The sequence below is a fragment of the Proteus sp. FZP2095 genome, from assembly GCF_023701425.1.
GTDB lineage: Bacteria > Pseudomonadota > Gammaproteobacteria > Enterobacterales > Enterobacteriaceae > Proteus > Proteus cibarius.
The window spans coordinates 1,902,898-1,960,568 of the sequence record NZ_JAMQBJ010000001.1 but is presented as its reverse complement, the minus strand read 5'-3'; the positions used below and the strand labels follow the sequence as shown (position 1 = coordinate 1,960,568).

The 57,671-nt window shown below is 37.3% G+C and carries 44 protein-coding genes and 1 riboswitch (2 of these 45 only partly in view); of the genes, 26 read left to right on the top strand and 18 right to left on the bottom strand.

Annotated features, from left to right (window positions below; all coding sequences use genetic code 11):
• On the bottom strand, positions 1 to 102 hold the beginning of the coding sequence (locus NBG71_RS09400; protein ID WP_075673685.1) for an anaerobic sulfatase maturase. Its footprint begins 1,134 nt before the window's first position; only the first 102 of its 1,236 coding nucleotides appear in the window; the start codon lies at positions 100 to 102; its stop codon lies beyond the left edge, outside the window.
• A 534-nt stretch (positions 103 to 636) separates the two neighbouring features.
• On the opposite strand from NBG71_RS09400, the gene agaR reads away from it, so the two are divergent.
• From agaR to NBG71_RS09345, 11 genes are all read left to right on the top strand, one after another.
• The gene (gene agaR / locus NBG71_RS09395; protein WP_075673686.1) at positions 637 to 1,416 is read left to right on the top strand and encodes a transcriptional repressor AgaR; all 780 of its coding nucleotides are present in this window, start codon (positions 637 to 639) and stop codon (positions 1,414 to 1,416) included.
• Between the two features lie 53 nt (positions 1,417 to 1,469).
• The gene (kbaZ, locus tag NBG71_RS09390; RefSeq protein ID WP_075673687.1) at positions 1,470 to 2,750 is read left to right on the top strand and encodes a tagatose-bisphosphate aldolase subunit KbaZ; all 1,281 of its coding nucleotides are present in this window, start codon (positions 1,470 to 1,472) and stop codon (positions 2,748 to 2,750) included.
• 11 nt (positions 2,751 to 2,761) lie between these two features.
• Positions 2,762 to 3,952 (top strand): SIS domain-containing protein, encoded by a 1,191-nt coding sequence (locus NBG71_RS09385; protein ID WP_075673688.1) that lies wholly within the window; start codon positions 2,762 to 2,764, stop codon positions 3,950 to 3,952.
• A 24-nt stretch (positions 3,953 to 3,976) separates the two neighbouring features.
• The gene (agaV, locus tag NBG71_RS09380; protein WP_023581440.1) at positions 3,977 to 4,471 is read left to right on the top strand and encodes a PTS N-acetylgalactosamine transporter subunit IIB; all 495 of its coding nucleotides are present in this window, start codon (positions 3,977 to 3,979) and stop codon (positions 4,469 to 4,471) included.
• Between the two features lie 47 nt (positions 4,472 to 4,518).
• Positions 4,519 to 5,286: a PTS N-acetylgalactosamine transporter subunit IIC gene (agaW, locus tag NBG71_RS09375; RefSeq protein WP_075673689.1), complete on the top strand. Its 768-nt coding sequence runs from the start codon at positions 4,519 to 4,521 to the stop codon at positions 5,284 to 5,286.
• A complete protein-coding gene (locus NBG71_RS09370) occupies positions 5,276 to 6,166 on the top strand; it encodes a PTS system mannose/fructose/sorbose family transporter subunit IID (RefSeq protein WP_072063421.1) in 891 nt (296 codons plus the stop codon). Before agaW ends, NBG71_RS09370 begins: the two co-directional genes overlap by 11 nt.
• Before the next feature lie 99 nt (positions 6,167 to 6,265).
• A complete protein-coding gene (agaF, locus tag NBG71_RS09365; protein WP_075673690.1) occupies positions 6,266 to 6,700 on the top strand; it encodes a PTS galactosamine/N-acetylgalactosamine transporter subunit IIA in 435 nt (144 codons plus the stop codon).
• On the top strand, positions 6,697 to 7,866 hold the full coding sequence (gene nagA / locus NBG71_RS09360; RefSeq protein ID WP_075673691.1) for an N-acetylglucosamine-6-phosphate deacetylase: 1,170 nt from the start codon (positions 6,697 to 6,699) through the stop codon (positions 7,864 to 7,866). Before agaF ends, nagA begins: the two co-directional genes overlap by 4 nt.
• Positions 7,867 to 7,908: 42 nt before the next feature.
• Positions 7,909 to 8,739: a 5-dehydro-4-deoxy-D-glucuronate isomerase gene (kduI, locus tag NBG71_RS09355; protein ID WP_075673692.1), complete on the top strand. Its 831-nt coding sequence runs from the start codon at positions 7,909 to 7,911 to the stop codon at positions 8,737 to 8,739.
• A 78-nt stretch (positions 8,740 to 8,817) separates the two neighbouring features.
• Positions 8,818 to 9,573 carry a 2-dehydro-3-deoxy-D-gluconate 5-dehydrogenase KduD gene (kduD, locus tag NBG71_RS09350; protein WP_075673693.1) on the top strand — a complete coding sequence of 252 codons (756 nt, stop codon included), beginning with the start codon at positions 8,818 to 8,820 and terminating at the stop codon, positions 9,571 to 9,573.
• 17 nt (positions 9,574 to 9,590) lie between these two features.
• Positions 9,591 to 10,652: a glycoside hydrolase family 88/105 protein gene (locus tag NBG71_RS09345; RefSeq protein ID WP_075673694.1), complete on the top strand. Its 1,062-nt coding sequence runs from the start codon at positions 9,591 to 9,593 to the stop codon at positions 10,650 to 10,652.
• A gap of 1,198 nt (positions 10,653 to 11,850) precedes the next feature.
• On the opposite strand, the gene NBG71_RS09340 is transcribed toward NBG71_RS09345, so the two are convergent.
• From NBG71_RS09340 to NBG71_RS09305, 8 genes are all read right to left on the bottom strand, one after another.
• On the bottom strand, positions 11,851 to 14,892 hold the full coding sequence (locus tag NBG71_RS09340) for a chondroitinase family polysaccharide lyase (RefSeq protein ID WP_250916795.1): 3,042 nt from the start codon (positions 14,890 to 14,892) through the stop codon (positions 11,851 to 11,853).
• A 54-nt stretch (positions 14,893 to 14,946) separates the two neighbouring features.
• Positions 14,947 to 18,012 (bottom strand): chondroitinase family polysaccharide lyase, encoded by a 3,066-nt coding sequence (locus tag NBG71_RS09335; RefSeq protein WP_250916794.1) that lies wholly within the window; start codon positions 18,010 to 18,012, stop codon positions 14,947 to 14,949.
• Positions 18,013 to 18,023: 11 nt separating this feature from the next.
• Positions 18,024 to 20,189, bottom strand: coding sequence for an autotransporter family protein (locus NBG71_RS09330; protein ID WP_223672401.1), 2,166 nt, complete (start codon positions 20,187 to 20,189; stop codon positions 18,024 to 18,026).
• A gap of 36 nt (positions 20,190 to 20,225) precedes the next feature.
• Positions 20,226 to 21,110 (bottom strand): OmpG porin family protein, encoded by an 885-nt coding sequence (locus NBG71_RS09325; RefSeq protein WP_075673698.1) that lies wholly within the window; start codon positions 21,108 to 21,110, stop codon positions 20,226 to 20,228.
• A gap of 146 nt (positions 21,111 to 21,256) precedes the next feature.
• Positions 21,257 to 22,816 (bottom strand): sulfatase-like hydrolase/transferase, encoded by a 1,560-nt coding sequence (locus NBG71_RS09320; protein ID WP_075673699.1) that lies wholly within the window; start codon positions 22,814 to 22,816, stop codon positions 21,257 to 21,259.
• A gap of 326 nt (positions 22,817 to 23,142) precedes the next feature.
• Positions 23,143 to 23,634 (bottom strand): N-acetyltransferase, encoded by a 492-nt coding sequence (locus tag NBG71_RS09315; RefSeq protein WP_075673700.1) that lies wholly within the window; start codon positions 23,632 to 23,634, stop codon positions 23,143 to 23,145.
• A 234-nt stretch (positions 23,635 to 23,868) separates the two neighbouring features.
• Complete coding sequence (locus tag NBG71_RS09310) at positions 23,869 to 24,618, bottom strand: YadA-like family protein (protein WP_075673701.1); 750 nt, start codon at positions 24,616 to 24,618, stop codon at positions 23,869 to 23,871.
• Positions 24,619 to 24,853: 235 nt separating this feature from the next.
• Positions 24,854 to 25,681, bottom strand: a complete 828-nt coding sequence (locus NBG71_RS09305; protein WP_075670703.1) for a MurR/RpiR family transcriptional regulator — start codon at positions 25,679 to 25,681, stop codon at positions 24,854 to 24,856.
• A 1,016-nt stretch (positions 25,682 to 26,697) separates the two neighbouring features.
• Between NBG71_RS09305 and NBG71_RS09300 the strand changes: the two genes are divergently transcribed.
• The 5 genes from NBG71_RS09300 to tehB all read left to right on the top strand — a co-directional run bounded on the left by NBG71_RS09300 (position 26,698) and on the right by tehB (position 31,309).
• Complete coding sequence (locus tag NBG71_RS09300) at positions 26,698 to 27,252, top strand: cytochrome b (protein WP_156733852.1); 555 nt, start codon at positions 26,698 to 26,700, stop codon at positions 27,250 to 27,252.
• A 33-nt stretch (positions 27,253 to 27,285) separates the two neighbouring features.
• A complete protein-coding gene (locus NBG71_RS09295; RefSeq protein WP_075670709.1) occupies positions 27,286 to 27,864 on the top strand; it encodes a YceI family protein in 579 nt (192 codons plus the stop codon).
• A gap of 231 nt (positions 27,865 to 28,095) precedes the next feature.
• The gene (locus NBG71_RS09290) at positions 28,096 to 29,181 is read left to right on the top strand and encodes a linear amide C-N hydrolase (RefSeq protein ID WP_156733850.1); all 1,086 of its coding nucleotides are present in this window, start codon (positions 28,096 to 28,098) and stop codon (positions 29,179 to 29,181) included.
• Between the two features lie 22 nt (positions 29,182 to 29,203).
• A complete protein-coding gene (locus NBG71_RS09285) occupies positions 29,204 to 30,376 on the top strand; it encodes an NAD-binding protein (protein WP_075670713.1) in 1,173 nt (390 codons plus the stop codon).
• A gap of 78 nt (positions 30,377 to 30,454) precedes the next feature.
• Positions 30,455 to 31,309 carry an SAM-dependent methyltransferase TehB gene (gene tehB, locus NBG71_RS09280; RefSeq protein ID WP_099659292.1) on the top strand — a complete coding sequence of 285 codons (855 nt, stop codon included), beginning with the start codon at positions 30,455 to 30,457 and terminating at the stop codon, positions 31,307 to 31,309.
• Between the two features lie 69 nt (positions 31,310 to 31,378).
• On the opposite strand, the gene clcA is transcribed toward tehB, so the two are convergent.
• Entirely contained in the window at positions 31,379 to 32,800 is a 1,422-nt protein-coding gene (gene clcA / locus NBG71_RS09275; RefSeq protein WP_099659293.1) for a H(+)/Cl(-) exchange transporter ClcA, read from the bottom strand.
• A gap of 195 nt (positions 32,801 to 32,995) precedes the next feature.
• Between clcA and NBG71_RS09270 the strand changes: the two genes are divergently transcribed.
• Positions 32,996 to 34,396 (top strand): alanine/glycine:cation symporter family protein, encoded by a 1,401-nt coding sequence (locus tag NBG71_RS09270; protein ID WP_075670719.1) that lies wholly within the window; start codon positions 32,996 to 32,998, stop codon positions 34,394 to 34,396.
• Between the two features lie 176 nt (positions 34,397 to 34,572).
• On the opposite strand, the gene NBG71_RS09265 is transcribed toward NBG71_RS09270, so the two are convergent.
• The gene (locus NBG71_RS09265) at positions 34,573 to 36,054 is read right to left on the bottom strand and encodes an aldehyde dehydrogenase family protein (protein ID WP_109419786.1); all 1,482 of its coding nucleotides are present in this window, start codon (positions 36,052 to 36,054) and stop codon (positions 34,573 to 34,575) included.
• A 493-nt stretch (positions 36,055 to 36,547) separates the two neighbouring features.
• Here NBG71_RS09265 and hcp point away from each other — a divergent pair, with 493 nt between their 5' ends.
• The 4 genes from hcp (at position 36,548) to mgtE (ending at position 41,405) form a co-directional block, all read left to right on the top strand.
• Entirely contained in the window at positions 36,548 to 38,200 is a 1,653-nt protein-coding gene (gene hcp, locus NBG71_RS09260; protein WP_099659295.1) for a hydroxylamine reductase, read from the top strand.
• Between the two features lie 58 nt (positions 38,201 to 38,258).
• Positions 38,259 to 39,263, top strand: coding sequence for an NADH oxidoreductase (gene hcr / locus NBG71_RS09255; RefSeq protein WP_250916793.1), 1,005 nt, complete (start codon positions 38,259 to 38,261; stop codon positions 39,261 to 39,263).
• 269 nt (positions 39,264 to 39,532) lie between these two features.
• On the top strand, positions 39,533 to 39,868 hold the full coding sequence (locus NBG71_RS09250) for a DUF6694 family lipoprotein (protein WP_156733844.1): 336 nt from the start codon (positions 39,533 to 39,535) through the stop codon (positions 39,866 to 39,868).
• Between the two features lie 215 nt (positions 39,869 to 40,083).
• A riboswitch (M-box (ykoK) riboswitch) is annotated at positions 40,084 to 40,255 on the top strand.
• 76 nt (positions 40,256 to 40,331) lie between these two features.
• On the top strand, positions 40,332 to 41,405 hold the full coding sequence (gene mgtE / locus NBG71_RS09245) for a magnesium transporter (protein ID WP_075670729.1): 1,074 nt from the start codon (positions 40,332 to 40,334) through the stop codon (positions 41,403 to 41,405).
• A gap of 70 nt (positions 41,406 to 41,475) precedes the next feature.
• Here mgtE and NBG71_RS09240 read toward each other — a convergent pair whose 3' ends face one another.
• A complete protein-coding gene (locus tag NBG71_RS09240; protein WP_159242085.1) occupies positions 41,476 to 41,991 on the bottom strand; it encodes a SprT family zinc-dependent metalloprotease in 516 nt (171 codons plus the stop codon).
• A gap of 105 nt (positions 41,992 to 42,096) precedes the next feature.
• Here NBG71_RS09240 and NBG71_RS09235 point away from each other — a divergent pair, with 105 nt between their 5' ends.
• Genes NBG71_RS09235 through NBG71_RS09225 form a run of 3 tightly spaced genes read left to right on the top strand, consistent with a single transcriptional unit; the run spans position 42,097 to position 43,276 of the window.
• A complete protein-coding gene (locus tag NBG71_RS09235; protein ID WP_036912417.1) occupies positions 42,097 to 42,420 on the top strand; it encodes an ArsR/SmtB family transcription factor in 324 nt (107 codons plus the stop codon).
• Positions 42,421 to 42,423: 3 nt separating this feature from the next.
• Positions 42,424 to 42,858 (top strand): YeeE/YedE family protein, encoded by a 435-nt coding sequence (locus NBG71_RS09230; protein WP_075670733.1) that lies wholly within the window; start codon positions 42,424 to 42,426, stop codon positions 42,856 to 42,858.
• 4 nt (positions 42,859 to 42,862) lie between these two features.
• Positions 42,863 to 43,276 (top strand): YeeE/YedE family protein, encoded by a 414-nt coding sequence (locus NBG71_RS09225; protein ID WP_075670735.1) that lies wholly within the window; start codon positions 42,863 to 42,865, stop codon positions 43,274 to 43,276.
• Positions 43,277 to 43,359: 83 nt separating this feature from the next.
• On the opposite strand, the gene bcsC is transcribed toward NBG71_RS09225, so the two are convergent.
• From bcsC to bcsR, 5 genes are read right to left on the bottom strand one after another with little or no spacing between them, the layout of a single operon-like run.
• On the bottom strand, positions 43,360 to 46,668 hold the full coding sequence (gene bcsC, locus NBG71_RS09220) for a cellulose synthase complex outer membrane protein BcsC (RefSeq protein ID WP_250916792.1): 3,309 nt from the start codon (positions 46,666 to 46,668) through the stop codon (positions 43,360 to 43,362).
• Between the two features lie 3 nt (positions 46,669 to 46,671).
• A complete protein-coding gene (bcsB, locus tag NBG71_RS09215) occupies positions 46,672 to 48,993 on the bottom strand; it encodes a cellulose biosynthesis cyclic di-GMP-binding regulatory protein BcsB (protein ID WP_250916791.1) in 2,322 nt (773 codons plus the stop codon).
• A 59-nt stretch (positions 48,994 to 49,052) separates the two neighbouring features.
• Positions 49,053 to 51,596 (bottom strand): UDP-forming cellulose synthase catalytic subunit, encoded by a 2,544-nt coding sequence (bcsA, locus tag NBG71_RS09210; protein WP_075670938.1) that lies wholly within the window; start codon positions 51,594 to 51,596, stop codon positions 49,053 to 49,055.
• A gap of 41 nt (positions 51,597 to 51,637) precedes the next feature.
• On the bottom strand, positions 51,638 to 52,375 hold the full coding sequence (locus tag NBG71_RS09205) for a cellulose synthase operon protein YhjQ/BcsQ (RefSeq protein ID WP_075670741.1): 738 nt from the start codon (positions 52,373 to 52,375) through the stop codon (positions 51,638 to 51,640).
• 8 nt (positions 52,376 to 52,383) lie between these two features.
• Positions 52,384 to 52,575, bottom strand: a complete 192-nt coding sequence (gene bcsR / locus NBG71_RS09200) for a cellulose biosynthesis protein BcsR (protein ID WP_075670743.1) — start codon at positions 52,573 to 52,575, stop codon at positions 52,384 to 52,386.
• Between the two features lie 854 nt (positions 52,576 to 53,429).
• Between bcsR and bcsG the strand changes: the two genes are divergently transcribed.
• Positions 53,430 to 55,163, top strand: a complete 1,734-nt coding sequence (gene bcsG / locus NBG71_RS09195; RefSeq protein ID WP_250916790.1) for a cellulose biosynthesis protein BcsG — start codon at positions 53,430 to 53,432, stop codon at positions 55,161 to 55,163.
• Positions 55,164 to 55,339: 176 nt separating this feature from the next.
• On the opposite strand, the gene metK is transcribed toward bcsG, so the two are convergent.
• The gene (gene metK, locus NBG71_RS09190; RefSeq protein WP_075670747.1) at positions 55,340 to 56,494 is read right to left on the bottom strand and encodes a methionine adenosyltransferase; all 1,155 of its coding nucleotides are present in this window, start codon (positions 56,492 to 56,494) and stop codon (positions 55,340 to 55,342) included.
• 689 nt (positions 56,495 to 57,183) lie between these two features.
• Here metK and speA point away from each other — a divergent pair.
• On the top strand, positions 57,184 to 57,671 hold the 5' portion of the coding sequence (gene speA, locus NBG71_RS09185; protein WP_075670749.1) for a biosynthetic arginine decarboxylase. 1,420 nt of this gene lie beyond the right edge of the window; the window shows 488 of its 1,908 coding nt (coding positions 1-488); it begins with the start codon at positions 57,184 to 57,186; its stop codon lies off the right edge, out of view.

Here is a 57,671-nt window from a genome sequence, read left to right as displayed (position 1 = left end):
ATTTTCTTTTTCAAGATAAAAGCAGTATTCACACTTAATATTACAGTGGTAGCTTGTAGGTTTTGCCATCATATGAAAATAAGCAGGTTGATTTAATGCCATTAGTCGTTTCCTGAGTTTCTTCTTTATCCTGTTACATTACGTAAAATTTATCAAAACAAAAGAGATTAAAATCACAAATACGAAATAACGAAAGTAAATGAAAGGTTTTTTCGAAAGATAAATATAGTTATTTTCGATAAAATACTTTTGATTCGATACTATTTCATATTCTATTGACTATTTGAGCTATTTAGTTGGATTTGTTTTTCGAAAATAAATGAATGTATTGAAGCTTTAATCTTTATTTTGTGAGATAAGGCGAAGTTAAATCCATATTATTGTGTTTTATCTAGCCGTATATGGTGTGATCATAAGTATAGTGTTGCGTTATATCATTTTATTTATTGGAAACTGATGGCCTGAAGGCTATTATTGAAATGACACGAAAATAATCGTAAGTATTCGATGATGATTCGAAACTTTGTGAAAGAGATCAAAAGTTTTGTTTTTTTGCATTGTCGGTAAAAATTGGCGTAGTAAACTACATTCGAAACCAATCGAAAGAGAGTCTTTTGGTTTCGTAAGGAGACGAAAGTGAAAGCGGCAGTTGAGAGGCGTATGGAAATCCTCGATATGGTAAACCAACAAGGTAAAGCCAGAGTCGAAGATCTCGCTGAATTATTTAAAGTCTCAAGTGTCACTATCCGCAGCGATCTAAGTTTTCTTGAGAAAAATGGTTATATCGTTCGTTCTCATGGTGCAGCAATTCCTAATACAGGATTTATTGCCGAATTGAGTATCCACGAAAAACGTGGACAAAACGCGGGCATAAAAACATTAATCGGGAAAGCTGCCGCAACGCTGATAAAGGATGGAGACACCGTCATTCTTGACTCGGGGACAACTACTCGCGAAATCGCGACACATTTAAAGTCGCGCGAAAATGTAGTGGTCATGACTAACGGTCTGGATGTCGCAATGGAGTTAGCAAATACCTCAGGCGTGGAAGTATTAATGACCGGTGGTGTATTGCGAAAAAGTGCGTTGTCTTTTTCAGGCTCACAAGCTGAAAATAGCCTTAGAAATTACCGGTTTGATAAGGTTTTTCTAGGTGTTGACGGATTCGATTTACGTGTTGGTATTACCACACACAATGAACAGGAAGCTAGTCTTAACCGTTTAATGTGTGATATCTCAGAAACGATTATTGCGGTTGCAGATTCTACGAAATTCAGTAAACGCAGCTGTCATATGATCAGAGAATTTGGTGATATTGATATTTTAGTGACCGATTCGGGTATCCCTGAAGAATATATTCAGGAACTGAAAGAGCACAAAATCGAAGTGATTATCGTCGACGATAAGGCATCGTAATTTGCTAACTCCATTAGCAACACCGCCGGTGTTGATTATGGAGTTAGTATTTAATGCATCCTTTAGAAAAGATTGTTCAGCAACACAAATCAGGCAAACAGAATGGCATTTATTCTGTTTGTTCTGCTCACCCTTTAGTAATAGAAGCAGCTCTATTACAGGCGCTGGATAATGATTCCTTTCTGCTAATTGAGGCCACCTCTAATCAGGTTGATCAGTTTGGTGGTTATACGGGAATGACTCCCGCTGACTTCTACCAATATGTCATTGAACAAGCTGAAAATGTGGGTTTTCCTATCGAGAAGCTTATTCTTGGTGGCGACCATTTAGGGCCTAATCGTTGGCAACATCTTAACGCTGAAGAAGCGATGGCAAATGCAGATGTGTTGATTGCACATTATGTTGCCGCAGGTTTTAAAAAAATCCACCTTGATTGCAGTATGTCTTGTGCTGATGATCCAATTCCTTTAACCGATGAAATTGTGGCATCTCGTGCAGCTCGTCTTGCTGTGATTGCAGAAAAGACAGCAAAAGAGACCTTTGGCTCTAGTGATATTGTTTATGTTGTTGGTACAGAAGTGCCCGTTCCGGGCGGCGCGGCTGAAGAACTTGATACTGTTGAAGTGACTTCACCTGATGCTGCACGCAAAACGTTAGAGTGCCATCGCCAAGCTTTTCAAAATGTGGGCGTTGGTGACTGTTGGGAACGCGTTATTGGTCTGGTTGTGCAACCCGGTGTTGAATTTGATCATACAGGTATCATTGATTATCAACCAGAAGAAGCACAAGCATTAAGCCAAGTGGTAAATGATTATTCTCATCTTGTTTTCGAAGCACACTCTACGGATTATCAAACTAAAGAAGCTTATAAACAGCTAGTTCATGATCACTTTGCGATTTTAAAAGTAGGGCCTGCATTAACTTTTGCAATGCGCGAAGGTTTATACGCACTTTGCTCTATTGAAGAAACATTATTCCCTCAAGAACAGTGCTCTAAATTACGTGAAAAAATGGAGCAATTGATGTGCCGTGAACCGGGCTTTTGGCAAAAATACTATCATGGTGATGAGCGCCAACAAGCCTTTGCCCGAGTGTATAGTTTTAGTGATCGCATTCGTTATTACTGGCCTGATGCTGAGATTAATGCCGCCATCGATACATTAATGGATAACTTATCCGTTAAACCTATTCCATTACCGTTACTAAGCCAATATCTGCCTTATCAATTTACCCAATTTAGAGAAGGCATGATTGACGGATCACCTGAGTCTTTTGTTATTGCGAAAATTCGTGATGTGTTATCGGTTTATGCCGATGCGTGCTATGTCCATTAATTGAGGGAACCATGGAATATTTAAGTTATCAGACCGCTCAATTAGAGCAACTGAATGCATTTTGGACTGCGAAAGAAATTGAGCAACAACCAGAATGTTGGAAGAAAACATGGCAATCAGTAAAAGAAAAACGTGCTGATATTGAAGCCTTTCTAAATGAAGCGCTGGCTGTACCTCATGCGCGCATTATTTTAACTGGAGCGGGTACGTCTGCATTTGCTGGGAAAGCATTGGCTCCTATTTTAAGTGGCCATACAAAACGTCGCGTCGATGCGATTGCAACAACTGATTTAGTGGCTGATCCACAAGAATATTTAGCAGAAGATATTCCTACATTATTGATTTCTTTTGCTCGTTCCGGAAATAGCCCTGAAAGTGTGGCTGCATTAGATGTTGCGACGGAATGCCTATCACAATGTTATCACTTGGTGCTGACATGTAATGCAAATGGCAAGCTTTATGAGTATTGCCAAAATAACAGTAGTGCATTGGCACTGTTGATGCCTGAAGAATCCAATGACCGTTCTTTAGCAATGACCTCTAGCTTTTCATCCATGATGATGGCTGCGGTAACTATCTTTTTAGGTGATAACGTTTTTAGTGATTCGATTGCTCCTTTTTTTAGCCACTATAAAGCGCAGTTTAATAAAGCAAATCAAATTATTAGGGATAAATACGCGGGTAAGTTTAAACGGGTTATTTATCTTGGAAGCGGTGGATTGCAAGGTTTAGCGCAAGAAGCTGCGTTGAAAATGTTAGAGCTAACAGCAGGTAAAGTGGTTGCGAGCTTTGATACTCCATTAGGTTTTCGACATGGGCCTAAGTCTATCGTAAATAAAGAAACTTTAGTGGTGATGTTTTTCTCTAATGATCCTTATACACGTCAATATGAGACTGACTTATTACGAGAGGTTATTCACGATAATGCATCAGGCAAGGTGATCGCGATCACCGCACGAAATGATAACGCTTTTTCGCCTGAGAGTTTTGTTTATATTCCTGCGTTAGAGAACTGTTCTGATGTGGCGCTATTGTTCCCTTACTTGATGTTGGCGCAATCATTCGCATTTCACAGTTCCATTGCACTAGGGAATACGCCTGATAACCCGTCTCCGACAGGAGAAATCAACCGCGTTGTACAAGGCGTCACAATTTATCCGTTCTCACACAAAAAAGACGACACACAGTCTGTTTTAAATTAATAAAATATAATAAGAGAGCTAATCATGAACACACCGAATATTGTCTGGACCCGCATTGATGAACGTTTACTCCATGGTCAAATCCGCATTACATGGGGTAAACATACAGAAGCAAACCTGATTTTAGTGGCTAATGATGACGCAGCCGAAGGCCCTAATGCTGCATTTATGCAAGCAGGAATGAAAGCATCAGCAGGTGGTGAATATGCTGTTCGCTTCTTCTCTATTCAAAAGACTATTGATGTTATTAGTAAAGCATCTCCTCGTCAGAAAATTTTTGTTTTGTGTAATAACCCGAAAGATGTTGCCCGTTTAGTGGAAGGTGGCGTGCCCATTACTCACTGTAATGTTGGCAATATGCATTTTCATGAAGGAAAACGCCAAATTGCGAAAACTGTATCAGTCAATGATGCTGACATTGAAGCGTTTAAAAGCCTCGTCGCAAATGGGGTCACTTGCACAATCCAAAACACTCCCGATCAGACACCTGTTGATGTGTTAGCGCTCGCATCAGCCTGATAACTTCCTGAAGAAAAAACCTGCATTAGCAGGTTTGAGGATTATTTATGATTTTTGAAGCTTCTTTAGTGGCTTTATGGGCCTTCTTTTGCGGTATAGATAAGTATGACGTTGCATTAAATATTCACAGACCACTCATTACAGGGCCTGTTGTTGGCCTGATTATGGGTGATATGCAAGTTGGATTAATTGCAGGTGCGACGTTAGAACTCGCGTGGTTAGGGCTTGTTCCTAACGCAGGCGCTCAGCCACCTGATGTGACGTTAGGTACGATTGCTGCTGTTGCTTTTGCTGTGATGACAAAACAATCACCTGAAGTTGCTATGGGGATTGGTATGCCAATCGCAGTGTTAATGCAAATGTTAGTGATTGGCTTCTTTGCAGTGACGGCTTTCACTATGGGGAAAGCCGATAGGTATGCTGAAAGAGCTGATGCTGCGGGGATTTCACGGTTACTTATTATTACCATTACGGTGCGTTCATTGCTCTATGCTTTAGTTGCTTTCGTGACGGTCTATTTTGGTGAGCATGCAGCTCAATGGATTGATGAAAATACCCCGAAAGTGTTGCTCGAAGGTTTAGGTATTGGCGCGAAGATGGTTCCGGCAATTGGTTTTGCTATGTTGTTGAAAATTATGTGGTCAAAAGAAGTTGCAGGTGTGTTCTTCATTGGTTTTGTGATGACAACCTATCTAAAGCTCCCAATTATGGCAGTCGCTATTTTGGGCGCATCAGCCGCTGCGCTCTACTTCTTCTTTAGTGGTAACAACAAAAATACAAGTCAGCAGAATGAGGATTTCGAAGATGGTATCTGATAATAGCACCGCATTAAAAACGCAGGATAAAACAGAAACGGGTTCTTTGATTGATGGCATTGATGAGTATCAAGATACCACTGTCAGAAAAGTTATCACTAAAGGTGACCTTTGGAAGTGTGCATTCCGTGGTTTATTTATGGAAGGTAACTTTAACTTCGAACGTATGCAAGGTGGTGGATTTGCCTTCTCGATTATCCCTGCATTAAAGAAAATTCATGGGAATAATAAGCGTGACTATGCAACATCACTGAAAAACCATCTGCAATTTTTTAATGCCAGTCCTAAGCTGTTTACCTTTTTATTGGGTACAGCCGTTGCAATGGAAGAAAACAAAGAAAAACCATCGACTGTTAACGTCATGAAAGTTGCGGGAATGGGGCCAACCGGGGGAATAGGTGATGCTATCGACCATATGACCTTGATGCCACTGACATTAGCATTGGGTGCATCTATTGCAATGGAAGGTTCGATTGCAGGACCTTTTGTTTTCTTCTTTTTATATCAAATTGTGCACTTTTTAGTGTATTTCGGGCTGATGTTTATGGGTTATCGCGCGGGAACCGCTGCGATGGTCAATATGAGTGATGCCACTGAAAAGCTGGCTAAAGCAGCCAATATTATGGGGATTTTTGTTATCGGTGCGCTGAGTGCAACTTTTATCAAGGTGCAAACCACCGCCTCGCTGGAGCTGGGAGGAAAGGTGGTTGAATTACAAACTGCGCTCTTTGACAAAATTATGCCGAACTTATTACCTCTGTGCTTGGTTTTCCTTATGTACAAAATGGTTAAAAGCACCGGTTTTTGGGGTAAGCCTCCGGTATTGATTTTCTCAACTCTTGCATTTGGCGTTGTCGGTCACGTATTAGGGTTCTTATAACAGAAAACCTTTATAGCCGTCGTTATTGTCAATCGAAATACATTATTAACTTGCTATAAACGGGCAGGAGAGTCTTCTGCTGCCCGCAAGGAGTCACTCATGATAGGTCTTATTGTTTCAGGACATCTTAATTTTGCCTCTGGTATGGCATCAGCCGTAAAAGCGATTGCCGGCGAGCAAGAAGATATCGCATTTATCGATTTTGTTGAGTCAATTTCTCCTGATGAACTTGAAGAAAAAATGCGTGAAGCGATCAACTCAATGTCATGTCAGCAATATCTATTCCTAACAGATTTACCTGGTGGAACACCTTGTAATCGTGCAATGGCCATTATGATGAAAAATCCTGCCGTTGAAGTATTAGCGGGTGTGAATCTACCAATGATTGTTAATGCGGCTTTCGAACGAGAAGGGTGTTCAACATCAGAGTTAGTGCAAATATTACGCGAAATAGGTCAAGACAGTATTCAAGATATTCGTGAGCAATTGGCACAAATAGATAGCAATGATGTTGAAGAAGAAGACGGTTTATGAGTCAGCAATATGCCATTTTAGCCGATCGAACTTTTACACCAGAAGGTATTCGTTATCTTTGCTATGTCCGTGTTAAAGACGATGTCATTGAATCAATCACCACGCAAGCACCAACAGATTGCCCCATTATTCGCCTAAAAGGGAAATCGTTATTACCCGGTTTTGTGGATATTCATATTCATGGCCGTGAAGGTGCTGATGTAATGGATGCGACTCAACAAGGATTACAAACCATTGCTGATGCTTTAGTGAAAACAGGTGTAGTTGCATGGGTTGGTACAACCGTTACTGCGCCTATGGATGATATTCGCCAAGCATTATCACAAGTACGTGAGTTTTTGTCGAAGCCACAAACTTCTGGCGCACAGTTACTTGGGAGTTTTTTAGAAGGGCCTTATTTTACTGAGCGCCATAGAGGCTCTCATCCTGTGAAATATCTAAAAGCACCAACGATATCAGAGCTAGAAACATTGCTTGAAAGTGCGGGAGACACATTATTGCGTGTCGCTGTTGCGCCGGAAGCACAAGGTTCGATGGAGGCGATTGATTGGTTGGTCAATCGAGGCATTAAACCTAGTGTGGCGCATACAGCGGCAACTTATGAACAAACATCAGATGCTTTTTTACATGGCGCTGATTGTGGTGTGCATTTGTATAACGGAATGACGGGACTTCATCATCGCGAACCGGGATGTTGTGGTGCCGTGTTGTATCACAATGTATTGGCGGAATTGATTGCAGATGGCATTCATGTTCATCCCGTTATGATGCAATTAGCGTATCGCATGAAAGGTTATCAACAACTCGCTTTAATTACTGATTGCATGCGAGCTGGTGGGTTACCTGATGGAGATTATAGGCTGGGTGCACAAACTGTAAGTGTTACTCAGGGGCAGGCCAAAACAGCCGATGGCTCTTTGGCTGGGAGCACATGTAGCTTAGACAGTGCATTAAGAAATATGGTGCAACTCGCACATGTTCCTGAATGGGAAGCAGTACAAATGGCGAGTGCGATCCCCGCTGAGTATCTCGGTATCGGCGACAAATTGGGTTATATCAAAGCGGGGCGACAAGCCAGCTTTGCTGTGGTGGATGAATGTTTTCATCTCACCGATACATTCATCAGAGGAAATCATATTTACTCTGTATCCGGGGAAAATGTGTAGCTTTTCAGTTATGCACCCATCAGTAAAAATGAGGTATTTATAATGGAAATTCGTCAACCAATTCATAGTGAACATGCTAAAAGGCTTGATACAGAAGGACTTCGCAAGGAGTTCCTGATAGAGAACTTATTCTGTGAAGGGGAAATGAATCTCACTTATAGCCATATAGATCGTATTATTGTTGGCGGTATTGTTCCTACAACACAGCCTTTAGCATTAATGGCGGGTAAAGCCTTAGGCGTTGATTTCTTTTTAGAAAGACGTGAGCTAGGTGCCATTAATATTGGTGGCGCTGGTAAAGTGGTTGTTGATGGTGAAGTGTTTGATATTGGTTCTCGCGAAGCCATTTATATCGGAATGGGCGCTAAAAGCGTTGAATTTATGAGTGATAGCGTGGAAACACCTGCTCGTTTTTATATGAATTGTGCACCAGCACACCACACATATCCAACCCGCAAAATTACTCAACAACAAGCCTCACCTGAAAAATTAGGTAATACAGAAAATTGCAACGTTCGTACTATTTATAAATTTTTACACCCTTCAGTACTACCAACGTGTCAATTATCCATGGGGATGACAGTTCTTGAACCGGGTAGCTTATGGAATACCATGCCTTGTCATACTCATGAACGCCGTATGGAAGTATATCTCTATTTTGATATGAAAGATGACAATGTGGTTTTCCATTATATGGGAGAGCCAACGGAAACTCGTCATTTGGTTGTTCGTAACGAGCAAGCGGTGATAAGCCCTAGTTGGTCAATTCACTCCGGTGTGGGCTCAGCATCTTATACTTTTATTTGGGGAATGGTTGGCGAAAATCAGGTCTTCCACGATATGGACCATGTAGCAATGAAAGATCTGAAATAACCATAAATAGTTATATTTTCTTCTTATCCTACATATAAAAAGGTGTGGCTATAAGGCCACACCTAAGAGGTTATTGTTATGAATTTATTCGATTTAAATGGCAAGGTTGCTATTGTTACAGGTTGTAATACTGGGTTAGGTCAAGGTATGGCTATTGGTTTAGCAAAAGCCGGTGCTGATATTGTGGGCGTTGGAATTCAAGATGCGCCTGAAACTCGCCAACAAGTAGAGGCATTGGGGCGCCGTTTTCATTACATTACGCAAAATTTAATGAAACAAGATGGATTACAAGCGCTGGTGGATGAAGCAACTTCTGTTATGGGGCGCATTGATATTTTAGTAAATAATGCTGGTATTATTCGCCGAGAAGATCTTTTGGAGTTTGGTGAAAAAGATTGGGATGATGTGATTGATATTAATCAGAAAACACTATTCTTTTTATCTCAAAAAGTGGCTCGCCAATTTGTGAAACAAGGAGAGGGGGGCAAAATAATTAATATTGCTTCTATGCTCTCTTATCAAGGTGGTATTCGTGTACCTTCTTACACCGCAAGTAAATCTGCAGTAATGGGACTAACTCGCGCATTGGCGACTGAACTTTCTCAATACAATATCAATGTAAATGCAATTGCTCCGGGCTATATGGCAACAGATAACACTGCTGCTCTGCGTGCTGATGATGCTCGTAATGCTGCTATTTTAGAGCGTATTCCTGCTGGACGTTGGGGAACACCAGAAGATGTTGCAGGTCCTGCAATTTTCTTAGCCTCTAAAGCCAGTGACTATGTTAATGGATTCACCATTGCCGTTGATGGTGGTTGGTTAGCTCGTTAATTTCATGGAGAAATAGGATGGAACACGCTAATACAGAGGCTTTGCAAAGAGAGCTTGTATTACAAAACATGAAGCGAGTGTATCGTTATCAATCGGCTAATCAAGTTCGCAGTGTTCGTCGCCGTAGTGGTAAAACCCGTTTTATTAAAGACACAGATTGGGAACGCGGTGTTTTATGGAGTTGTGTAAGTGCAGCATGGCAAGCTACACAAGATGAAGAATATCTTAATGGCATATTGAATTACACATTACATACAGGGTTTAGAACAGGTCCTAATGCGCGTTTTGCTGATGACCATGTTTGTGCACAAGCTTATTTGGCTATCAGTCCGCTTTTTGAGCAATCTGAAGTGATTGAACCAACAATCAAAGCATTTGATATCATGCTCAATGAACCTAAGCCTGGCCGTGAAGATTGGTGGTGGTGTGATGCACTTTTTATGGCGCCTCCAGGATTTGCTGCATTAGCCGAAATCACCAATGAGCGACGTTATTTAGATTATATGCACACAGCTTATTGGGATGCGATTGACCATTTACGTGATCCTGAAACAGGGCTTATCTTCCGTGATCATCGCTATATTCCTGATGGTCAAGGCAATGAATTACGTGAAGCTAATGGTGAAAAAGTATTTTGGAGTCGTGGTATTGGTTGGGTTTTAGCTTCGATACCGCGTATCTTAAAATATATGCCTGATGATTATCATGGTCGTGAACGTTATATTGCATTATTTAAAGAATTAGCGACCTCCATCCTAGATTATCAACATGAAGATGGTTTTTGGCGGACTAGTTTACTCGATCCTGATAATTTTCCTGCACCAGAAAGTTCAGCAACAGCGCTATTTTGTTATGGGCTAGCATGGGGAATTAATCAGGGAGTATTAGAGAAAGATGTGTATTGCCCCGCATTAAATAGAGCATGGTCAGCATTACAAACCTGTATTCATGACAATGGCATGATAGGTTGGGTTCAACTTCCGGCATTTAACCCTCGTGAAGTGAAGTTCGAACATAATATGGATTATGGTGCTGGTGCTTATTTATTAGCAGGAAGTGAAGTTTTAAATCTTTTGTAAAATTGCTAGAGCTTTGATATTGACGCTTTGTTGTTTTTCTTGCGCTTTACATGCCTTCCGTGCAATATTTTCCTATCTAGGATGCCGACTAAAAATAAGGTCGGCTTTTTTATTTTTAATATAATAAGAGGTAACAGTAATCTGTTACCTCTTATTTTAAATTTGGGTGCTTAGATAAATACGCAATTATTGAAAAAGGAAACTGTGGGGGAGTGCTCCCCCACAAGATTAATATAAAGTAAACGTTATATTAACCTGAATAGTTAAATATTCAGTAGTTGGTATGAATAAATAAGGTATTTACTCTCTAATAATACGCGATTCGATATTATCATCGTCACGATCATCAGTCCGATTAAAGAATATTTTTTCATTTCCTCTTGCACTCCGATAAAGATAGAGGCAAAATCAAATTGTTGGTGTTTGAGTCCGCCTCGGTGAATATACAATATATTTTCCGGGGCTTTTCTCTTTCTGGTGTTTGCAAAATGCTTGAACCAGATTGATCCAAGCACCCGTGCAGAGAATAACAAAATAATCATCGGGCACAACACATTTATTTTTAATAATAAAGCTAGCGATTTGTTTTTGCTTTTTTTAAATGATTTATTTGTTAATTGAGATAAATAATAAAATAAGAGGTAACAATAATCTGTTACCTCTTATTATAAATTTGGGTGCTTAGATAAATACACAACTATTGAAAAAGGAAACTGTGGGGGAGTGCTCCCCCACAAGATTAATATAAAGTAAACGCTATATTAACCTGAATAGTTAAATATTCAGTAGTTGGTATGAATAAATAAGGTATTTACTCTCTAATAATACGCGATTCGATATTATCATCGTCACGATCATCAGTCCGATTAAAGAATATTTTTTCATTTCCTCTTGCACTCCGATAAAGATAGAGGCAAAATCAAATTGTTGGGTATGATTTGGCCTCGATTAATGTTAAATAACGTAATCGGGGCTTTTCTCTTTCTGGTGTCTGCAAAATGCTTGAACCAGATTGATCCAAGCACCCGTGCAGAGAATAACAAAATAATCATCGGGCACAACACATTTATTTTTAATAATAAAGCTAGCGATTTGTTTTTGCTTTTTTAAATAATTAATTTATTCGTTAATTTATATTTAATAAAAAAGAGTCTCGATATTCTTATGTCGAGACTCTTTAGTTTAAAAGTTACGAAATTTACTTAACTAAATTAATAACAGTAGGTGTTGCCTGTATGGTTGTTGTCGTAATAAGAGTGTTGTTATTGTAGTGCTTAATAATAACACCGGGTTGAGGTGTTGTTAATTTCCATATTCCTTTTACGGTAATAGTACTATTTGTTGATTGCGATTCTGCTGTAAGCCAATGGCGAGAATAAACACTAACTTCTATTTGATCACCTTTATCATCAAATTGATCTTTTTCTCGACCTTGATATAAATTTAAATCTGGATTAACAATACTTAATGTTAATTGCTGATTTTGTATTTTAGCCATGACCATAACCGGCGCATCACTGGATAATAATGTTGCATCCGCTGACTTTAACTGAGTGGCTTCAAAAAAAGCATATCCCTCTTCTTGGGTTATTTTATCTTTTACCGCATGAAGCTGATCATTATGTTGTAATACTATGTATTCGGGAGCTTTATTATTTTGTGCTTCGATAGCTATTGCATATTCATAATTTGCATTACTTGGTGCTTTACCATGATAAATAACAGCTGTTGCAAATAATTGTTCTGTCGGTTTTGAATTTCTATCATCAAGTGAATGTTGTTTTTGATAACTAAACTCTACGGTTTGTCCTTTAGTCAACTTATATAAATTACCGGCAGGATCAATTAAAGTATCTGCATTATTTAAAGTTAACTGAGTACCTAATTGATTAATCTCTTTGCCATTAATTATCACTGATTGTAATTTAGGAACAGCGAACTGGAATAGTGTTGTTTCTGTTGAATGTTGCTTATCATCATTTTCAATACCTGAGCCTAAAGCGATCACTCTATTATCAAATAAGAAATAGGATTTATTTGCCTTCAAGCTCTGTTGTTGATATTTACTGTGGCCATGTAATTTCATAGCAAACATACTGTTGTTATTTAATGTATTGGCACCAGAATAACTCTCAGTTGAAAGCAACATTTCTTCAATACCCGCACTAGGCAATTGATTAAGTTTTGCCTCAAGTTCGTTATATGGAAGATGGATTGTGGTTGTTCCTGGGTATCGATTCCAATCCCACCCAGCATGGCTAAACCCTGATTGAGTTAAATTAGCTGGAATAATTTCTAATTGTCCATATTGTAAATAGCGTCCATAACGATTGTTATTCTCATAACTTTCATTACCAACAAGATAGCGACTAAAACCACGAGCAATTGCAAGCCAGCTTTGTTGTGGTGACTGGGCTGATGCTCTGCGTTGTATTGCCATTGACGCATAATTCATTGCCCATGCACCAACAGGTTCATTTTCAGCCTTAATACCTTCAAAATGTGCTTTGTTATCTAATTTTGCATAAGCGGCAGATAATGTGGGATCTAACTTCTGTTTACCATCAGGAGTTCCTGCTAAGGCCATCCATTTAAATGGAGCTATTCCAATTTTATGTAATCCTGTGGGATGACGGCCACTTAATACCACAGGAATTTGTGTCTCTTTAGTGTAGATCCGCATTTTTAACAGAACATCTTTTAAACGCTCATGAGCTGAAGTTGATAAGCGAAAAGGAGAGTCACTTAATGCATAAACACTCGGTGCTAAACCCCCAAATGCGTCTTTAGCGTAGGCTGGATAATGTTGTGAATGATGAAAAATAGAACCATCAGATTTAAAACCACCGGCAACGCCTTTTGAACTTAGTATGGTTTTATTGAGCCAGTTTTGCAGTTGTGCTAAAGCTTGTTGGCGTTGTTGATAATCTGGCAACATCAGTAAGCTTTTTATCATCCACTGTAATTGAGTATTGAGAATATCAACGTTCGCATCAACGATTTCATCATCTTTTTCGAAAATCCGTCCACTGGCGTTGTACCACATCATCGCTTGCTGAGTAGGGGCTAAGAGGTTGTTTTTTGCGAGAATATGACGACCAATAAACCATGCATCAAAAAGCTCTCTGGTTTGATAGCCAACATGAGTAATAATCTGATAACCACTACCTCGCGTAAAACCTTGTTCAAGAACGTAACGAGTTCCTAATAAATAGAGATCTTCTAATTTTTTTCGATCGGTTGCTGATAAGGAATTACTACGCAAGTAAATAGCAGTTTGAAGAAGTGTTTTACCCACATCTCTTAGCATATTTGTATCAAGCAATGCTTGTTTTGTCTCATCACTAAATACACCTTCGACTTTCATAAAGTTTTGCCGGTTAGGATGATCTAGTGCTTTCCCTGTTATTGAACCATCAGCGTGTTGTGTTAATTCTAATTTTTCCCAGAGTGCTAAATTTTTATTTAGCATGTCAGAGGTGATTTTTTTCTCGCTACTAATTCCCTGATAATACTCAAAACGCTGGTAAATCGATGCCATCTCAGCTTGATCGTCATGAAATTCGGTATCGAAATTTAGAGTTGGATAATGCGCTTTAAACATCTGATCGTACATCAGTAAAGCACTCCAGTTTTTACTGACCATGGTATTTACTGCATTGTTTACGTACGGTGTTTGATAGTCAGGAACTGCCCAACGATTATCTAAAGGTACACTCATAATAATTTGATCAAAAAATAGAGTTCCAGCCTGATTTGGGGCTGCTATCACTAATTGATCAAATTGACCTGTTGCTGTGCCTTGCATATCACGAAAAGGAATTGCAATACCTCTCCATCCCGTAAAATCAAGTTGAGTATCGAAACTTAATGCAATTTTATTATTTTGTTTAAATGCAAATGTTAATGGGGAAGATTGAGGTTTCTCATTATAAATCCACATCATAAAAGTGAGTGGTGTCGCTGTATTTTTATCATCTTGGTAATTAACAATATTATTTAGTGTTAATGTTGTTTGTGGTTGATATTGCCATTTGAGTGATTGTTCACCATCTTTAGCATGCTGTTTGCTCAGTGATAATTGATTATTACCTGAAGTGGTGAGGGTATTAGGTATTTCACTCTCAAAGAGATAAATATCACCGAAAGTTTCATGGGAAAGAGAAGGTAATGCCTGTGCGGGTAATGATAAACATAAACTTAATGCTATTGCATGTGCTAAAGGATTTTTTATTAGCATAATCAGATTTCCTGCAAATAAAAAAGGAACGCAAGTGCGTTCCTTTTAGTGATATCAAGAGAGAGGTGAAAGTTTGATTTCTTGTGGAATACCAAAGTAACTGGTAAACGTTAGTTCAGTGTTATCACCTGAAACGTTATATTTTACGTCACTATTTTTATCAGTAGGTTGCCATTTCCCGTTGATGATGACATTGATAGTAACGGCAGTTGCTGCTTTCTGACGTGTCATGTTTAAATCCGGTGTAACAGCACTAACAGTGAGTGTATTTCCTTGATGATGAGTCATCACAATCGCAGGTTTATCAACCTTTTTGATCCATTTATCTTCGATTGAAGCAGATTGATAAAAGGCGTATCCCGTCACGTTGCTGAGTTTATCGTAAATAATATGAACATCTTTATCTTTACGAAGAACCTGATATAACCCATTATTTTCACGGAATTTTTTAGCCATTTCTCCCATTTTTTCAGGAGTCGCATCTAAAAAGACCATATACTCATAACTGGAATCTTTAGGTTGAACACTGTGATCAATCCAGGCTGAACTGAAGTTTCCTTCTGTTGGCTGGCGATTTTTATTTTCAGCCGAAGTCTGGTGTTGACGACTGATATTCACTTTTTCAGCTTGAGTAATTAAATAACCATTACCGTTGCTATCAATTAACCAATCACCCTGTTTTAGTGTTGCTTGATAAGGAAACGCTTCAACTTTTTGCCCATTAATCCAAATGGTATTTAATGATGGCGTTATGGCATGTTGAAATAAGGTTGTTTCAACATCTTTATTCTTATTACTGCTATTTATATTGCTGCCAATAAAAATTAAGTGGTTATCAGTGGCTAATACACTCTTTTTCGCGGTAAAATTAGGATCAAAACGCTCAAGATTAGCAGGATAAATCAGATCGAATGCCATCATGCCATATTGACCTTCAAGAGCTGATGTCCCACTAAATCCACGCTCGCCACGTTGCATTAATGTATGAGGTTTAGGGCTGTCTAATTCTTTAAGAGGAAGATGAATTGTGGTTGCCCCTGGCATTCTATTCCAATCCCAACCTTCTTGCTGATAGCCTTGTGAAAGCTGCGAACCATTATTCACTATTTGAGCGACACCATGACTTTGATAACGACCATAACGGTTATCTTTGTTATAAATTTCAGATGACCAAACATTGGTATTATAAGCTTTCAGTGTCACCATTTTATCTTGCCAGCGATGAATACCAAAAGCCCCACCATTAAAGGCATAGAAACCTTGAGGTAAAGCAGCTGGTGCAATAGTTTCTCCAAAAATAGCTTTCGATTCGCTTTGTGTTTTATCACTTATTGCAAGATAAATAGACGCGAGTGTTTTATCTGGAGACGGTTTTGCAGACATGGCAAGCCAGTAGTAGCCTTGTGCGACGGATTTTAACGAAGGTGAGTTAAAAGGGTGTCGCCCAGCAAGAGGTAACCCAACTTCAGGGTTACTGTAAATCCACGCTGAAACCATTGCTTTTTTCAGGTTATTCCAACCGCTTTCACCCACTGAAAATGGTGTGCCGCGTAGTAAATAAATAAGCTGAGAGGCATTTTTAAAGGCAGGGAAAGAGTAACCTGGATAGTTACCTTCATGGCGCCACGCTGTGCCATCAGGACGTAAACCATCTTTACCGCCTGGTGGTACTTGAGTTAACGCCCCTGTGATGTAATGACTGAAAGTATTAACTAAGTTGATGCGTTTTTGATCATCAGGCTCTAGCAGTAATAAGGCTAAGTGCTGACGAGATAAGGTGTTGAAATAGTCTAAGTCTGAACTATCTGCTCCTACCTTCATATCAAAACTACTTTTAAACTCTCGTGAATACCACAGTAATGAGTCATAAACTTGAGTTTGTAGTTTTGCTTCTTTTAAGGCATCAGACATTAATAGTGTAGAAATGTACCACCAACGAGAACTGTATCCCCAGTGATGGGTTGTGACTAATGCACTCCCTTTAACAAAGCCTTGGTCTAATAAATGCTTTGTCATTAATAAGTACATCTGTTTTAACTGGGCTTTTTGTGTCGGATCTTTTTCAAGGACATAAGCACGGCTGATATTAAACATTAATGTTGTGTAGTTACCAAGAATGACATAATTATCAAAAAGTCGCTTATCTTGAGCATTAAGGTTTTCTGGCTGATAAATAATGGTTTGTTTATCCGTGATCAGATGTCGCCCTTGTATTCCACCATCCGCTAAAGTACGAATATTGAGTGCATCAAAGTCACTTTTTAATTTACTAATATTTTCTTCTAGTGCGAGATTTGTCTCTTTTTCACCACCGACAAATTCATTAATCAAGCGTTGACGAATAAGATCAATCGCCGCTAAGTTTTCAGGTGTCACGGGTAACTGAGGTTGCACGTTATGAAATTGGATCTCAGGCTCTGATAAGCGTGTTTTAACTTGATAATCAGACCATTGATAGCGAGCATCATCGATAGAAAACATAATGCGATCGATATAGATTTCACCCTGACCTACATTAGATGGGGCTTTAAATCGAATACTGTCGACATTAGCACCTAAAGAGCGACCAATGCTGTCTTGAGTACCATCAGAAGAGGTATTCATTGCATTTAAGGTCATCTCTCGATTTTCAAGATCGTTATTTAAAGAGATCCCAACAGCACGCCAGCCAGTGAAATTTAGTTTTACTTTAAAACCCGCTTGTGCTTCGCTCGTTGAATTCAGTTTCTCTCCAAAATCGATAGTAAGATAACCATCAATGGGTTTTTCATTATAAAGCCAAAATGATAAAACAGGTGTTGATGCACGTCCCCATGCTTTAGACGCTTCTTTATCTGTTGGGACAATAAGTTTTTTATGCAAAGTAAAACTGCTGCCACCTTTCCATTTCCACAAAAGGGATTGGCTTCCCATAACACTACGCTTATCAGATAACGTCAGTGTTGAGTTTTTATCTGATGAAAAGTCCGCTAATGGGTTACTTTGCGCAAAGTGATAGATTTCTGACTGCATCAGATTTTTAGGATCAAATGCAGGATTGCTGGTAGCTGCAAGTGCATTATAAGGGGCTGATAATAGCCCCAGTGTCATAGCAAGTGCAGTAAAGCGAAATATCGGCATTATTTTTCTCCTTAGAAACGTTGGCTAACGGTGAAGCCAATGCGTCCTTCATTGAATTTGTCATAACGCTGATATCCCATTGTTGTGCCTAAATTTAACGATTGGGAAATATCGAGATTTGCCCCTAATTCAGCACTAATAATGTCGCCACCAACACGATTTCCTTTAATATCGAAGGTGTTTCCTCCAGTATTAAAATAAGTGAGGCTATGACGTTGATTAATATTATTGTCACCTGCAATATCTTTGAAATAACGCAAATTAAGGGATGGAGTTAATTTGCCATAAGCGGTTTGATAGTTATTCCATAAAGCAACTGAACCACCTAATTGATTAACAGCATAGCGTTGGCCATAAGTTTGCATAGATAATGTAGAGCCCGTTTCTTCCCATGAATCAATATTTAGCCATTGATATTGGTAAGTCAGCATTGGTTTAATATGGATGAAATCAAAATCAAAATAGGTTCCAGCGTTAATTTGATAACCTAATTGCACACCAGAATAATCACCTTTTGCTTTGGTATTTCCTTCCCATCCTGTATTACCACCGATATCTCGTTCGCTATCGACAGTGTAATAACCAATATTTAAATTACCGTTTAGGAATAATGTGTCACTATACCAACCGGTGTAAGGCATAAATTCAAAATGGTTAATTTCTTTACTTGCGTTACGTTGTTTGGCATCAGCTTTTGCGTAGTTATAAGCAAAAGAAACACCGATCAGAGCATCTTGATTAATTTCGTAATCAGTACCGATTTGAATGCCTGTGCGGTAAGTGTTGTAACCGTTAACTCCACCTTGATTGCTTTGCGTACCATAACCGTACAGCACATTAGCCCAGCTATTCCAGCCAGCTTCTCTTTCTTCAATAGGCAATTGGTTATCATAGCGTAAATATCGATGATCAATATTATTGCGCATATCTTCAACCATGATTAATCCCGCTTGAATATCACTACCATCGGCTATAGGGGCTAAATCATTCGATAATGCAGCAATATTATTATCGTCATTTCCAGCTGCGACTAATAGACTCAGTGCTTCATCTGAAACTTGGCTACGCGTATTATTAAATTCATTTAGTACAGTTGGAATAACAAAGTTGGCTGCTGCTAATCCATTTTCACTGGCACCGCCACGCTCGGCAGCACTAATAAAGTTATTACCACCTTCGTAGCTAATACCATAACGCGCAACTAATTGGTTACCACTAACACCACCGCTAATATTAGGTGGTGTAGTCTCTAACCATGAATCTGTTTTTTCTAATAAAGGAGAAATATCGGGTGCAATAGCATTTGCATCTGTAACCGTAATCCCAGCTTCATCTTTAATAGCTGAATTGGAAGAAATTAAAACAATATCTTTATTTATGATGTTATCGACACTGGTGCCTTTAAAATCTAGCTTGGCTTGGCTACCTTTCTTAAAAGTGACATCACCGTCAACATGAAGAATAGTTTCATCGGTATTGGTATTGTCATCAAGGCGGAAAATAAGCTGGCTATTTTCCTTATTCATGAAATTACCTTCCCAGTGGATCGTTCTATCTTTTCCTTGGATAGTTAAATTACCGTGGTTTTCAATTAATGGAACACCTGTAATTTTATATCCATCAAATAGGGCATTTTGAGAACCACCTTGATAAGCGAAATTTATTTTAGTATCCGCATGGCCATTTCCTAAAATATCACCGTGGATCTCACCATTTACATCACTTCTAAAACCTGTTTTCAGTGTTCTAAAATCAATGGCTGCGGTTTTTCCACGAATAATAGCACCGTCTCTAACATAAACACCTGTACCTCGTTTAGGGAAATCGCCTTCAACCAATATGGCTGTGCCATTTTCACTGGTCACATTAGCACCATTTAAATTGATATTACTGCTAAAAGAAGCCCCTTGATTTATTTTGATGGCACTGGCTCCATCACCAGTAACAGTAATATTTTTTGTAATTGCTTGGGCTTTGTATTCTGTTGATGAGCCATTAAATACAACTCCATCACCTTGAGAAACAGTAACATCTTTATTTATTTGAGCCGTATTCCCGTCATTAATATTAACTGTTTCGCAGATATTTAAAGTAGGATCACATTCTGCCGCCCATGCTGAACCATAAATAGCTGATAAAATAGCAGCGCTCAAAAATAACAATTTTTTATTTTTCACAATATAACTCCATGAACAATTATATGGTTTTAATTATTAGAATGTTGCTCGGAATGAAACTTTGAAATAATCTTGAGTTGATTTACTACCATCGTTTTTATTTTCAACTCGTTCATTATAATATTCCGTCATGACTCGCCATTGAGGTGATATTTGATAAGCCATTTGTAAGGTATAACGTGTCATATCTTTTTCGATATAAACGCCTTTGTTTGTCCTATCTTCTATTTTTCCGAAAATAGATTTACGCATTGATGGAGAAACAATTAATCCTACTGGAGTTGTCCAGTTTACATACATACGTAATTGTTGATTATGGTTTGTTTCTTTTGTGTCATATTCTTCATGTCGTATTGCTTGTTTACCACCATCAAAATAAGCCACAGTTGTATTAATATTAGGAGTGATAAAATAACGTAGACCAGGTTCAATTTCCCAGCCTAAATAATCCGTATTTGTGATACCATTACTGCGTTTGTCTTCTTTCTTTTGTAAGCCAAATAAAACACTACCGGTTAAAACCCAATCTTTATTAATTGGAAATTGGTAATTGGTTTTTGATTCATAAAAATCAATAGTTAAGCGACTACCATTATCATAGTTAGTCAGATCTTGACGTACTTTTAAACCAGGTTGGATCCAACCATTATTTAATTTAAAACGATAACTACCCTGTAAATCATAACGCTGATAACGATTTTTATTGTCATGCTCACGTTGACGAAAACCAACATCGAAATACCAGTTAGACTTATCTGGATTAATATTAAAATCTACACGATAACCAGCATAGTTATTGGGTGTATCGTAATCTGCCGTTTCCCAAGAAAACATGGCATTGACATTAGCTGCCTGAGAATGAAAAGAAGTTAAACCTAAGCCAAGAAGAGGTAAAAAAAGAGCAATACGAAGTTTGTTCATGGTATATATCCAATTCTTTATTCGCTTTTATTTTTGTCAAATTTTAGGTGTAGGACATTTTTCCCTTTATTTTATTAAAAGGATTTTTTATATCAGCGAATTGGGTTTATATATAGCGCCATAAAGCTATGGCGCAGATATTTTTATTATTTTTCTTTACATGTCGATATTGTTTTATTTAATTTATTGGTTGTTGCCGTAATAAATTCAGTGGCGCGCCAAGAATCTCCTGTTTTTTCCAACCAAGGGGTTAATTCTTCTTTAATTAATTTCTCAATTAAAGGCATATTATCTTTGGCAATATTTTTCATTTGATATGGATCATTCACATTGTCATATAAAGTATATTTCAATGGTTGCCCATCTTGTCTATCTATAACCAAAGTATGAGTTTTAGTTCTTACACCTCGTTTACCAAATGAAGGTTCACCATAAGGAATAAAGAGATAAAGCTGAGAGTTTGCTGTGTCGCCTTTGCCTGTCACTACTCTATCTGCAAGATCAGTACCTTCTACTGAATCAGGGATCCATTCTGATAAACCAAGTAGCCCTAAGATAGTCGGATAAATATCAGGTGCTGACATGAGTGCATCGTCAGAACCTGGTTTAATTTTACCTGGTAAACGAAACATCATAGGAACACGCATGGATTCTTCATAAGGATTATTTTTTGTTGCTTGTCCATTTGCCCCTAAGCAACTGCCATGATCAGAGAAGAACACAACGAGAGTATTATCTGCAAGGCCTTGTTTTTCTAATTCATCTACGATGCGACCAAATTGCTCATCAACACCGTTGACCATTGCCATATATTCTTTGAAATATTGAGGGCCATAGCCTTCTTGATATTCAGTATCCCACTGTACATTAGGGCGTGTATTTAGCTCTTTTGACGTTTTACCTTGATAAGCATCGAGGTATTTTTTCGGTACTTGATCATAAGGTGAATGAGGTGGATTCATTGAAACCACTAATGCAAATGGTTTCGAATTGTCTCTAAATTGATTGTTTTCATTTTTGAGGAACTTGATTGCCATATCAGCTTCATGTTCAGGTCCCCACTGATCAATGTAAATTGGCTTATCACGAGGGGTATCGTTTGCCCAATACATTGGTTTTAAATGTAAATCGTAAGTGCCATAAGAATACCAAAAATCAAAACCATGGCGTCTATCTGGTGCCGCCCATTCATTCCAATAGCGACCTTCCATTGGATTGTTGTAACTTTCAATAAATGGTTCGTAAGGCGCATCAAGATGCCATTTACCAATATAACCAGTACTGTAATCGAGAGATTTTAAAACATCAGACCAACATTTGGCATAAGGCGATAAATCAATACCCACTTTGCCACCATAGTCATGTGCATTTCCTGTAATACCATTACGAACAGGGTATTGACCTGTCATAAACATGCCACGAAATGGTGAACAAAGAGGGTAGTTTGAAGCCATCTGCGTCATTACTTTGGCTTGCTTCGCAAATTTATTCAAATTAGGTGTAATTGAAGGGTCTTCCCCCATAAACTGTAATGCATGAGCACGCATTTCATCTGGGAAAACAATTAATAGGTTAGGGGCATTCTCTGGACGCGACCGCGTGTTAGAAGCCGAATTCCCTGAATTAGCAATAACAGGGGTAGAAACAGTCATTGCTGCACCGCTGGCTGCGAGTCCTTTGATAAAAGTTCTGCGGGAAACAGTCATTGCTTCCTCCTATTTTACGTTTACTTTCGAATTGGTGTCTTTTATCTTATTTATACTTTTGTATAAGATCAAAAAGTAAGTTAACGAAAGATCAATAATTGAAAGGGAGATCACAGAATGATGTCAAATTGTAAGCAATTTGGCAGCCAAAATAGGAGTTGGAATATTGTTAAGAATAGATTAACTTTTTATTGTTTTATGTATTATACTGATTTGTATGGTTATTATTTGTTTTGTGATGGCGATAGCAAAAATACTTAAAAGCCTCTATTTTTAGCTAGAAAACTGAATAACAGAAAGTGTAAGTATTTTTCTTTCGTTTGTTTTCATTGTCCTTTAATGACCCACCAAGATGTGCCTTTAAACTCAAAATTTTTAACGATCTCCATACCTAGTTTTTGATGGGCTTTTAGTGACCGAATATTTTCACTATTCACAAATGCAATAGGATGCCCGCCATGTAAAGAACAGATCTGCTGGTAGAGATCTTTTAATAGGGATTTTCCACGGTGCAATTTATCTATACAAACAGGGCCGTAAAACCAATTATTTTGTGTTATTTCTGGAAAGTGTTGATTAATAGCTTGAGCAATTGGAGGGATCGAAAAAGAGGTAACAGGAAAGCTAAAAACAACAGCTACAATATTTGCTTGGTAAAGTGCAATGATGGCGTTAGTGCTACTTTGATACATCGCCTCAACTTTATTTAGAGGGTATTCGCCATATAATCCACCTTGCTGAGATTCAGAATTTGCCTGTAATAATAGTGCGACTGCATTAATATCTTTAGCGGTCATTTTTTGAAATATATAATTCATTTTTTATTCCTTTTTTCTCTAGCTTATAATTCTAGTATATAAAAAATAGTCTATATTACAAAAAATATATTAGAGATACTAAAGTTAAACTTATCGATCTCTCTTTAAATGACGCATTTTTATTAAATTTCTAATTATGTTTTTTATAAATAAGCAGTAATATTACTTAGATATTACCGCTTTAATTATAAAGTTATTTTTTAATAATAATCTGATTATAGAAAAGAAAATCGATTACCAACCATACGCTAATCCACCGCCAATAATAATTTCCTTTTCACTATTAATGGAAGAGTTTAATCGAAATGCAATGTCGTTATTCGGTTTATATTGTACACCTCCAGCAAATGCTGTGCCTGTTCGATAATTACTAATACCGATTCCGCCGCTTAAGGTGTGATGAGAAAGATAAGGAATGCTAGTCATTGCAACAGATGAAGCAATGCCAGCAAATACTTTCTTCTCTAACGCGATAATTTCTTTATCTAAATTTGCAATTGAATCTGTGATTTCAGCTTGTCTTTTTCTATAATAATTATCAAAATTATTAACATGGGTTTTGAGATCACTGATATCTGTACTGACAGTTCTTTTTAGTTGATTGATGGCGTTAGTTGTTGTTGTTCTATTTTTATCTACCAATTTTTTAGTTTGAATAAGATTTACTGCATCTGTATTATTTTTACCATCACTAATATTGACTAATCGAGAAGTATGATTATTCTCAATATTACCAAATGACACTGTATTTTCTTCTGTTGCTAATGAATTAGTTCCTATAGCAACTGAATGTGTATTTTTAGCTTGGCTATTTGTTCCTATTGCAATTGAACCGTTACCAGATGCTTTACTTTTTTCACCTAATGAAATACTGGGAATACTTACGATTATTGGTTTTTCTTTATTTTCTTTTATTAAATGAGTGTTTGAATAAGAAAAGGTTGGAAATAAGAAAACAATTAAAAATAATTTTTTAAATAGCATTTAATTTAATCCTTTAATGATCTTTGGTGGTATGAATTAATGCTAAATGATTGCTTTTCTCATCACAAATGAAACATTCTGTATTTACTCTTAAAAAAAGTTTTAAATAAGATACTAAGCTATTTAATATTTGGTTAATAGTTGAGGATATATTCAATTAAATATTATTTTAAAAATTATTTATTTTATGAAAAACTGCACCTTAATTAAGATGCAGTTTGAGATAAAAAAATCATTAACGTTTTTTTCTAAAAGCAAAAGCGACGGAAATTGCTTGTAGTAAACACATTGTTGATGTTTGAGAACGAAAGGTTTTTATTTGAGCTTCTTTAACTGTTAAACAAACATCGCTTAGACTCGCTAATGGGCTAATTGGACTATCAGTAACAATAATCTGTTTTGCTTCTTTGTAAGTCGCCATTTCACACATTTTTTGCATTTCATCTGAATACGGGTGGAAGTGAATGCCAAAGAGCACATCACGATGTGTAATATTTCTCAATTGCTCTTTGTACATACCACCTAAACTGTTAACAAAAACAGTCTCACAAGGGATATGCGAGAGAGCATGAAAAAAATAACTTGCAGCACTGAATGAGTGATGAAAGCCACAAATATAAATTGTTTCAGCGTGTTCCAGTAATTGTAATGTTTTATTTAACATTTCTCTGTGAGTCTGATTTGCCAATTGTTGCAATGAATGGCTATTTGCTTGCGCAAATTCTTGCAAAATATAGGCAGGCTCATTCAGATTAGGAGGCTCCTCTTTATATTTTTGTTTATAAGTTAAATTTTCATTTTCGTTTACCATTTCATTCATCAGATGGTTTTGAAATAATTGTTTCATTTCATTAAAGCCATTGAAATGAAATGCGTTGGCAAAACGAATTAATGTCGATGGAGGAACATTTGCTTTATCTGCAAGGATCGCAATTGTATCAAATGCCACACTGTTTTTATTATCAAGTAGATAATGTGCAACCTGCTGTAGCCTTTTACTTAATCCATTATAGCGGGAGCGAACTTGTTCCTGTAGTTCATTCAGATTTGTTGCAGTAGACATAGTGCCCTCAATAAAAATACTATTGTAATTGTAGTGTTTTTTGCTTGGGATTTGAATGTTTTTAGCTAATAGTAATTAAAATGAAATATAGAGTTAATTCCAAGTAAATGAATAACCTAAAGGTAATTATTTGATGTTTAAAACTCTATTTTATTTATTCTTTATTACTTTTATTATCACTTTGTGAAATTAATTTTCTTTATTTGCAATTAAATGAAATTATTATTTCGTTCAGCTAAGGTGATATTAATAATGATATTGGGTTTATTTGAATGGATTAACCGTATTTGACATTATTAACTTTATATTACTGGGAGTTTAACTTAGGTTGTTATTTTTGCTTGCCAATGTTATCTCTATTTAAAATGTGAAGTGTTTTAATATCTTTGTGCGCGATGATTGATATTTATAATACGACACTTGTTTTATTTGTTAATGATAGTAATTTATCACTATCTTAATTTAAATTTATTTTTATTGGTTGAAATTTTTATATGCAAAACGATTACTCGTGGATTAATTTATTAATGCACTATTGTCATGATCACTACTCAGAAATGATGCCTGTTATATTTTTTGTTTGTATTGTTGGTATTATTTTTGGTGTTGTACGTGAAATGCGCTGGTTATCCGTTTTTTTTACGGTTCCTCTCATTATTATCGTATTTTGTTTAATAAGTTCTAATTTAGAATAAGTAAAAAAATGCAATTGTTTTTATGGTTGGACAATTGTTATATTTTTCTTATTTCGCTTTTTATTTTTACTTCTTTATTTATTCTTTTTCTTATGTATATAAACACCTGCCAATACACCCATCTTATTTTGAAAAAAGCCTGATCCAACAATGTCATTGATTAGATAATCAACATAGTGACTAATAAGAGCTTATTACTTATTGATTATTATTGATAATGATAAGCAAATTATTTGTTGAATTATAGGCTAACAATTTATTCTCAATACACTAAACTAGATAACATTATTTTAATGAATTAGAAACTATTGGGTTTTTATTATGCAATGGCGAAATAATGTGTCTAGCTATGGGCACTTATCACTCCTTTTACACTGGGGGTCAGCGCTGGCTGTCTATGGCATGTTTGCTTTAGGACTGTGGATGGTAACGTTAGGATATTATGATAGTTGGTATCATTCTGCACCTGAAATACATAAGAGCATTGGTATTCTTTTATTTATTATTCTGATAGTGCGTGTGATTTGGCGTTGGATCTCACCACCACCTAAAGCTTTATCAAGCTACAGTCAATTGACACGTATTAGTGCCCATATTGCACATATGCTTCTATATTTAATCTTATTTTCTATTCTGATTAGTGGTTATTTAATTTCAACCGCAGATGGACAAGCTATATCTGTATTTGATTGGTTTTCTGTACCTGCCATTTTTACAGGGGAAGCCGAACAAGCGGATTTAGCGGGTGATATTCATCTTTATTTAGCTTGGGCAGTGGTTTTGTTATCGCTGTTACATGCGGCAGGTGCTTTAAAACATCATTTTATTGATAAAGATGTTACGTTAAAACGCATGTTAGGAATGCGAACTAAATAATTAAACTTATAAAACGAAATTATGGAGATAACAATGTTTAAGAAAGCTTTATTAGGTTTAACCGCAGGTGCGTTGTTATTTAATGCAAGTACTGCTTTAGCAGCAGATTATGCTATTGATAAACAAGGCCAACACGCATTTGTACAGTTTCGTATCCAACATTTAGGCTATAGCTGGTTATACGGCACTTTTAAAGATTTCGATGGTACATTTAGTTACGATAAAGAAGATCCATCAAAAGACAAAGTTGATGTTGTGATTAAAACAGGAAGCTTAGATACTAATCACGCAGAACGTGATAAGCACTTACGCAGCGCTGATTTCTTTAATGCAAGCAAATACCCTGAAGCTCGATTTGTTTCAACTCAAGTTACTCGTGATGGCGAAAACTATGTAGTTACAGGTGATTTAACATTAAATGGTGTGACTAAACCTGTTTCATTAAATGCAAAATTAATTGGCGAAGGTACTGATCCTTGGAAAGGTTATCGCGCTGGCTTTGAAGCAACAGGTAAAATAAATCTGAAAGAGTTTAATTTTAAATCAGATTTAGGACCAAAATCACAAGAAGCAGAATTAATTATCTCTGTTGAAGGTGTAAAAAAAGCGTAATTAAATGCTTTTTTAGAGCAATAAAGGCTCTTATTACCTAGATGATTTATAAACCGATACTTTAACGTATCGGTTTTTTTATGCACAATTATGATGAATGATCTTATACTTAAGTAATAATTCTTATTTTTGAATAGGATTAATATTTATGTTGAGGCTTTATTTATTTTAAGCCGGTGCAAAGAAAGGTCATAACAAAGAAGCCATCCATTTGTTTAACAGGAAAGAGTCATAATGAAAAAATTACGCCATACTTTTTTGGGTACTCTACTTATCTCTGGTTTTCTCACAGTAGGTATTACAGATGTTGATGCATGTACCCGGCTTGTTTATTTAGGCGACAATAATCAAATTATTACAGCTCGCTCGATGGACTGGAAATATGATATAGGAACAAATTTATGGGTGTTCCCACAAGGGATGCAGCGTTCAGGAGAAGCTGGCGATAACTCGATAAAATGGACATCTAAATATGGAAGTGTGATTGCATCCGGTTATGATATTTCTACGACAGATGGTATGAATGAAAAAGGTTTAGTGGCTAATTTATTATGGTTGGCGGAATCAGATTATCCAGCATATACCAAAGAAAAACCGGCGATTTCAATTTCTGCATGGGCGCAGTATGTGTTAGATAATTTTGCTTCAGTTGAAGAAGCCGTTAATGCATTAGACAGTGAGCCTTTTATTGTATTAACAGATAAAGTTCCTGGACAAGATAGAATGGCAACGTTACATCTCTCGCTTTCAGATGCAACGGGAGACAGCGCCATTATTGAATATATTAATGGTAAGCAAGTGATTCATCATAGCAAAGAGTATCAAGTGATGACGAACTCTCCTATTTTTTCAGAACAATTAGCGTTGAACAGTTATTGGCAACAAATTGGTGGAACCGTGATGTTACCGGGGACTAACCGAGCATCAGATCGTTTTGCTAGAGCTTCTTTTTATGTGAATGCCATTCCTAAAGCTCAATCGAGTAAAAAATCGCTTGCCAGTGTATTTGGTGTGATCAGAAATGTATCTGTGCCTTATGGACTAAGTACGGCTGAATCACCAGAAATTTCATCCACACGCTGGAGAACTGTCGCTGATCATAAAAACCAATTATATTTTTTTGAATCAGCATTATCGCCAAATACCTTTTGGGTTAATTTAAAGGAAATTGATTTTTCAAAAGAGAGTGGGAAAGTGATGACATTACCATTAGGTGAAGAGCAGTCGATAATCTATTCTGCAAATGCGACAAGTCATTTTAAACCCGCAGAACCTTTTAAATTTCAAGGATTAGATAATATTCCTTTAAATAATTAGCTGAGTATTTACGATATCTAATATGAAATTATCCGCAATACTGAATGTAATAGAGACATCTAAAGTGACAAGAAAAATGATGTCTTTATTACTTATCTTAAATGGTATTTTTATCATTTACTCTATTTTGCTGTCTCGTGGTATTTATCTGGATTGGGAAATCCATGGGTTTTCAGCATGGCTTAAATCTTTAGGTGTATTAAAACTTCTTGATATACCCAAGGTCATGTTAGCTTGTGCTTTAATCTTGCTTTCAATATTTATGTATTTGGGGGCTAGAATTGCGTGGTGCGTCTCGTTGATTTTATTAGCCACTATTATTTTTCTTGATGTTGCTGTTTATCAGCAAATGGGTTTTCAATCCTATTTTTCTTTTATTTTAGCTATTGGGTTGCTGATGAGTTGGCGTGCATTTCCGCATCATAGTTTAACTAGTGCTGGCTTTGTGGCTTTTATCTGTATCCTTTCTTTGCTGTTATTCTCAATGCTGGGAAGTCTTTATATTGGTGATGAGTTTAAGCCACATATAACAACGCTGATGGATGCATTCTATTTTTCTATTGTCTGTATGACGACACTAGGATTTGGCGATATTGTGCCAGTTAGCACGAATGCACGTATTTTTACTCTTACTGTTGTTATCTTGGGAATAACCGTTTTTACCACGTCCATTGTGTATGTCATGGGATTTCTTGCGCGTGGCACTCGCGATATTGTTAAGAAAAGGATCGCTAAAATGCATAATCATTTTATTATTATTGGTTCATCGGTATTAGCTTCTCAATTAGAAAAAGGGTTAAGAGAGCAAGGGAAACAAGTTATTGCGATTTGTACCGATAAAAACAAAGCCACTTATGACGTGCAAGCCAATATTATTGAAGGCGATCCTACTAATCTTAAAACATTACTATCTGCCAATATTGCAAAAGCAAGTTGGGTGGCGACTTTATCTGAAAGTGATGCAGAAAATACCTTTATTTTACTGACTATCCAAGAATGTTCTAATGTTAATGCCAAATTGATCACTATTATTAATCAAGATGAGAATAGAGATAAAATCAGTCGTTTACGCCCAGATATGCTGTTTTCTTTAGCATCATTGGGTAAAGAAATTATGATGAAAGTTTTGTGTGGCGAGTCTATTTCCTCATCAGATGTGACTGATTTGCTTTTAAATAAATATTTAAAATCATAATTTTGATAAAACCTTCTTTACGAAAGATAATGATTACCATAAGATGCATTTAAAATGCATCTTAAGTGAGGTTGAATTATGGAACTTGTAAGTTATAAAACAATGCCTGAGTGGACTCGTACATCCATTCCTTTAGCGTTATTAGAACGTCACAATACAAAGGAAGGCACTTATGCCCAAATGCGGGTATTGCAAGGTAACATGACATTTGTTGTTTTTAATGATGATGGTTCACAGATTTCAGTGGAGTGTGATACTGACAATCAGCCACCTTTAATTCAACCTCAACAGTGGCATAAAATAGATAAAACGAGCGATGATGTTCGTTGCCAACTCTCTTTTTTATGTGCTCCAGAAGATAAGCTATTTAAAGAGAATGACTTATCATTACCACATTCTGAAGTACGTTATATGGCAACATTTACCCAGCCTTGTAAGGTGTTAGATTTAGGTGCTGGTCGTGGTCGAAATAGTTTCTATTTGGCATCTCAAGGTTATGATGTAACAGCGTTAGATATTAATGCCTCGCATATTGATGCTATTGAAACTGTTAAAACCAAAACAGGGTTAGCGGTAAAAAGCGGCTTATATGATATTAATGAAGCTTCACTGACAGATAAATACGATATTATTCTTTCAACTGTTGTCTTGATGTTCTGTCAACGAGAACGTATTGAAAGTATTATTAAAAATATGCAGGAATGTACCAACTCTAATGGTATTAATGTGATTGTTTGCCCTGTTGAAACGTCAAATAGTGATCCTGCTGAAATTCCATTTAAAACCTTTTTACGTCCAAATGAATTAGCTGATTATTATAAAGAATGGGAGATTATTAAATATAATGAAAACCCAGGGCATTTACATAAAACAGATGCAAATGGCAATCGTATCGCCTTAAACTTTGCTACTTTAATCGCGCGTAAAAAATAGTTAAGTACAATCATCTCTTTTTAAATACCCCAAATAATTGGGGTATTTTTTTATCTGTTCAAGCGAGTTTTATTGTTGTGGTAATTTATCGTTTTTAATGTCATTGGCTTTGTTTTTTTGTTCTTTTTCCTCAGATTTTTGCAATATTCGTTCTAGTAAAACGGTATAAATAGGGCGACCACCTAATAGTTGTGCCAACATTGTTGCACCTAAACAGGTAATGATCATCGGTAGGATAAGTTGATAATTATCAGTCATTTCTAATACGAGGACGATCCCTGTTAGAGGTGCTCTTACGGTTGCCGCAAATAAAGCTCCCATTCCTGCAATGGCAAATGTACCAATTTGAATTTGATAATCAGGGAAAAGTAAGGTTGCAGTTAATCCGAAGGCGCTACCAAATAACGTACCTAATGCCAGCGTTGGGGCGAATATACCGCCAGGAGCACCTGAAGCAAAACTGATAATGGATGTTATGGTTCGTAAAACAAAGAAAAGTAATAGAGCGATAAGAGAATATTGCCCTGTGCTTAATGCTGGAATAATACTAAATCCACCACCGGTTATTTCAGGAATAATTAATGCTAATAAGCCACAAAGCCCACCGATGATCCCACCTGTTAAAACAAAACGTGATGTTTTATCTTGATAAAAATGTTGAAACTGAGTTTGAACATAAAAAAGTAATTTACTGAAAATAACGCCAATAATGCCAAATAACATACCCAAAACTAAATACAACCAGAGTGTGTTTAATGGTGCAGATGAAAACTTACCGATATGAATAACACCACCTTCACCATTAAATAGGCGAAAAACAATGCAAGACATAATAACGCCAATAAAGACTGCTTTAATTGAAATAAGGCTGTATTTAAATTGAGGACGCATCTCTTCAATAATAAATAAAATACCCGCAAGAGGTGCATTAAAAGCAGCGGTTAATCCTGCGGCGGCTCCGGTAGCTAATAAAGTATGGCGCGACTCTTTATTTTTTACTCGAGAAATATCATTTACGAGCTGGCCGATATTGGCACCCAATTGTACTGTTGGGCCTTCTCGTCCTAATACCATGCCAGAACCTAATGTCCCAATACTGGCAATAAATTTTACAGGCAATACTCGCCACCAACGAACTGGGCGAATATCTATCATGGCTCCTTCAATTTCAGGTATTCCTGAACCTCCTGATTCGGGTGAAAATTTCTTGACTAAATAGTATCCCAGCATTGCCAGAATAGAGGAAAAAAGTAATGTACAGATCGCTAGAATATAAGGATTAGTAAAGGTTTTAATAAATTCTTCTTGTCGAAAATGAATCACCCAACTCACGCTTTTTTCAAATAAAACACCGACTAATCCAGCAAGAGAACCAACTATCGCAGACAATAGCAGGACTTTCAGTGGTGCAAGGTTGGTTTCTTGTGCTTTTCTGAATAAATTAAAACGTCGTTCATTTTGGCTCTTTTGGATTGATTTATGGTTAAGCATAACTTTGATTTATGTATTGTAACAATGAACATAATGATAGCGTAATTTTATATTGAAGTGATATTTCTCACATAACGTAATCAATTTTAGAGTTAGTCGTTTTTTTTTCTAGCATATTTCCACTTTTTCATCTTTAGTGTAATTGATAACAAAAAATACATATTTAGATAACATTTGGACGAGAAAGGGTAAATTATGGATTTCATCACGAATATTTTAAGCGCTATAAATGGCGTGGTATGGGGAGTTCCGATGCTTGTCGGCATTCTCGGTATCGGCCTTTTTATGCAGTTTCGACTTGGCTTTTTACCTATTAGGAAGTTAGGAACAGGCTTTAAGCTTTTATTTGAAAAAAATGACAAAAGAGGTGAAGGGCAAATATCGCCATTTAATGCCTTAATGACTGCGCTTTCTGCCACTATTGGAACTGGTAATATTGCCGGTGTTGCAACAGCGGTTGTCTTAGGTGGCCCCGGTGCATTGTTCTGGATGTGGATGACCGCATTAGTGGGAATGGCAACCAAATATTCAGAAGCCGTGCTTGCTGTACGTTTCCGTGAAGTTGATAAATACGGAAATTATGTCGGTGGGCCAATGTATTACATCAAAAATGGCTTAGGTAAAAATTGGGTTTGGCTAGGCACTATTTTTGCTGTTTTTGGTAGTTTTGCGGGGTTTGGTATTGGTAATACAGTACAAGCAAACTCTGTTGCGGATGTATTGGAAAGTAATTTTGGTATTTCAACCACAATTACCGCTATTGTACTAGTGGTTTTAGTTGGTGCTGTATTAATAGGGGGCATTAAGCGTATTGCTGATGTTGCTGGTAAATTAGTTCCTATTATGACCGTTGGCTATTTTGGTGCAGGTATTGTTGTCCTCGCACTGAATGCGACTGCGATCCCAGATGCCATTGTTCTTATTGTTAAATCGGCATTTACACCTGTTGCAGCTCAAGGGGGATTTGCGGGCGCGGCTGTTTGGGCGGCGATCCGCTTTGGTGTTGCGCGTGGTGTTTTCTCCAATGAAGCAGGATTGGGTAGTGCACCTATTGCCCATGCGACAGCAAAAACACAAAATCCTGTTCGCCAAGGTTTGATTGCGATGTTGGGGACTTTTATTGATACCATCATCGTCTGTTCTGTTACAGGATTAACTATTATTATTACAGGACAATGGCTAACAGGGCAAAGTGGAGCAACATTAACCGCTGCATCATTCTCTGTTGCTATTCCGGGTGGTAACTATATTGTGGCAATTGCATTAGCCATTTTTGCCTTTACCACGATTTTAGGCTGGAGTTTTTACGGTGAAAAATGTGTGCAATATCTTTTTGGGCCTAAAGCGATTATGCCATTTAGGGTTGCATGGCTAATTGCGTTACCAATTGGTGCGACACAATCGTTAGAGTTTGTGTGGTTGTTAGCCGATACACTCAATGCAATGATGGCTATTCCTAACTTAATTGCATTAGCTTTATTAAGTCCTGTTGTTTATCGCTTAACGAGAGATCATATAAAAGATGTTAACGCTGATAATATTGAATTAGATAAAGAAACTCACTCAATAAGTAAAAAAGAAGCTGAAGTAGAGTAATTCGTTCTTACTTATTAGCTAACAACACAACATAAAACCGCATGCTTTATAGCGATAAGTATGCGGTTTTTTTATGGTAATAACGTAATTACAGATAATAAAAAGCCTTCTGGGGAGAAGGCGAAGAGATGAGTATAGATATTATATTTATAAGAATTTAGAAAAGAGAGAAAATCTTATTCTTTCATACTGATGAAGATGTTTTTCACTTGGCTATAAGCATCTAACATCATTTTATGTGTTTCACGTCCTAAACCTGATTTCTTATAGCCCCCAAAAGGTGCGTGAGCAGGGAGTTCGTGATAAGTGTTAACCCACATACGACCGGTTCTTACTGCTTTTGCAACACGTAAGGCACGGTTAATATCTTGAGTCCAAACACCACCACCAAGGCCATATTCAGAGTCATTCGCCATTTCGATAACTTCATCTTCATTATCGAATGGAATAACACATAACACAGGTCCAAAAATTTCTTCTCGAGCAACACGCATTTGGTTTGTTGCGTTGATGATGATCGTTGGACGAACAAAGAAGCCGTCATCATAACCTTCACCAGTAATACGCTCACCGCCAGTTAAAACAGTTGCACCCTCTTTTTTCGCGAGTTCAACGTAGCCTAAGATGGTATCCATTTGATCTTGGCTAACTTGTGTACCCATTTGTGTATTCGGATCAAGTGGATCGCCGACACGAATACTCTCAAATTCAGTTTTTAATGCTTTCAAAAATTCATCATGAATATCTTTATGTAAGAACAAACGTGAACCTGATTCACAGGCTTGTCCTTGGTTCATCAATATTGCCAATGCTGAATATTTGACTGCTTTTTTCATGTTCGCATCAGGGAACACGATATTGGCTGATTTACCGCCTAATTCCAATGTTGCTGGAACCATTTTTTTCGCTGCTGCTTCTGCTACGGTATAACCCACATTGGTAGAGCCAGTAAACGCAAGTTTATCAATATCTTCGTGCTCTAAAATAGCTTGTCCTACAACAGATCCGCGTCCAGTAACAATATTAATTACACCCGCTGGTAATATTTCATTTAAAATACGACCTAGCTCTAATAATGAAAGGGAAGTCAGTGTTGCTGGATTAATAACCACTGTGTCACCCGCTGCAATCGCTGGTGCCAATTTCCATGCCGCCATTAATAATGGGAAGTTCCATGGAATAATTTGCCCCACAACACCAATAGGTTCACGAATAACAAGGCTAATGGTATTTTCGTCTAGGACGGCACTTTCATCGGTATGAGAGCGTATCACGCCTGCAAAATATCGAAAATGGTCAATAGAGGCAGGTAAATCTATGTTTTTCGACTCATTGAGTGGCTTACCATTATCTAATGACTCAATCCAAGCAAAACGTTCTTGTTCTTGCTCTAAGCGATCTGCGATTTTTAATAAGAGGGCTTGACGCTCAGCAGGTGACGTTTTACTCCATGTTTTGAATGCTTTACGTGCAGCTCTGACTGCGCGTTCAACATCTTCAGCACTACCCGACTGGTATTCACTTAATAATTCACCCGTAGCTGGGCTATAGGTTTTCGTTGTTTTTTGCGATGTACTAGATACCCATTCTCCTCCAATTAGCATTTTGTAGCTTTCTAGAGGACGAAATTCTGATGGAACATTATTTAATTTAATCATTTTTAATCTCCAATGTAGGGGGGAGCATCATTCAAATGTGTAGCTTCATTTCGTAATACTCGTGCTAATAACATATCTCAATTGAAAAAATTTGATTAGCTATTGATGCAATAGGTGATATTAACTATAAAAAATAATAATGAGTATTACTGATCTAACAAAAATGAATAAATTTAATCGTTTCATCTCTCAGTCTTTATACGATTAGACAAAAAACAACCATCAATAATTGTTAAATATTCCTTCTTATTTAGTCATCATCGGCACAATGCAATAACACTTTTTTTTTGGAAAAATTATTTTTAGGCTTAATCAAAATCAAAGGATAAAAAAAGAGATATTAAAAGATTTGCTAAAAATTGCGTTAGATCAAACAACATTTAAATTGTTCAATATTGCACTTTCTCTCTTATAAAAATGGCGTATTCTTATGTTGCATCTAAAATGCAACTTATAAAAATAAAGCGTTATCTTTTATTAGAAGGAATACGATATGTATTGTGTGCAATGTGAACAAACAATGAAAACGCCTGTAGGTAATGGTTGTGCCTATGCGCAAGGTATGTGTGGTAAAACAGCAGAAACTTCAGATCTTCAAGATTTACTCGTTGCAGTATTAGAAGGACTTTCAGCGTGGGCTTTGGCTGCGCGTAGTGTCGATATTATTGATCATGATGTAGATAGCTTTGCTCCTCGTGCTTTTTTCTCTACGTTAACTAACGTCAACTTTGATTCTGATCGTATTGTCGGTTATGCGAAAGAAGCTATCTATTTCCGTGAAAGTTTGAAATCTCGTACTTTAGCGAAAAACGCAGCAATTCAAGTCACTAATCCAAGAGCTGAAATTCAATTAGCGGGTAGTGATTTAGACAGCTTACAAAAACAAGCTCAGCTTTTTGCTTTAAATGCAGATAAAGCGCAAATCGGTGATGATCTTCATGGATTACGTATGCTGTGCCTGTATGGCTTAAAAGGGGCTGCTGCTTATATGGAGCACGCGCACGTTTTAGGTCAGTATGACAATGAAATTTATGCAGAATATCACCACTATATGGCGTGGTTAGGTACTGATCCTGCTGATATGAATGAGTTGTTAGAAAATGCGATGGGCATTGGTCAAATGAACTTCCGCATTATGGCTATTCTTGATAAAGGCGAAACTCAAGCTTATGGCAACCCTACACCTGTTACTGTTAACGTGCGCCCTGTTGCAGGTAAAGCTATTTTAATTTCAGGTCATGACCTGAAAGATCTGCAAATGCTTCTTGAGCAAACTGAAGGTAAAGGGATCAACATTTATACTCATGGTGAAATGTTACCTGCTCATGGTTACCCAGAACTTAAAAAATACAAACACTTAGTGGGTAACTACGGAAGTGGTTGGCAGAATCAGCAAATTGAGTTTGCAAAATTTCCTGGCCCTGTATTAATGACTTCAAACTGTATTATTGATCCAAATGTAGGTAATTACGGTGACCGTATTTGGACACGTAGTATTGTTGGTTGGCCGGGTGTGAAACATATTACTGGTGATGACTTCTCTGAAATGATTGAACAAGCACAATCATTAGAAGGTTTCCCATACAACGAAATTGAGCATTTAATTACTGTCGGTTTCGGTCGTGAAACACTATTAAATGCCGCTGATACTGTGATTGATTTAGTCTCACAGAAAAAATTACGTCATGTTTTCTTAGTGGGGGGTTGTGATGGTAGCCGTGGTGAGCGTAGTTACTACACCGATCTTGCAAGAGAAATTCCACAAGATTGTTTAATTATGACCTTGGCGTGTGGTAAATACCGTTTCAATAAACTGGATTTCGGTACTTTAGAAGGCTTACCACGCTTACTTGATGTGGGTCAGTGTAACGATGCTTACTCAGCGATTATGCTAGCTGTTAACCTTGCTGAGAAATTAGGTTGTGGTGTAAATGACTTACCACTGTCTTTAATTCTCTCTTGGTTCGAGCAAAAAGCGATTGTTATCTTATTGACTCTGCTTTCATTAGGCGTGAAAAACATTTATACCGGTCCAACTGCTCCAGCGTTCTTAACTGACAATCTGCTGGCGGTATTAAATGAGAAATTTGGTATGCGCTCTATTACTACACCAGAACAAGATCTTAAAGATATTCTTTCTGCTTAATGTTTTAAATTCATTATCATTACCGAAGCCTACGGGCTTCGGTGAAGGATCAATATCCATGACGATGCCTACTTCTCTTTGTCCTAATCGTATGCAAGTTCACTCTATTAATCAGGAAACACCTGAAGTGTGGACGCTAAATTTAATTAATCATGACTTTTATTCTTATAAACCGGGCCAATTTGCACTGGTGAGTATCAATAATAGTGATGAAACATTGCGCGCTTATACCATTTCATCTTCTCCGGGTTTAAGCCCATTTATCACCTTAACCGTTCGTCGTTTAGAAAATGGTATAGGCTCAGGTTGGTTAACATCACAAGTAAAACCAGGTGATTATCTTTGGTTATCTGATGCTCAGGGTGAGTTTACTTGTGCGGGTAAAGAAGGTGCGCGCTATTTAATGTTGGCAGCAGGATGCGGTGTGACGCCGGTTATGTCGATGACGCGTTGGTTGCTAAATAATCAACCTAAAGCGGATATCACGGTTATTTTTAATATTCGCGAGCAAAGCCAATTTATTTTTGAGAAAGAGTGGATCGAATTAGCAAATGCATATCCATACAATCTCAATTTTATCATGATGCCAAAATTGCCTGATAATAAAGGGTTATTTAGTGGGCGCATTTCTCAAGAGAAATTAGCTGCATTAGTCCCTGATATTGCGAGTCGTACTGTCATGTGCTGTGGCCCAAATAGCTATATGGAAGACACCGGACGTTTTGCAAGAAATCTTGGTGTACCTGCTGAGAATATCTTTATGGAACGTTTTGGTGATGAGCCTGTTTGTGTTGATGAAAACGAACAATTAACCATGACTATTCGCCATCCATTATCACAAATTAAAGTTCCTGTTGGTGTAACTTTATTATCAGCAATGGAAGAAAATAAAGTTCCTGTCTTTGCTGCTTGTCGTGCAGGAGTTTGCGGTAGTTGTAAAACGCGCATTGTGAGTGGTGATTACGATGTCAGTAGTACCAGTACATTAACGACTGAAGAGATAGCTCAAGGTTATGTCTTAGCATGTAGCTGTCGTTTAAAAGGAGATGTTGAGCTTGCTTAACCTCTTTTTATTAAATTTTTCCTTCTATTTCCTTGTTTTTTACCCTGTTAATTTATTAGCAGGGTTTTTTATGCCTATTCCTCCCATTAAAAAAACGAATAATCTGGAAAATACTTCCCTTTATTTTAAATTAAAGACGGTTTTTATTTATTCAGAATAATAAAAATATTGGAAATGATGACTCATATAAAAATATATTTTAGTTAGTGGGGAGTTTCCTTATAAACATTCTGCTATATTTAAACTATTGACTGGGTAAGGGGGGATATATGAAAAAATTGTTAGTTATTTGTTTGTTTAGTGTCATGTTATCTGGCTGTGAAAAACCTCAACAAACCCTTGATGGCTCTAATGTAGAATCGCTACGTATCTCAATTGTTGAAATGCGCAATTCACTCCCCCTTGATGAACAAACGCGTTTTGATGAGGCAATAGAATTAGCTATTCTTAATGATATTAATTTTAATGACTTAGTTATCGCAGGGCGTCATAAAAATGCGGATGTTATCACTCGTAAAATGTGCCAATCATTAGATGGTAAAACGGTAAAAGAGATATTTTTGCAAGCAGAAGAAATAAGAGTGCAAAAATTAGCATTTAAATAATCAATTAATAAACAAATTCCTTCTTACTATACGATTTTAACTTTCGTAGGAAAGCTTCATTTCTTTTTTATATATTAATTTCTAATGGAATTATATTATTTAATTGTATGATGAATATCGTGAGCTATTTTTCAATAGAACTTAAACAAAATCGTTATCGTACTTTTCATTATATTGTGAATGGTTATAATGCGCGCCGCATTCGCAAGAAAAGTGCAGTATCTCGTTAGGCGAGGCTCCTATACAAACACAGGTTACTGATCTGACGACGTCGAGAGACGCCCAAGATTAGGACAGGATATATCGACCGAAGGTATATCCCCATGTAACTTCCAGTATTCATCGGATACGTTGTATAGTGCTAAAACCGAGACGTGTAGATAGCTTTTGCATTCTCGCTTCTGGTTTCGCCCCTATGGAGAACTGATTTGCTAAACACAAACAGTAATAGGGAACCACAAAAATGAAATTCAATACTCAAAACAAAATGGATGCTGTATTAGTTGCAGATGCATCCTTAAACACACCTAAAAACAACTCAACTCAAGACCAATACAATCGTTTAAAAGATGATGCAACTGTTAGCGCATATATGAGCCAGTCCTATATTGCTGTTTCTGTCGCTGATTCTGTTGAAAATGTGAAAGCTCAATTGGTTAATGATTTAAAAGATGAATTAATTCCAACCTATTTATATGTAGTGGATAAAGATAACTATCTAAATGGGATTTTGCCCGTTAAATCATTATTAACAGCTGCGAATGATCTGTTTGTCTCTGATGTGATGCGTCAAACCTTTTTTTCTGTTTCACCAGAACAGAATCGTCATGATGTTTATCAACTGATTAGCCATAGCGGTTTAGACAGCGTACCAGTGATGCATTTTGGAAAGTTAGTCGGTGTTTTACGTCCTCAAGATATTGCCGAATTAATTGAAGATGAAAATACACTGGATGCACAAATGCAGGGTGCAACCTCACCTTTAGAGCAGCCTTATTTAGAAACCAGTCCGGTGACATTATGGCGTAAACGTGTTGTATGGTTATTGATGCTATTTGTAGCAGAAGCGTATACCAGTACGGTATTACATGCCTTTGAAGACAGATTAGAAGCCGCAATTTCATTAGCTTTCTTTATTCCATTGCTAATTGGTACAGGCGGAAATAGTGGTACACAGATCACCTCAACATTAGTACGTGCCATGGCATTAGGGGAAGTGAGCTTACGTAATGTTTGGTCTGTATTAAGAAAAGAGATAACCACATCCATAATGGTCGCACTAACTATGGGTATTGCTGGTTTTGTGCGTGCTTGGTTCTTAGGTGTGGGGATGGAAGTGATGATTGTTGTTGGCTTAACACTCATTTCAATCACTGTTTGGAGTGCGATTGTTTCGTCTATAATTCCAATGGTATTAAAGCGTTTAGGTATCGATCCTGCGGTTGTTTCAGCACCGTTTATCGCAACCTTAATTGATGGTACAGGTCTTATTATTTACTTTGAAATCGCATCTCATGTGATGAGCGAGTTTGCTTAATACAATCCCACATATTTATTCTCAAGATAAAGCCGATGTGACTTAATCAATACATCGGCTTTATTTTTATCTACACGAGTTCGTGTTCTATAAATTGCAAAATTGACTGACAATGACGGCAACGATATTGAGTTTCACCACGTAATACCTTGTTATGACGTCGAATTGTAAGTTGATGTTTTTCTTCACATTGGCAAGCATAAGGAAAGGTTTTAGCTTTAACGGCGCTGACATCAAAATGATGAGTACGTTTAGCTGAAACTTGTAATACAGTTTCCATCATCCATTTCCACTCTTTCCCATGAGGTGCTACACGACCAAAATGGCGATTAACTAATAAATGCGCTAATTCATGGGGAATAACTTCTTGAATAAAATTCTGTTTATTTTCAATCAATAATGTAGGATTAATACGGATTTCCCAGTTTGCGTAATAGGCACTGCCTGCAATAGTTCCTCTCTGATTATAATGTAGAGTAGGTTCTGGGTAATTTGTATTAAGATAAATATTAGCCTGCTGCAATTTTTCACGCAGTGTTCGCATAACGCTTTGCACTAAGGCAATGGGGACTCTTACCGTTTTCATGTTACAGAGCATATAGCGCCTTATACAAACACGCAATAAAAAGAAAACTTGCACAATATATAAATTAACATATTATTAAAAAGTATATTGATTATGGAGTTTACCATGACACAACGAGTTCAACCTGATTTATTAGATGCAATGAAATTGGCGGCTAATGAAGCGTCTAGCATGCTTAAGACGCTAGGAAATGGCGATCGCCTCTTATTATTGTGTCAGCTAAGTCAGGGCGAAAAAAGTGTGAGTGAGTTAGAAGAGAGTTTAGGTATTCGTCAACCGACACTTTCTCAACAACTAACCGTTTTGCGCAATGAAGGGTTAGTGAATACTCGTCGTGATGGAAAACGTATCTTTTATTCTATTGCTGATGAAAAAGTTCTTGTGCTACTCAATACGCTTTATCAGCTTTATTGTCCGATAGCAGGTTAATTTATGAATATAGATTGGGTTCACTTTACGCCTTTAAGTGCGGCAATTGGTGGGCTTATGATAGGTGCAGCCGCCGCCATTTTACTGTTATTTAATGGTCGCATTGCCGGAATAAGCGGTATTTTAGGTGGTGTGTTATCAATAAAACAGCAAGGAAATGGTTGGCGTTGGGCATTTTTACTTGGCATGCTAATCGCACCTACACTGTTTTATTTTTTTGATAAACCTTTATCACCTGTGATTGAAACGTCACCTTGGATGCTAATTATTGCCGGGGTGCTGGTGGGAGCAGGCACTCGTTTAGGTAATGGTTGCACTAGCGGTCATGGTATTTGTGGGTTAGCACGATTATCACGTCGCTCGATGGTGGCAGTTTTAGTCTTTATGGTGACGGCATTTATTACCGTTTATATTCAGCGCCACGTAATAGGAGGCTAAGAAAATGACTAAGTTTGTTGCTTTTCTTTGTGGTCTTCTATTTAGTGCAGGATTGATTGTTGGTGGAATGAGCAATCCGCAAAAAATTCTAGGCTTCCTGGATATTACAGGAAACTGGGATCCCTCTTTATTGATCATTATGGGGGCAGGATTGCTTGTCAGTGTTATTGGCTACCAATTAACACGCCGTAGACAGCAAAGTGTTTTAGCGTGTCCTCTAAATATTCCGACCAATAAAGTGATTGATAAACCACTCGTGTTGGGCAGTGTATTATTCGGCCTTGGTTGGGGATTGGCTGGAATTTGCCCGGGGCCTGGTTTGGTATTAGCAGGCGCAGGGTTTTATCAAGGTATTTTATTTGTTCTTGCCATGATTGTGGGTTGGTTGTTCGTTGGGCTTTTTCGTAAAACGCAATAATGACAACTTGCTATCATAACTTTAGCGAAAATGTTAAACGGGAAGCCAGTGCTTCCCGTTTGTGTATTTAATACATTTGAACGTTATTTAAAGTCGGCATAAGGAATAAGAGGATTTGGCGGTAAATCTAAATCACCATTCCAACCATCAAATGAATAACGTAAGTACATTAATGCATGACTTGGGGTATAGTTTTTTGCTTGTTGAATATCAATAGCCGCACCAATAAACCAATGCGGTGTAATTCGATGCTCAACTAATGCTCTTGCGGTATAACCAAAACCATTACTGGAGTCTCCTTCATCAACAGCATCACGCTCTTGATAATAAAGTCTCATCATCTCTTCTCGATCTTCAGGGCTAAGTCCATTGATATAGCGATTGAATTTATCGGGAGAAATGAGATTTTGTAAAGGATAGCGCTTTCTGTCATCTGTTTGGGAGTAAGACCAAGAAAGAGAGCCTGATAATTCCCAAGACCAATTTTCAGTGCGTTCACGATAATTAATCGGGATCCCTAAAGAGACATATTTTTGAGGGCTATAATAACCACCTTGACCTAAAGTGTATCCGCTTAAGTCTTTATCATAATGCCAAAGCATTGTGCTTAATCCGATGGAAACGCGGCGATTGTTCTCATTGATAAGTTTGTAATAATAGCCACCCATTCCTCGAACACTGCTATTATCTTCAACGTTTTTACCCGTCAGTTTATCAACAGAAACCTCTCCCCAATAACCGTCTTTTCCGCCTAAGTCATAGCTTGCGCTTAAACGAATGCCGGTTCTTCTCACGCCACCCCATGTTTGGTTAGTCCAAATATCTCGTTGACCAGCAAAAGCCAGTTGAGAGCTATTAACTGGACGGCGGTGAACATCAAGTGTCCAGCCAACATTAAAAAGATCATGACTATAGGCGATTTTACCGACCCAATCAGTTACCTCGAAACCCAGTGGTGTTGTACCAAGATCCCATTGCCATTGATCATTTTCCCAGCCAATTGCTGGGCTAACACCAAAGGATTTTTGTTCTAACGGGAAACAGCCAGTACGATAACAAGTCCCAAATTTAGAATCATAAGGTGATGTACCCAGTTTGCCACTGCTGAGATCAACTAAGTCTGCACGCCAAAAGAAACGACCATCATAAACAGGGTGATCGAGTTGTAACATCGTAGTGTGAGCGCGTAGTTTTGAATAGCCTTCGCTACCACTAGAGCCCCAATAATCATGTTCAAGAGTAAAACGCCACTCTTGCTGACGATAAAGAGAGTCAGCATCAGCTCGTAGGCTTCGAGATAACCAGTTATCTTTTTCGTCATTGCGCATTAATGTGGTGTACTCAATATTATCTTTTGGCAACCTATCTGTTATTCCATCCTTGATCATCGCTTGTTGATAATAATCGTGAGCTTGATAAGGATGTTGGCTATCACGCTGAAAACGAGCAATATCGCGTAATACTAAAGGATCTGCACTGTCCGGCTCAGTTTCAATTTTTTGTGTCAAGTAAGTAAAATAGTGTTGTGCTTTTTCTGTATTACCCACCTCTTTTTCTGCATTGGCGACACGTCTAATAGAGTTGCTATTAAATTGGTTGGGTGAAAGTGTTTCTATTTTTGCAAGATAGTACTTTGCCTGTGCTTCTTGTCCTTGTTCCAAGGCTATATCTGTTGCACCTAATAATGCCGTTTCATTATTAGGATCTAGGTTTAGTGCGGTATGGTAATAACTTAAGGCTTGTTCAAGATTATTTCGCTCTTGAGCCCAGTCCGCTAATAGCAAATAAGTCTGAATTTTCTGCTCTGGCGGAATATGAGCAAAAAGATAATCAACAGCTTGTTGTTCTTGTCCTTTTGCGCGTAGAGACTCTGCATGCGCTAATATTTCACCAAAACGTAATCGACTATCTAACGCTTTCATACTCTCACTACGTTGAGACAAAGGAATTGTTTTCAGCGTATCGAGTGCTTGAGTTTCTCTTCCTGTTTTATTGAGATATAACGCGTAGGCGTAAAGGCGAGATGGATCATTAGGGAGGCGGCGATTAAGTTGATTAAAATACTTTTCAGCTTCAGAGGCTTGTTGAGTTATTAATAAATCATCAGTAAGGCGATAAATATTCCAAACATCATTAGGATAATCTGTAGCAATTGTCTTACGTTTTTCAATCGCACTAAGGTATTGCTCTTTGTGTTCATCATCAGCGGCTAAATCTTGTCTTATGCCAGAGATAATATAGCCATAATCTTCTGCCAGATTTTTATATTGCCTTGGTGTTAACCCATTAATAAATTGTTGAGCTTTATCATGTGACTGTTGGCGATAAAGCTTTGCGAGACTATGTAAAGTCGCGGGGTGATTGGGCTGATATTTTAAGGCTTGTAAATAATAGCTTTCAGCGAGGGTTAACTGTTGCTGTGCAACTGCAATATTACCTAAACCAATATAAGGTTCGCTTTTATAAGGGCTTAATTTATTGAGTTGGTTAAAATAACGTTCAGCTAATTTATAATCTTGTTTTAAGAGTGCATCCTCACCTTTTGAAAGCAGATACCAATATTGATTAGACTGCAACATGGCTTGCCATTGATCACTATTATCATGATTGGGTGATAATTTGAGCGCTTGTGAAAGATAGAAAATAGCTGCACCACGTTGATTTGCACGAGAATAACGTACACCTAAAGCACCTACAATCTCGGCATTATCAGGTTGTTGTTGTGCTTTCTGTTTTAATGTTGCAATAGGTAGTGAGGCAACATCTGTTTTAGATTTAACAGAGGATGCCGTATTGGGGAGATTTGTTGTGGATTGTTGTTGGTAAAGACTTGCTATCTTCGTATTTTGTGGATATTGATGATAGATATGATTAAGTCGTTCTATCTTATCACTGTGAGAAGATTGCATAAGCACTTGGATATATTCCAGTGCTAAAGTCTCATCCGGTGGCATTCCTCGATAAATTTCATCGTATAAATTTAGTGCATCATCATAGCGTCCAGCTGTACGGTAAAGTTGAGCTCGTTGTAATTTTTGCCGATTAACATCCGTTGTCAGTGATAAGGTTTTTATTGCACGTTGATATTGCTCTGATTGAGGAAACTGAGTACCTAATTGAGTAAATAACTGTTGTGCTTTTGCATTATTTTTTTGTTTAACGGCAAACTGAATTTGCATTAATAAGATATTAGGATCATTGGGTTTAATTAACGCTAAACGATGCAACGATTGAGCCACTAAAGCTTCATTTCCTGTGGATGTTCCTAACCTCACTTGCTCTTGTAAAAAGGCTTCCGTTGTCTCTTCGCTGGCTTGCGTGACAGGCAAAATGCCTGTCAGCAAAAAGAGAGCAATAACAGAGTGGCGATGTGTGTGACCAAATTGCCACATAGCTTAATCCTTAGCCGCTAAACGACGTTGGCTTCTTATTTTCATTGCTCGCCAAATAAGAAGAGAGACAAGAATAATGCCGATAATTGCCGCTAAACCAAGCCATATAGGGTGAGATGCAAACACATACCAAACTTCTTCCCACCAAGGTAAATAACCGACGAAATAAGTGTCACCTACACGCAAGCTATTTACACCAGATTCTCTGACTAATACCACGGAACCATGCATAGCATCACGTTTACCGCTATCACTGAGTGCCTCATTTAACAGTTTGTAACCTTGTGTACTATCAGCTAATAATGCGACAACGCTACGTTGTGAAAAGAATGGAGATTGGAAACCAATAATTGCACCCATTGAGCCTTTAGATATCAGGGAGACCCGGCTATCAGGACGTTTATCAGTGGGTTGATAACTTGTGTGGCTAAAGATACTGATCTCACGAGAAGGCAGAGTGATTTCACTACGAGCTTTATCAATCAGTACATTCATCTGTTTATCATTATTTAATGCCGGTGGAATTGTGCCGATAAGTAGCAGATCCGCATCCCTTTTTTGCACTTCCTCTAATGAATCGGTTAATGAAACGTTTAGTGCAGGATAACCTGTTTGAGCACCGATATTCCCGGTTGAAATTAATAGGGTAGACAACTGAGTTGGCGACGGTTGCTGATTAACAAAAATCAGAGTTTCGGACAGGTCTGCATAACGGCTAAATGGGAAGCCAGCATGACTGTAAACCCGCAAGTCAGGCAGTGCAATGTAATGTCGATAGTCACCAGTAAAATTAAAACTAGATAAACTATCAATCGCGACTGCATTTGGAACAGGTTGATAAGTAATACATTGATCTACTGAACCACCCGGAATAGGGTTGGTGTAATCAAAGGCAAAAGTAATTTGGTTACGTTCACCCAGTTTTACTGCAGGAATATTCAATAAATTCTTATGCTCAATCCAGCCTTGAATAAGCGGTAAATAAGCGATAACAAGATTATCTTTTTTATCTTTTTCTAGAGGATAAGCTTTTATGAAATGATCGTTTACAGAGATAGACATACGAGAGTCATCTTGAAATGCAGGTGCGGTATAGCGATAACGCAATTGCATTTGTAATCCCGTATTATTAAACATAAAGAGATCAGGCGGTAACGTCATATTCAACGTAATAGGATTCGGTTTTAATCCGCGAGATTGCAACTGGCCTTCGTAGTCTTGTAACGTATTAAAATAGATAGGTTTATTCAATTGTACCCATTTGGGCGCATCATAAGGTTCACGAGGGATCAATTTTTCTACTTTATTAATTGTAACGAGATTTCCTCTGAAAATAACTTGTCCACGGGCTATTCCGCTTACGGCAGTGATCAAATCATTATCATCACGTCCCATAATAAGAAGTAATTTAATATAAGGATTGGTTGGGTGTGTCAGCATTTCGATAGTTGGTGCTTTTACATCGGGATGCTGTTTTAAAAATGCGGGTTTTTGTTTATTCGTTGCAAAAACAATACTGTGTTGGTTTGGTAAAGTGTCATAATAAACAGGGTAATTTTGCTTACGCCAATCAACTTGAGTACCAAACCAAGAAGAGAGTATAGCAGCCGCCTTTTGTTGAACTAAATTAGGCGACTGACTGAATACCATCGGCAGTGTTAATTCACCAAAATCACGGCTGTCAAAAAATGGCTCTGGAAAGTGTGCTAATTCATTACCTAAACGGAGTGATTGAAAGGTCAAATTTAATTGACTGCTTTTACTCACATCGAGCCAGAGTGTGGTATTTGCTTGGTTTTCACAAATTTCACGATAATGGCCAATAAAAGAGAGTTTTATATGGTTAAAATCTTGAATAAATAAAGGATCAATCGGTATCGTAATTTGGTTTTTCTTACCTAAATCTTCCTGCTTTAAGGTAATAACTCCCATCAATTCATCATTCAAATAGACATTGAGATGAGATTCCACAGGAAGGAGTGATGGAGACGGTGTAAATTCTAAATCGAGAGTCGCTTTTGAAACATATTCATCACTACGTACACCAAATTCTAAATAGCCGTCAGGGCTAACGCCTGTTAAATGAATAGCGCCATAACTAGGTGCTGTCTCCGCAAATTTTAATATCTTCTGACGAGCAGAAGGTGTGACATCAGCAGAAGGCAGTTGTGTATTTCCAAGCCCTACTTGAGAAATAACTTCAGGAGTCGCTTCTGTTATTGTAACGGGGGGCGCTGAAATATTAGTTTGCGCTTCTTGCGTTTCATCTCCATGAACTGAAGAAGTGAGCATAAATAAGGCAAATATGAGAAAACGTTTTTTCATTATTGTTACCCATGATCTTATTGTTTATGAATAAATTCCCAGAAAACTGAGTTTTTCTTTCAAGACTGATGAAATATTTGTGAAACATTAACGCGTTGAGGGAGTAACGATGAAAGCCATAGCAAAAACAAACCGAGTAAGCGAAATGTGGCGTAAATAAAGTAAGGAGCACGCTTTAACAAGGTGTTATAACCTTGCATGCTGATAAAAATAATATTTTTGAGACTGCTTAAAGGCCTGTCGGCTGGAAGTTCGTTTTGCCAATCAGCCCAAGTATCGGCTCGCTCAAAAGTACAAGCGGTAAATTGGATAGCTTTTTGTGTCGTCATTTCAAGAAGTTGTAACCCAATAATTTGCCCATCAACACGTGAAATATTGGCTTTAAAGGCATATTCACGCTGATTTTCACTGAGTAACAGAGTAAGACTTTCATTTGGAGAGAGTGAAAGAGTGACATGATCAGGTAATAGAATGGCACAGCTATTATCAGAAAAATCATAGAGATAACAGCGATAGAGAGAGCCATTATTTAACAACAACATGGCAGGAACTTTAACGCGAACGCGAGGAAAACGGCGTTGTTGCTTTGTTTCAACAGAAACTGCAATTGCAACACCCAGTAAGATAAGGTTATAGCAAACCCACAATAAACACATAACAACAGCCCAAGCTTCATCAGGATCTCCTGTTGCAATGCGCCAAAAGGCAAACAAAATACCTAGTAAATTCAAGTTGAGAAAGAGTAAATAAGGGCGATTAATTCGCCAATCGACAAAGCCTTCTTCCATCACGCCACCTTTGCCTGTAACGTTGAAAGTTCCTTTATGAGGAGAGAAAAGGGTACTTAACACAGGGCGAGTGGTGTACCACGCCAAAATCGTTTCATAAACTTCACCCCAAAATGAGTGGCGATAAGCACCTTGTAACTTCGCACTTGCGAGTGAAATATGGATCAAATACGGCACAACATAGAGGGCGATGGCAACCGCAGGTGCATAAATGATATAGGCATGGAAAAAAAGAAACGTCAGTGGTGCAAGTAAGAAAACCATCCGTGGAATGCCAGAAAAAAAGTGCAACATCGCATTTAAGTAACAAAGACGTTGTGGCAGGCTCAAACCTTTACCAAAGAGTGGGTTATCAAGGCGGAATATTTGCACCATTCCTCTTGCCCACCGAATACGTTGGCCTATATGCGCGGATAATGATTCAGTCGCTAAACCTGCGGCTTGTGGGATACGAATATAAGCTGATCTCCAGCCATGACGGTGTAAGCGTAATGAGGTATGTGCATCTTCTGTAACCGTTTCAACGGCAATACCACCAATTTCATCCAATGCAGTACGACGTAAAACGGCACATGAACCACAGAAAAACGCTGCATTCCAAGTGTCATTACCATCTTGAACTAATCCGTAAAAGAGTGTGCCTTCATTCGGCGTTTCACGGAAATTACCTAAGTTACGTTCAAAAGGATCGGGTGAGAAAAAATGGTGAGGTGTTTGTACCAATGCCATTTTTTCATCTTTTAAAAACCATCCCATCGTAAATTGTAGAAATGAGCGTGTTGGAATATGGTCACAGTCAAAGATAGCGACAAATTCGCCTGTAGCGAGTGTTAAAGCATGATTGATATTACCTGCTTTAGCAAAATCGTGTTTTTCTCGTGCGATATAACGAATACCCAATTCTTGAGCAAATGCTTTAAATTCAGGACGATCACCATCATCAAGCAGATAAATAGTGAGCTTATCTTTAGGCCAATCTAAATTTAAACTGGCATAGATTGTCGGTTTAACAACTTGTAAATCTTCGTTATAGGTAGGAATGAAAATATCAACACTTTGCCATTGTGTAATGTCTTCAGGCATAGAAACGGGTTTTCGATGCAATGGCCAAATACATTGCATAAAACTGAGGAATAACACACACCAGGCATAAGTTTCAGCCAATAAAAGCAGTAAACCGCAAAATAAGCTGAAATTATCAATCCAATAAAGGGTTGATTGATAACGCCACCAAATATATCGGCATGCAATTGTCAATGCCAACATAACCATTGCGATTGAAGAGAAACGCCCCGGAATATCGCGGATAGCTAAGGCAACTAACCAAAGAACAATTACAAAAACAAACTGGAACGTAAGATCAAATGGCTGAGTGATACTGAGTAAAATAAAGAAAATGGCAAAAATAGCGATGACGGAATAGAGAGCATACTGCCAAAATGGTGTGGTTTTTTTCTTATGTTCAATGATGTCAATTGCGATAGGGGTGACATGAACAAAGAGTTTTTTGTATATTTTTCGAATATAGGAAATTAGTTGAGTGGGTTTTTTAATCAGCAAATGCGCGACATAATGACAGGCTAGCCAAATACTTTGCAACAAATAGCGTAGAGGATCGAAAACTTTGGGGCAACGCGGATCAATATGGGGATATAGCTCTCGTTGTTTTCTGGCAATTCTCCGCCAAAAAGGGGATTCCATCCGTAAAAAAAACCACATAATGCCCATAAATAGCTCGCTAATAATAGCCGCGCTACGAGATGCACCGTTATGGCGATAAAACTTGTAATAACGAATAAGAATGTGTTGTGTCATATTCTTTTCGACTTTTTTCGTAGCATCGTAAGATGATGGCATTATGGCTGTCCTTTTTTCCTCTCAAATAACGAAAAACACCATTGAGCGAGTTGCGATATTTCTTCTACTAACATGCAATTAGCTCGATAATCATATAAAGGTAAACGTGAGGCACAGGCCTCTAGTGAGGCTTCATCTCGATGAAGAACGACAGGGCATAATGGAAATGGCGTCGTTTGCCAAAATTGATAAAAATCTTGATGAATTTGGCTGGTGGCACGAAATTGGTTAATCAGAACGTATTCATTTTCAATAAATTCGTGCTGGTTAAGGCGAATATGGCAGTTGCTTTCTGCCATTGCTACAGTGAAAAAAATATCCGCTTTTTCTATCCAAGGTGTGAAAAGAGCGTCTTCTGCATGCTGTAAATCCATTAAAATAATGGTATCAGGGTGTAGCTGAATAAATGTCGTTAAAAAATGGCTGAGATGTTGTTTTGCTGAAAATGACAATTGTAAGAGCAAATTATCCTTCATATTAACCAAACCAAAAGGTAACACTTGGTAATGTGGTCGATAGTAAAAAATATTCTCCTCTATTGGTGTTTCTGCTAATAATGCCTGACTTAATGTGGTGTTTTTTTGTTGTGTAGGAAAATAAAAAGACAAAATATTTTCAGTGCAATTATCAATAATAAGCACTTCTTTATTTTGTTGATTAAATTGTCGAGCAAGCGCAATTGCTGTGGACGTTGTACCCGTTCCACCTCTGAGTCCTTTTAATACAATAAGTGGCATAGTTAGCCTCATTTAGTCATGTAATGAAATGCATTAAGTAATGGCCAGCGATAAATAAGCACACTATTTCCTTCTTCTTTATTAATATCCTGATAGTGATAGTTATTTAATGAAAATAAATTTTTTAGTTTATCAATGTCTTTATTTAGATTATTTTTTTCTATTTTTATATTTGAGTTAATAAAACTTTCATTTTTCATTTTAATAATCTCTAAAAAAAGAAAATAATTTTATATCAAAATTAAAATCTCGATAAAATATTAGTTAATTAATTGTGAATTCTATTTATTTAAGTCTTCTATTTTAGAGTATGCTTTAAATTTCATTATTTCAATTACGTAAAAACACATAAAATAGATATTTTTTATCTTGTTTTTATGAATGATGGTTATCGATTTTCTTTTTTTATTTATATTTCTTTGTTTTTTTAATTACGTTAATTAAATAACAACTGGAAGGGTTTAGCTACAAAATAAAGTAATAAAAAGAAATGTAAATTGGCTGTTTATAACAATATATTAAATTATTCAAATCCGATGATCGTTATTGTATATTGACCTATATCATTTTTAATATAAAAATCATTATTTTTTAGTCTTTTAGTGATTACTTGTGTTTTTATATTGAGCTTATTGTTTATTTATTGCTATTTATGTTTATTGATTGTTACGTGTTGTTGGCGGTGTGTACTTTGTTTTGTGTTTGTTTCGAAATATAAAAATAAGATAACTCTGTGTTTCATTATTTAATGTAAATAAATCATCATTTTTAAAAATAGACGCTATTATATAAATGGAACGTTGATTGTTTTATTTTTAAATACAGCTTAAATAAGTTGGTTTTTGTCATTATCTTTATTTTATATAAGTGGTCAGTATTTCCTGATGAGATTTTTTGTTTTTTTATTTAAGGGTTTTTACTTGGTTTTAAATGAATATTCTCTTATATGTTTATTTAGTAGTTAATTAAATATCAGAAGTAATAAAAAGACAGATATGAGTAATCATATAACTGTCGAGTTGGATTTATTTATACTAAAGAGTAGGAAATCAAAATGAACAAATCTAATACAACCCAGTTCGATTTTTTACATTACTGGCATGGGTTGGGGGCATGGAATTTCTATTTTTTACTAAAGTTTGTTTTACTTTGGTATGGTTATTTAAATTTTGATGCTTTTAGCAATTTACTTTTTCTTGCCTTTTTATTATTCCCATTACCAAAAAATATTTGGCATAAAATGCGTAATTGGGCCGCTATCCCAATAGGGATAATATTATTTTACCACGATACTTGGTTACCCAGCTTTTCAACGGTTCTTGCACAAGGTGGACAGCTTAAACAGTTTTCCTTTGATTATCTTGTTGAGTTAACTGTTAACTTTATTAATATCAAAATGATAGGTGTCGCCTTTATTTTGTTAGTGGGCTACCTTTTTATTGAACAGTGGATGAGGGTATCCGTTTTTATTATTGCGGGGGTATTGTGGCTAAATCTTGGTGGGTTTACTCATTTTTCTCAAGGTGTAGTGCCTGCTGTTTCCGCTAATTCTTTTATGCAAGAAAGTAACATTAGTACAGAAAAAAACACGGTAGTAGCCAAAGCGCCTGAAGTATTACCAGCATCAGTTGAACCGCAAGTTTCTCCTGAAGTTGTACCGACTAAAGAAGCTATTAATACCGTTTATCCACCACAAAAACTGAAGGTCAATAATAAGGTATTGGATGATTGGTTAACACAGTTTTATGCTTATGAGAAAAAACGTACAACACCATTTCCTGCGCAGTTAGCAGCCAATGCTCAGCCTTTTGATATCTTAATTATTAATATTTGTTCACTTTCTACTGCTGATGCGGCAGCTGTTGGGCTACAAGAACACCCTATTTGGGGTAACTTTGATGTGTTATTTAGTCAATTTAATACCGTATCTTCTTATAGCGGTCCTGCATCATTAAGATTATTACGCGCGAGTTGTGGCCAGACTCACCACTCTGATTTATACGATCCCGCAGATGCACAATGTTTGCTGATGAATAATCTGGCTTCGTTGGGATTTGCCAAGAAATTGGTTCTCGATCATAACGGGAAATTTGGTAATTACCTTAAAGAAGTTCAGCAACTCGGTGATCTTAATATCGCTTTACAAGATCAAGAAAATCTTTCTCATCAAATTACCGCATTTGATGGCACCAAAATTTACAACGATAAGGAAACATTACAACGTTGGTTGAAAGCGCGTGAACAGTCTAATGAGAGTCGCTCTGTAACCTTTGTGAACTTGGTGTCATTACATGATGGTAACCGTTATGTAGGCGAAAATAGCACTGCTGATTACGGCAAACGCGCTTCTACATTACTTGATAACTTAGATGGTTTTATGAATGAGCTTGATAAGAAAGGAAGAAAAGTGATGGTGGTGATCGTGCCTGAGCATGGTGCAGCGTTACAAGGTGATAAGACACAAATGTCAGGGTTAAGAGATATTCCAAGCCAAAGTATTACTACCGTTCCTGTTGGTATCCGTTTCACCGGAATAAAAGATAGAGCACAATTTTATCCTCCTATGATTATCGATGAACCTAGCAGCTATTTGGCTATTTCTGAACTTATTTCTCGTAATGTGAATGGTGATGTTTTTAACCAATCTGTTATTGATTGGAATAAATTAGCCAGTGAGCTTCCTCAAACTGCCAATGTCGCGGAAAACCAAGCTACGGTTGTGGTTGATTATCAAGGGCAGTCTTATATCAAGTTAAATGGAGGTGAGTGGATTAATTATCCTAACTAATTTTTTATAGGAAACAGTTTCATCATAAATTTATGTTCTCGTTTTCTCCTATTGAGACCCCCGTATGATTGCGGGTTTTTTTTATGAGGTTTATAAATAGAAGCCCATAAAAAAACCACATCTATTCCTGATGTGGTCTTATCAAAATCAATTACGTGATGTTATTGGCAAGAGACTTATTTTAAGCCTGCTGCTTCACGTAAGATTTCAGCTTTATCTGTTGCTTCCCAAGGGAATTCAGGGCGACCAAAGTGACCGTAAGCAGCCGTTTTTTGGTAGATTGGGTGCAGTAAATCTAACATTTGAATTAATCCGTAAGGACGTAAGTCAAAGAATTCACGCACTAACAAGATAAGCTGTGCTGTTGGGACTTTTTCAGTACCAAATGTTTCTACCATAATTGATGTTGGCTCTGCCACACCGATTGCGTAAGAAACTTGAATTTCACAACGATCGGCTAAACCTGCTGCCACGATATTTTTAGCAACGTAACGAGCAGCATAAGCTGCTGAACGGTCAACTTTCGATGGATCTTTACCAGAGAAAGCACCGCCACCATGACGAGCCATACCGCCATAAGTATCAACAATGATTTTACGACCGGTTAAACCACAGTCACCCATTGGTCCACCGATAACAAAACGGCCTGTTGGGTTGATGAAATATTTAGTTTGTTCATTTAACCATTCTGCTGGCAGTATAGGTTTAATGATCTCTTCCATCACTGCTTCATGCAGATCTTTTTGTGAAATTTCTTCAGAATGCTGAGTTGATAATACAACAGCATCAATACCAACAACTTTATTGTTGTCGTATTGAAAGGTAATTTGGCTTTTCGCATCAGGACGTAACCAAGGTAAAGTGCCACTTTTACGCACTTGTGCTTGGCGTTGAACTAAACGATGAGCATAAGTAATTGGAGCTGGCATTAATACGTCAGTTTCGTTGGTCGCATAACCAAACATTAAACCTTGGTCGCCAGCGCCTTGTTCTAATGGATTTGCACGGTCAACGCCTTGGTTGATATCAGGTGATTGTTTACCAATCGCACTGATAACTGCGCAGGAATTAGCATCAAAGCCCATGTCGGAACTGGTATAGCCGATTTCACGAACAGTGTTACGTGTAATTTCTTCGATATCGACCCAAGCTTTGGTGGTAATTTCTCCGCCTACCATAACCATGCCTGTCTTAACGTAAGTTTCGCAGGCAACGCGTGCTTTTGGATCTTGTTCTAAAATTGCATCCAGAACAGCATCAGAAATCTGATCTGCAATTTTATCTGGATGACCTTCTGAGACTGATTCAGAAGTAAAAAGGTGTGTAGTCATTATATCTCGTTACCTTAATACAAACGGTTTAAGGATGGATGTTTTAACATCTAGACGTCTATTTTATGACTCTTCTCTCTTTAATTCCAGCTTTTTTTAATCAAATATAGGGATAAAGCAGAATCAAACAGTTAATCTTATTCTTTATTGCCCACTATTTTTGTATCAAGAAAATAGAGATGAGAGAAAAAAAAGTTTTTTGTACTTTTTGCTTTGCATTTTTAACTAACTAAAGGTATAACCTCGCGGTTACTGTGAAATCTGAACACAGTGTAAACCGCAGGATTTCTGATCCTGTTTCTCTGTTAGGGAAATGGCTTATAGGTTTAAGCCATGTGTGGAGTGAATGGGTAATGATCCATTGTCTACAGGTTAGTCTTTTCAAAAACCAAAACAGTACTCGTCAATACTATACACGTAGTATATCTAGAGTGATTTCCTCTTTGAGCTCTTTCTCTTTAGAGCGAAGTTGTCTGTTACTTGCCAATAGGTGATTGTGTTAACTCGTTATAGGTTAACTCGAGAACTTTCTACTATTATGTCCTGCGTATAGCTGGATAATCATATAAAAATATATAGTGAGCCATTACTTCCAACTGTTATTTATCAGTCGTTTCAGATTTTTGTCGGATAATTGACTACTATGGTGACAGGCAAGGTATAAACTCATACTCCCTAAGGAGAATGTCATGAATGATAACATCGCTCGTAAGATGCAGCAGACCTATAATATTGCATATTGGGGTGGCGGTTACTATTTAGCGAATAATCGGGGAAATATTAGCGTTTGTCCTAATCCTGATGTTCCTGATGCAACTTTTGATTTAACCGAATTGGTTAAACGAGTTCAAGAAGAGCAATCGAACCTGCGTTTACCAGCGCTTTTTTGCTTCCCTCAAATACTACAACATCGTTTACGTTCGATTAATGCCGCGTTTCATCGTGCGCGTGAATCTTATGGTTATAAAGGTGACTATTTTTTAGTTTATCCAATTAAAGTTAACCAACAACGTCGTGTTATTGAGTCATTAGTAAATGCAGGAGAGCCTTTAGGTCTAGAGGCTGGCTCTAAAGCAGAATTAATGGCAGTACTTGCTCATGCTAATATGACAAGTTCTGTGATTGTTTGTAATGGTTATAAAGACCGTGAGTATATTCGTCTAGCACTCACTGGTGA

Excerpts from the sequence above, each read along its gene's own strand:
- kbaZ (WP_075673687.1), top strand. The coding sequence starts at position 1,470 with ATGCATCCTTTAGAAAAGATTGTTCAGCAACACAAATCAGGCAAACAG.
- NBG71_RS09385 (WP_075673688.1), top strand. The coding sequence starts at position 2,762 with ATGGAATATTTAAGTTATCAGACCGCTCAATTAGAGCAACTGAATGCA.
- agaV (WP_023581440.1), top strand. The coding sequence starts at position 3,977 with ATGAACACACCGAATATTGTCTGGACCCGCATTGATGAACGTTTACTC.
- agaW (WP_075673689.1), top strand. The coding sequence starts at position 4,519 with ATGATTTTTGAAGCTTCTTTAGTGGCTTTATGGGCCTTCTTTTGCGGT.
- NBG71_RS09370 (WP_072063421.1), top strand. The coding sequence starts at position 5,276 with ATGGTATCTGATAATAGCACCGCATTAAAAACGCAGGATAAAACAGAA.
- agaF (WP_075673690.1), top strand. The coding sequence starts at position 6,266 with ATGATAGGTCTTATTGTTTCAGGACATCTTAATTTTGCCTCTGGTATG.
- nagA (WP_075673691.1), top strand. The coding sequence starts at position 6,697 with ATGAGTCAGCAATATGCCATTTTAGCCGATCGAACTTTTACACCAGAA.
- kduI (WP_075673692.1), top strand. The coding sequence starts at position 7,909 with ATGGAAATTCGTCAACCAATTCATAGTGAACATGCTAAAAGGCTTGAT.
- kduD (WP_075673693.1), top strand. The coding sequence starts at position 8,818 with ATGAATTTATTCGATTTAAATGGCAAGGTTGCTATTGTTACAGGTTGT.
- NBG71_RS09345 (WP_075673694.1), top strand. The coding sequence starts at position 9,591 with ATGGAACACGCTAATACAGAGGCTTTGCAAAGAGAGCTTGTATTACAA.
- NBG71_RS09340 (WP_250916795.1), bottom strand. The coding sequence starts at position 14,892 with ATGCTAATAAAAAATCCTTTAGCACATGCAATAGCATTAAGTTTATGT.
- NBG71_RS09335 (WP_250916794.1), bottom strand. The coding sequence starts at position 18,012 with ATGCCGATATTTCGCTTTACTGCACTTGCTATGACACTGGGGCTATTA.
- NBG71_RS09325 (WP_075673698.1), bottom strand. The coding sequence starts at position 21,110 with ATGAACAAACTTCGTATTGCTCTTTTTTTACCTCTTCTTGGCTTAGGT.
- NBG71_RS09320 (WP_075673699.1), bottom strand. The coding sequence starts at position 22,816 with ATGACTGTTTCCCGCAGAACTTTTATCAAAGGACTCGCAGCCAGCGGT.
- NBG71_RS09315 (WP_075673700.1), bottom strand. The coding sequence starts at position 23,634 with ATGAATTATATATTTCAAAAAATGACCGCTAAAGATATTAATGCAGTC.
- NBG71_RS09310 (WP_075673701.1), bottom strand. The coding sequence starts at position 24,618 with ATGCTATTTAAAAAATTATTTTTAATTGTTTTCTTATTTCCAACCTTT.
- NBG71_RS09305 (WP_075670703.1), bottom strand. The coding sequence starts at position 25,681 with ATGTCTACTGCAACAAATCTGAATGAACTACAGGAACAAGTTCGCTCC.
- NBG71_RS09300 (WP_156733852.1), top strand. The coding sequence starts at position 26,698 with ATGCAATGGCGAAATAATGTGTCTAGCTATGGGCACTTATCACTCCTT.
- NBG71_RS09295 (WP_075670709.1), top strand. The coding sequence starts at position 27,286 with ATGTTTAAGAAAGCTTTATTAGGTTTAACCGCAGGTGCGTTGTTATTT.
- NBG71_RS09285 (WP_075670713.1), top strand. The coding sequence starts at position 29,204 with ATGAAATTATCCGCAATACTGAATGTAATAGAGACATCTAAAGTGACA.
- tehB (WP_099659292.1), top strand. The coding sequence starts at position 30,455 with ATGGAACTTGTAAGTTATAAAACAATGCCTGAGTGGACTCGTACATCC.
- clcA (WP_099659293.1), bottom strand. The coding sequence starts at position 32,800 with ATGCTTAACCATAAATCAATCCAAAAGAGCCAAAATGAACGACGTTTT.
- NBG71_RS09270 (WP_075670719.1), top strand. The coding sequence starts at position 32,996 with ATGGATTTCATCACGAATATTTTAAGCGCTATAAATGGCGTGGTATGG.
- NBG71_RS09265 (WP_109419786.1), bottom strand. The coding sequence starts at position 36,054 with ATGATTAAATTAAATAATGTTCCATCAGAATTTCGTCCTCTAGAAAGC.
- hcp (WP_099659295.1), top strand. The coding sequence starts at position 36,548 with ATGTATTGTGTGCAATGTGAACAAACAATGAAAACGCCTGTAGGTAAT.
- hcr (WP_250916793.1), top strand. The coding sequence starts at position 38,259 with ATGACGATGCCTACTTCTCTTTGTCCTAATCGTATGCAAGTTCACTCT.
- NBG71_RS09250 (WP_156733844.1), top strand. The coding sequence starts at position 39,533 with ATGAAAAAATTGTTAGTTATTTGTTTGTTTAGTGTCATGTTATCTGGC.
- mgtE (WP_075670729.1), top strand. The coding sequence starts at position 40,332 with ATGAAATTCAATACTCAAAACAAAATGGATGCTGTATTAGTTGCAGAT.
- NBG71_RS09240 (WP_159242085.1), bottom strand. The coding sequence starts at position 41,991 with ATGAAAACGGTAAGAGTCCCCATTGCCTTAGTGCAAAGCGTTATGCGA.
- NBG71_RS09235 (WP_036912417.1), top strand. The coding sequence starts at position 42,097 with ATGACACAACGAGTTCAACCTGATTTATTAGATGCAATGAAATTGGCG.
- NBG71_RS09230 (WP_075670733.1), top strand. The coding sequence starts at position 42,424 with ATGAATATAGATTGGGTTCACTTTACGCCTTTAAGTGCGGCAATTGGT.
- NBG71_RS09225 (WP_075670735.1), top strand. The coding sequence starts at position 42,863 with ATGACTAAGTTTGTTGCTTTTCTTTGTGGTCTTCTATTTAGTGCAGGA.
- bcsC (WP_250916792.1), bottom strand. The coding sequence starts at position 46,668 with ATGTGGCAATTTGGTCACACACATCGCCACTCTGTTATTGCTCTCTTT.
- bcsB (WP_250916791.1), bottom strand. The coding sequence starts at position 48,993 with ATGAAAAAACGTTTTCTCATATTTGCCTTATTTATGCTCACTTCTTCA.
- bcsA (WP_075670938.1), bottom strand. The coding sequence starts at position 51,596 with ATGACACAACACATTCTTATTCGTTATTACAAGTTTTATCGCCATAAC.
- NBG71_RS09205 (WP_075670741.1), bottom strand. The coding sequence starts at position 52,375 with ATGCCACTTATTGTATTAAAAGGACTCAGAGGTGGAACGGGTACAACG.
- bcsR (WP_075670743.1), bottom strand. The coding sequence starts at position 52,575 with ATGAAAAATGAAAGTTTTATTAACTCAAATATAAAAATAGAAAAAAAT.
- bcsG (WP_250916790.1), top strand. The coding sequence starts at position 53,430 with ATGAACAAATCTAATACAACCCAGTTCGATTTTTTACATTACTGGCAT.
- metK (WP_075670747.1), bottom strand. The coding sequence starts at position 56,494 with ATGACTACACACCTTTTTACTTCTGAATCAGTCTCAGAAGGTCATCCA.